Origin of the sequence: Klenkia sp. PcliD-1-E (assembly GCF_024124375.1) — a bacterium.
GTDB lineage: Bacteria > Actinomycetota > Actinomycetes > Mycobacteriales > Geodermatophilaceae > Klenkia.
Window position 1 is genome coordinate 1 of sequence record NZ_JAMXRZ010000002.1, and the last position, 57,671, is coordinate 57,671.

58 protein-coding genes and 2 pseudogenes (1 of these 60 running past the window's edge) are annotated in these 57,671 nt (G+C 70.6%); 44 read left to right on the top strand and 16 right to left on the bottom strand.

All coding sequences use genetic code 11. The features are described from left to right. From NH342_RS00740 to NH342_RS00755, 4 genes are all read left to right on the top strand, one after another. On the top strand, positions 1-669 hold a 669-nt coding region (locus tag NH342_RS00740), incomplete at its 5' end, for a PAS domain-containing protein (RefSeq protein WP_253010251.1). After that, entirely contained in the window at positions 663-851 is a 189-nt protein-coding gene (locus tag NH342_RS00745) for an ANTAR domain-containing protein (protein WP_253010253.1), read from the top strand. The genes NH342_RS00740 and NH342_RS00745, both read left to right, overlap by 7 nt. A 150-nt stretch (positions 852-1,001) precedes the next feature. Continuing rightward, on the top strand, positions 1,002-1,712 hold the full coding sequence (locus NH342_RS00750; protein WP_253010255.1) for a GAF domain-containing protein: 711 nt from the start codon (positions 1,002-1,004) through the stop codon (positions 1,710-1,712). Positions 1,713-1,820: 108 nt separating this feature from the next. Then, positions 1,821-2,594 carry a TetR/AcrR family transcriptional regulator gene (locus NH342_RS00755; protein ID WP_253010257.1) on the top strand — a complete coding sequence of 258 codons (774 nt, stop codon included), beginning with the start codon at positions 1,821-1,823 and terminating at the stop codon, positions 2,592-2,594. On the opposite strand, the gene NH342_RS00760 is transcribed toward NH342_RS00755, so the two are convergent. From NH342_RS00760 to NH342_RS00770, 3 genes are all read right to left on the bottom strand, one after another. Beyond that, positions 2,529-4,397, bottom strand: coding sequence for an EAL domain-containing protein (locus tag NH342_RS00760; RefSeq protein ID WP_253010259.1), 1,869 nt, complete (start codon positions 4,395-4,397; stop codon positions 2,529-2,531). The two genes, NH342_RS00755 and NH342_RS00760, sit on opposite strands and share 66 nt — an antisense overlap. A 662-nt stretch (positions 4,398-5,059) precedes the next feature. Continuing rightward, on the bottom strand, positions 5,060-6,754 hold the full coding sequence (locus NH342_RS00765) for a SpoIIE family protein phosphatase (protein ID WP_253010261.1): 1,695 nt from the start codon (positions 6,752-6,754) through the stop codon (positions 5,060-5,062). Between the two features lie 111 nt (positions 6,755-6,865). Next, entirely contained in the window at positions 6,866-7,183 is a 318-nt protein-coding gene (locus tag NH342_RS00770; protein WP_253010263.1) for a PAS domain-containing protein, read from the bottom strand. Positions 7,184-7,466: 283 nt separating this feature from the next. Between NH342_RS00770 and NH342_RS00775 the strand changes: the two genes are divergently transcribed. The 18 genes and pseudogenes from NH342_RS00775 to NH342_RS00860 form a co-directional block, all read left to right on the top strand. After that, entirely contained in the window at positions 7,467-7,763 is a 297-nt protein-coding gene (locus NH342_RS00775; RefSeq protein WP_253010265.1) for a helix-turn-helix domain-containing protein, read from the top strand. A gap of 246 nt (positions 7,764-8,009) precedes the next feature. Next, entirely contained in the window at positions 8,010-8,711 is a 702-nt protein-coding gene (locus NH342_RS00780; RefSeq protein WP_253010267.1) for a TetR/AcrR family transcriptional regulator, read from the top strand. 240 nt (positions 8,712-8,951) lie between these two features. Beyond that, the gene (locus tag NH342_RS00785; protein WP_253010269.1) at positions 8,952-9,788 is read left to right on the top strand and encodes a DUF2382 domain-containing protein; all 837 of its coding nucleotides are present in this window, start codon (positions 8,952-8,954) and stop codon (positions 9,786-9,788) included. A gap of 178 nt (positions 9,789-9,966) precedes the next feature. Then, positions 9,967-10,701 (top strand): hypothetical protein, encoded by a 735-nt coding sequence (locus NH342_RS00790; RefSeq protein ID WP_253010271.1) that lies wholly within the window; start codon positions 9,967-9,969, stop codon positions 10,699-10,701. A 75-nt stretch (positions 10,702-10,776) separates the two neighbouring features. Then, on the top strand, positions 10,777-11,208 hold the full coding sequence (locus NH342_RS00795; protein WP_253010273.1) for a DUF2382 domain-containing protein: 432 nt from the start codon (positions 10,777-10,779) through the stop codon (positions 11,206-11,208). A 58-nt stretch (positions 11,209-11,266) separates the two neighbouring features. After that, positions 11,267-11,947: a hypothetical protein gene (locus tag NH342_RS00800; RefSeq protein ID WP_253010275.1), complete on the top strand. Its 681-nt coding sequence runs from the start codon at positions 11,267-11,269 to the stop codon at positions 11,945-11,947. A gap of 286 nt (positions 11,948-12,233) precedes the next feature. Continuing rightward, the gene (locus NH342_RS00805) at positions 12,234-13,160 is read left to right on the top strand and encodes a TetR/AcrR family transcriptional regulator (protein ID WP_253010277.1); all 927 of its coding nucleotides are present in this window, start codon (positions 12,234-12,236) and stop codon (positions 13,158-13,160) included. A 145-nt stretch (positions 13,161-13,305) separates the two neighbouring features. Beyond that, positions 13,306-13,758 (top strand): Asp23/Gls24 family envelope stress response protein, encoded by a 453-nt coding sequence (locus NH342_RS00810; protein ID WP_253010279.1) that lies wholly within the window; start codon positions 13,306-13,308, stop codon positions 13,756-13,758. Next, on the top strand, positions 13,755-14,135 hold the full coding sequence (locus NH342_RS00815; protein WP_253010281.1) for an Asp23/Gls24 family envelope stress response protein: 381 nt from the start codon (positions 13,755-13,757) through the stop codon (positions 14,133-14,135). The genes NH342_RS00810 and NH342_RS00815 overlap by 4 nt, the downstream gene beginning before the upstream one ends. Beyond that, entirely contained in the window at positions 14,132-14,371 is a 240-nt protein-coding gene (locus NH342_RS00820; protein WP_253010283.1) for a hypothetical protein, read from the top strand. Before NH342_RS00815 ends, NH342_RS00820 begins: the two co-directional genes overlap by 4 nt. A gap of 52 nt (positions 14,372-14,423) precedes the next feature. Then, positions 14,424-14,609, top strand: a complete 186-nt coding sequence (locus NH342_RS00825; RefSeq protein WP_253010285.1) for a hypothetical protein — start codon at positions 14,424-14,426, stop codon at positions 14,607-14,609. Further along, positions 14,606-15,010, top strand: a complete 405-nt coding sequence (locus NH342_RS00830; protein ID WP_253010287.1) for an Asp23/Gls24 family envelope stress response protein — start codon at positions 14,606-14,608, stop codon at positions 15,008-15,010. Before NH342_RS00825 ends, NH342_RS00830 begins: the two co-directional genes overlap by 4 nt. After that, complete coding sequence (locus NH342_RS00835) at positions 15,010-15,537, top strand: DUF6286 domain-containing protein (protein ID WP_253010289.1); 528 nt, start codon at positions 15,010-15,012, stop codon at positions 15,535-15,537. Before NH342_RS00830 ends, NH342_RS00835 begins: the two co-directional genes overlap by 1 nt. Continuing rightward, positions 15,537-16,157, top strand: coding sequence for an alkaline shock response membrane anchor protein AmaP (gene amaP, locus NH342_RS00840; RefSeq protein ID WP_253010291.1), 621 nt, complete (start codon positions 15,537-15,539; stop codon positions 16,155-16,157). The genes NH342_RS00835 and amaP (NH342_RS00840) overlap by 1 nt, the downstream gene beginning before the upstream one ends. A 551-nt stretch (positions 16,158-16,708) precedes the next feature. Further along, entirely contained in the window at positions 16,709-17,002 is a 294-nt protein-coding gene (locus NH342_RS00845) for a transposase (protein WP_253010293.1), read from the top strand. Next, entirely contained in the window at positions 16,999-17,730 is a 732-nt protein-coding gene (locus NH342_RS00850; RefSeq protein WP_253010295.1) for a DDE-type integrase/transposase/recombinase, read from the top strand. Before NH342_RS00845 ends, NH342_RS00850 begins: the two co-directional genes overlap by 4 nt. Before the next feature lie 169 nt (positions 17,731-17,899). After that, a complete protein-coding gene (locus tag NH342_RS00855; RefSeq protein ID WP_253010471.1) occupies positions 17,900-19,102 on the top strand; it encodes an IS30 family transposase in 1,203 nt (400 codons plus the stop codon). Between the two features lie 4 nt (positions 19,103-19,106). After that, positions 19,107-19,400 (top strand): annotated as a pseudogene (locus NH342_RS00860) (integrase core domain-containing protein); the annotation flags it as partial. A gap of 13 nt (positions 19,401-19,413) precedes the next feature. Here the strand turns inward: NH342_RS00860 and NH342_RS00865 are convergent. Further along, entirely contained in the window at positions 19,414-19,590 is a 177-nt protein-coding gene (locus tag NH342_RS00865; protein ID WP_253010475.1) for a hypothetical protein, read from the bottom strand. Here NH342_RS00865 and NH342_RS00870 point away from each other — a divergent pair. The 9 genes from NH342_RS00870 (at position 19,567) to NH342_RS00910 (ending at position 23,716) form a co-directional block, all read left to right on the top strand. Next, complete coding sequence (locus NH342_RS00870; protein WP_253010297.1) at positions 19,567-19,941, top strand: hypothetical protein; 375 nt, start codon at positions 19,567-19,569, stop codon at positions 19,939-19,941. The genes NH342_RS00865 and NH342_RS00870 overlap by 24 nt on opposite strands. 203 nt (positions 19,942-20,144) lie before the next feature. After that, on the top strand, positions 20,145-20,612 hold the full coding sequence (locus NH342_RS00875; RefSeq protein ID WP_253010299.1) for an Asp23/Gls24 family envelope stress response protein: 468 nt from the start codon (positions 20,145-20,147) through the stop codon (positions 20,610-20,612). 295 nt (positions 20,613-20,907) lie between these two features. After that, positions 20,908-21,045, top strand: a complete 138-nt coding sequence (locus NH342_RS00880; RefSeq protein WP_253010301.1) for a hypothetical protein — start codon at positions 20,908-20,910, stop codon at positions 21,043-21,045. 280 nt (positions 21,046-21,325) lie between these two features. Continuing rightward, positions 21,326-21,523 carry a hypothetical protein gene (locus NH342_RS00885; RefSeq protein ID WP_253010303.1) on the top strand — a complete coding sequence of 66 codons (198 nt, stop codon included), beginning with the start codon at positions 21,326-21,328 and terminating at the stop codon, positions 21,521-21,523. Then, the gene (locus tag NH342_RS00890) at positions 21,520-21,912 is read left to right on the top strand and encodes an Asp23/Gls24 family envelope stress response protein (RefSeq protein WP_253010305.1); all 393 of its coding nucleotides are present in this window, start codon (positions 21,520-21,522) and stop codon (positions 21,910-21,912) included. Before NH342_RS00885 ends, NH342_RS00890 begins: the two co-directional genes overlap by 4 nt. Then, the gene (locus tag NH342_RS00895; RefSeq protein WP_253010307.1) at positions 21,912-22,442 is read left to right on the top strand and encodes a DUF6286 domain-containing protein; all 531 of its coding nucleotides are present in this window, start codon (positions 21,912-21,914) and stop codon (positions 22,440-22,442) included. The genes NH342_RS00890 and NH342_RS00895 overlap by 1 nt, the downstream gene beginning before the upstream one ends. Further along, positions 22,439-23,059: an alkaline shock response membrane anchor protein AmaP gene (amaP, locus tag NH342_RS00900; protein WP_253010310.1), complete on the top strand. Its 621-nt coding sequence runs from the start codon at positions 22,439-22,441 to the stop codon at positions 23,057-23,059. The genes NH342_RS00895 and amaP (NH342_RS00900) overlap by 4 nt, the downstream gene beginning before the upstream one ends. 8 nt (positions 23,060-23,067) lie before the next feature. Further along, positions 23,068-23,403 (top strand): hypothetical protein, encoded by a 336-nt coding sequence (locus NH342_RS00905; RefSeq protein WP_253010312.1) that lies wholly within the window; start codon positions 23,068-23,070, stop codon positions 23,401-23,403. Next, positions 23,357-23,716, top strand: coding sequence for a DUF3040 domain-containing protein (locus NH342_RS00910; protein ID WP_253010314.1), 360 nt, complete (start codon positions 23,357-23,359; stop codon positions 23,714-23,716). Before NH342_RS00905 ends, NH342_RS00910 begins: the two co-directional genes overlap by 47 nt. Before the next feature lie 78 nt (positions 23,717-23,794). On the opposite strand, the gene NH342_RS00915 is transcribed toward NH342_RS00910, so the two are convergent. The 3 genes from NH342_RS00915 to NH342_RS00925 all read right to left on the bottom strand — a co-directional run bounded on the left by NH342_RS00915 (position 23,795) and on the right by NH342_RS00925 (position 27,381). After that, positions 23,795-25,201 carry a diguanylate cyclase domain-containing protein gene (locus NH342_RS00915; RefSeq protein WP_253010316.1) on the bottom strand — a complete coding sequence of 469 codons (1,407 nt, stop codon included), beginning with the start codon at positions 25,199-25,201 and terminating at the stop codon, positions 23,795-23,797. A gap of 326 nt (positions 25,202-25,527) precedes the next feature. After that, on the bottom strand, positions 25,528-26,580 hold the full coding sequence (locus tag NH342_RS00920) for an IS110 family transposase (protein WP_253010318.1): 1,053 nt from the start codon (positions 26,578-26,580) through the stop codon (positions 25,528-25,530). Between the two features lie 234 nt (positions 26,581-26,814). Next, positions 26,815-27,381: a TetR/AcrR family transcriptional regulator gene (locus NH342_RS00925; RefSeq protein ID WP_253010320.1), complete on the bottom strand. Its 567-nt coding sequence runs from the start codon at positions 27,379-27,381 to the stop codon at positions 26,815-26,817. A gap of 307 nt (positions 27,382-27,688) precedes the next feature. On the opposite strand from NH342_RS00925, the gene NH342_RS00930 reads away from it, so the two are divergent. Continuing rightward, entirely contained in the window at positions 27,689-28,213 is a 525-nt protein-coding gene (locus NH342_RS00930; protein ID WP_253010322.1) for a MarR family winged helix-turn-helix transcriptional regulator, read from the top strand. Between the two features lie 226 nt (positions 28,214-28,439). Beyond that, a complete protein-coding gene (locus tag NH342_RS00935) occupies positions 28,440-30,623 on the top strand; it encodes a SpoIIE family protein phosphatase (RefSeq protein WP_253010324.1) in 2,184 nt (727 codons plus the stop codon). Here the strand turns inward: NH342_RS00935 and NH342_RS00940 are convergent. Next, complete coding sequence (locus NH342_RS00940; RefSeq protein ID WP_253010326.1) at positions 30,604-32,835, bottom strand: diguanylate cyclase domain-containing protein; 2,232 nt, start codon at positions 32,833-32,835, stop codon at positions 30,604-30,606. The genes NH342_RS00935 and NH342_RS00940 overlap by 20 nt on opposite strands. A gap of 271 nt (positions 32,836-33,106) precedes the next feature. On the opposite strand from NH342_RS00940, the gene NH342_RS00945 reads away from it, so the two are divergent. After that, complete coding sequence (locus NH342_RS00945; protein ID WP_253010328.1) at positions 33,107-33,385, top strand: hypothetical protein; 279 nt, start codon at positions 33,107-33,109, stop codon at positions 33,383-33,385. Positions 33,386-33,842: 457 nt separating this feature from the next. On the opposite strand, the gene NH342_RS00950 is transcribed toward NH342_RS00945, so the two are convergent. Then, positions 33,843-36,404, bottom strand: coding sequence for an EAL domain-containing protein (locus NH342_RS00950; RefSeq protein WP_253010330.1), 2,562 nt, complete (start codon positions 36,402-36,404; stop codon positions 33,843-33,845). 155 nt (positions 36,405-36,559) lie between these two features. Beyond that, entirely contained in the window at positions 36,560-38,056 is a 1,497-nt protein-coding gene (locus NH342_RS00955) for a S8 family serine peptidase (RefSeq protein ID WP_253010332.1), read from the bottom strand. A 919-nt stretch (positions 38,057-38,975) separates the two neighbouring features. Between NH342_RS00955 and NH342_RS00960 the strand changes: the two genes are divergently transcribed. After that, positions 38,976-39,359 carry a hypothetical protein gene (locus NH342_RS00960; RefSeq protein ID WP_253010334.1) on the top strand — a complete coding sequence of 128 codons (384 nt, stop codon included), beginning with the start codon at positions 38,976-38,978 and terminating at the stop codon, positions 39,357-39,359. An 80-nt stretch (positions 39,360-39,439) separates the two neighbouring features. Continuing rightward, positions 39,440-39,913, top strand: coding sequence for a hypothetical protein (locus NH342_RS00965; RefSeq protein WP_253010336.1), 474 nt, complete (start codon positions 39,440-39,442; stop codon positions 39,911-39,913). A 935-nt stretch (positions 39,914-40,848) separates the two neighbouring features. On the opposite strand, the gene NH342_RS00970 is transcribed toward NH342_RS00965, so the two are convergent. Beyond that, the gene (locus tag NH342_RS00970; protein WP_253010338.1) at positions 40,849-41,346 is read right to left on the bottom strand and encodes a hypothetical protein; all 498 of its coding nucleotides are present in this window, start codon (positions 41,344-41,346) and stop codon (positions 40,849-40,851) included. Between the two features lie 1,081 nt (positions 41,347-42,427). Between NH342_RS00970 and NH342_RS00975 the strand changes: the two genes are divergently transcribed. Further along, positions 42,428-42,754 (top strand): ANTAR domain-containing protein, encoded by a 327-nt coding sequence (locus NH342_RS00975; protein ID WP_253010340.1) that lies wholly within the window; start codon positions 42,428-42,430, stop codon positions 42,752-42,754. 25 nt (positions 42,755-42,779) lie between these two features. Here NH342_RS00975 and NH342_RS00980 read toward each other — a convergent pair whose 3' ends face one another. Continuing rightward, positions 42,780-43,262, bottom strand: coding sequence for an ATP-binding protein (locus NH342_RS00980; RefSeq protein ID WP_253010342.1), 483 nt, complete (start codon positions 43,260-43,262; stop codon positions 42,780-42,782). 385 nt (positions 43,263-43,647) lie between these two features. Here NH342_RS00980 and NH342_RS00985 point away from each other — a divergent pair, with 385 nt between their 5' ends. From NH342_RS00985 to NH342_RS01000, 4 genes are all read left to right on the top strand, one after another. Continuing rightward, positions 43,648-46,344 (top strand): SpoIIE family protein phosphatase, encoded by a 2,697-nt coding sequence (locus NH342_RS00985; protein ID WP_253010344.1) that lies wholly within the window; start codon positions 43,648-43,650, stop codon positions 46,342-46,344. A gap of 408 nt (positions 46,345-46,752) precedes the next feature. Then, positions 46,753-47,505 (top strand): GAF domain-containing protein, encoded by a 753-nt coding sequence (locus tag NH342_RS00990; protein WP_253010346.1) that lies wholly within the window; start codon positions 46,753-46,755, stop codon positions 47,503-47,505. Positions 47,506-48,128: 623 nt separating this feature from the next. Next, on the top strand, positions 48,129-48,944 hold the full coding sequence (locus NH342_RS00995) for a class I SAM-dependent methyltransferase (protein WP_253010348.1): 816 nt from the start codon (positions 48,129-48,131) through the stop codon (positions 48,942-48,944). A 750-nt stretch (positions 48,945-49,694) separates the two neighbouring features. Continuing rightward, the gene (locus tag NH342_RS01000; protein ID WP_253010350.1) at positions 49,695-50,258 is read left to right on the top strand and encodes a biotin transporter BioY; all 564 of its coding nucleotides are present in this window, start codon (positions 49,695-49,697) and stop codon (positions 50,256-50,258) included. 179 nt (positions 50,259-50,437) lie between these two features. Here NH342_RS01000 and NH342_RS01005 read toward each other — a convergent pair. Continuing rightward, positions 50,438-51,083, bottom strand: a pseudogene (locus NH342_RS01005) (IS3 family transposase); the annotation flags it as partial. Between the two features lie 106 nt (positions 51,084-51,189). Between NH342_RS01005 and NH342_RS01010 the strand changes: the two are divergent. After that, on the top strand, positions 51,190-52,155 hold the full coding sequence (locus NH342_RS01010) for an IS481 family transposase (protein ID WP_253010473.1): 966 nt from the start codon (positions 51,190-51,192) through the stop codon (positions 52,153-52,155). Between the two features lie 13 nt (positions 52,156-52,168). Here NH342_RS01010 and efeU read toward each other — a convergent pair whose 3' ends face one another. Then, positions 52,169-53,047, bottom strand: coding sequence for an iron uptake transporter permease EfeU (gene efeU, locus NH342_RS01015; protein ID WP_253010352.1), 879 nt, complete (start codon positions 53,045-53,047; stop codon positions 52,169-52,171). A 193-nt stretch (positions 53,048-53,240) separates the two neighbouring features. Between efeU and NH342_RS01020 the strand changes: the two genes are divergently transcribed. Beyond that, on the top strand, positions 53,241-55,022 hold the full coding sequence (locus NH342_RS01020; protein ID WP_253010354.1) for a glycosyltransferase family 39 protein: 1,782 nt from the start codon (positions 53,241-53,243) through the stop codon (positions 55,020-55,022). A 61-nt stretch (positions 55,023-55,083) separates the two neighbouring features. On the opposite strand, the gene NH342_RS01025 is transcribed toward NH342_RS01020, so the two are convergent. Continuing rightward, complete coding sequence (locus NH342_RS01025; RefSeq protein ID WP_253010356.1) at positions 55,084-55,638, bottom strand: PepSY domain-containing protein; 555 nt, start codon at positions 55,636-55,638, stop codon at positions 55,084-55,086. Positions 55,639-55,789: 151 nt separating this feature from the next. Here NH342_RS01025 and NH342_RS01030 point away from each other — a divergent pair, with 151 nt between their 5' ends. After that, positions 55,790-57,220 carry a cell wall metabolism sensor histidine kinase WalK gene (locus tag NH342_RS01030; protein ID WP_253010358.1) on the top strand — a complete coding sequence of 477 codons (1,431 nt, stop codon included), beginning with the start codon at positions 55,790-55,792 and terminating at the stop codon, positions 57,218-57,220. On the opposite strand, the gene NH342_RS01035 is transcribed toward NH342_RS01030, so the two are convergent. After that, on the bottom strand, positions 57,193-57,671 hold the 3' portion of the coding sequence (locus NH342_RS01035) for a response regulator transcription factor (RefSeq protein WP_253010360.1). It continues 199 nt past the right edge of the window; 479 of the gene's 678 nt are visible here — the last part of the coding sequence; its start codon lies beyond the right edge, outside the window; the stop codon is at positions 57,193-57,195. The two genes, NH342_RS01030 and NH342_RS01035, sit on opposite strands and share 28 nt — an antisense overlap.

Here is a 57,671-nt window from a genome sequence, read left to right on the forward strand (position 1 = left end):
GAGCGGGCCGCGCCCGCCGCCGCCACCGCACCCCGGTTGCCCGAGCTGCCCGCGCTGGCCCCGGCCGCCGGCGAGGGCCTGCTGCACCGGGCCCTGGCCGCGACCACCAGCGGGGTGGTCATCGTGGACATGCAGCTGCCCGACCAGCCGATGGTGTACGTCAACCGGGCCTTCGAGGAGCTGTCGGGCTACCCGCGGGAGGAGGTGCTGGGCCGCAACTGCCGGTTCCTGCAGACCGCCGACACCGACCTGGCCGCCGTCGCCCGCATCCGGGAGGGGCTGGACGCCGGGCGGGAGTGCCGGGAGACCCTGCTCAACCACCGGGGACCTGACCGCACGCCGTGGTGGAACGAGCTGCACCTGGCGCCGGTCACCGACGCCGCGGGCCGGGTGGTGCAGTACATCGGCGTGCAGAACGACGTCACCGCGCGGGTCGAGGCCCAGCAGCGGCTGGCCCGGGAGCAGGAGCGCACCATAAGATTTGGGCTACTTCCGCCGGCGACCCCCGTGGCCGGCGGAAGCCAAACTCCAGGTTGCGGGCTGGCAGCGACTCTGCCTGTGCTGTTGGCCGATACAGTCGAGCGGTGGTTGCCGAACGCGATGTGGCCCATCACCTGCTTCCCGGTGGCCGGGAGCGGGTTAACGATCTGGCGTCGGCCCTCGTGTTGATCGAGCAGCTGGAGCAGGCCCTGTTGACCAACCGGATCATCGCCCTGGCCATGGGGATGCTGATGGAGCGCCACACCATCGACTCCAGTGCTGCGTGGGACCGGCTCCGCGAGCACAGCAACCGTTCCAACATCCCGGTCACCCAGCTCGCCCAGACCATGATCCAGGATGTGGAACGGTAGGGGTCTGCGGCTCCGGGTTGGCATTGCAACCACGCCGGGCAGCATGATCACTGATGGCTGGCTGCCGATCCGTCGAGTCCTCAGGCGGGCGCCGTCGAGATGTAGGAGTGACTGCACCGTGATGGACGTCCTGCTGCCCGACGGTGGCTGGTGACCGCAGTGGATCTGGTGGCTGCCTTCCACAACGAGCTCGCCACCGCAGGCGGCACGGACCTGTTGGTCCCGGACCAGCTGGCGAGGGCGTGCACGGCGGTGCTGCCCTTCGATGGGGCGGGGATCAGCATGACCTTGCTCCCGGATCGTCGCTTGCCACTCGGCGCCAGCGACGAGACGGCGGCTTCTGCCGAACGGTTGCAGTTTGCCGTGGGCGAAGGACCCTGCCTGACAGCGCAGCGGACCCGCACCGTCATCGCAGCGACCACCGCCGAACAGCTGCACCGCCGGTGGCCGATGTTCGCCCATCAACTGGAACAGCGCACCCCCTATCAAGGGGTGGTGTGCCTACCGGTTAGTGGGCCGCTGGCCGGGGCCGTCGTTCTGGATCTGTATCGCCGCCGACCCGGTGAGCTGGCGCCGGGCCTGCTGGACGTCGTGCGGGACATCGCCGATGTGGTCGGCGATGTTCTCGCTGGTCAGTTCCGTGAGGACGCGCCGGCGGGGCTGGGCTTGCCGTCGGCCTTGCGCAGCGCGCCGATCGACGCCCGACACCAGGTCTGGACGGCCGTCGGATACCTCGCAGGGGTCCAGAACTCGACCGGGAGCACAGCGCTGGCCACCATGCGTGCGCTCGCCTTCACCCACGACCTGGATCTGGAGACAACGGCCGACCGCATCCTCAGCGGCGAAATCACCCCCAGCTGACCGCGCGGCGCTGTCTGGATTGCGGACGTCGCGACACCGACAACACCTCGTACCACTGCGGCTGCGAACCCCTATCGAGCACGGGCGCACCTCAATACGATGCCGGTTGTGTCCGATTCGGTCCACCACATTCGATTCGGTCAGCGCGGGGCCGGCGGCCGGCCAGCGCTGGGCCGGCCCAGGGATGAGCAGCTGACCACGCGCCTGCTCGAAAGCGCGCTGGACCTGCTGGTCGAGGAGGGGTTCGAGCACGTCCACCCCGAAGCGCTCGCGGCACGCACAGGTGCGGGCAAAGGCTCCATCTATCGTCGCTGGCCCACCATGGCCGACCTGGTCGCCGAGGGACTGGCGGGACGAGACCTGGTCCCGGCTGCACCCGACACGGGTGCGCCGCGCAGTGACCTGGTGGCCGCACTCGAGCCGTGGTGCTCCCCGGTGACCCGGGACGAGCGTGCCGCGGGGGTCCTGCTCGGCGCGGCTCACCATCACCCGGCCATCCATCACGCCCTCACCGCTGCTGTCATCGACCCCCTGCAAGCCATCGCCGGCACCCTGACTGCCCGCCAGGCCCGCCGCCGAGGACACGACATTGCACCGGACCGGGGACGTCTGCTGGGCGTTCTGCTGCAGGCCTTGTGGTGGGACCGCTGCGCCCGCACCCTGCTCCCCTTGACCGGGCCCGAGCTCGACCACCTGGTCGACACGGCCCTCCTCCCCGTGCTTGGAGCACCCCTGACCTCCGCACACCGCACAGGCGGGCGCGGGACAATCAGATCGCGGACAGAGCACCGGCCCGGACGGGACCCAGATCGTGGCTCAGCTCGTCGAGCTCACCGACAGGCCCGGGGCGGCGATCCTGTCCACCGCACTCGCCATTTGTGACGGTGCACCAGGTGCGGCTGGGCGCCCGAACAGCCAGCCCTGGCCGTGGCTGCAGTGCAACGCGGACAGCTGGTCGCGCTGGTCGACGGTCTCCACGCCTTCGGCGACGACGTCCAGACCGAGACTGCGGGCCAGTTCGATGATGGTCGACACCAGGGTGGCCGCCGCCCCACCGCTGCTCAGGTCGGCGACGAAGGATCTGTCGATCTTGATGCGGTCGGCGGGGAGCTGGCGCAGGTAGGACAAGCTGGAGTAGCCGGTGCCGAAGTCGTCGATGGCGATCTTGACCCCGACCGAGCGCAGCCGGGCCAGGCGGTCGACCACGGCGGTCACGTCGTCGACCAGCACGCTTTCGGTGACCTCCAGCAGCAGCTGGCCGGCCGGCAGCCCGGCCGCCTGCAGGGCGTCGACCACCTGGTCGACGAAATCATTCTCGTGCAGCTGGCGGCTCGAGACGTTCACCGACATCGTTAGTGGTCGACCGGCGGCGCGGCTCAGTGCGGCGGCGTGGTGCACGGCTTGGCGCAGGACCCAGGTGCCGATGGGCACGATGCTGCCATTCTCCTCGGCCAGGGGGATGAATTCGACGGGGGAGATCGGCCCGCGGGTGGGGTGCTGCCAGCGCAGCAGCGCCTCCTGACCGACCACTTGCCCCTCGGGCAGGCAGACGATGTCCTGGTAGTGCACCGCCAACTGGTCACCGGCGGCGAGGGCGGTGGTCAGGTCCTCGGCCAGTTCGGCGCGGCAGCGGGCGGCCATGGCCATGCCATCGGCGTAGACGGCCATCCGTCCCTTGCCGGTGGCCTTGGCCTGGTACATGGCCAGGTCCGCGTTGCGCAGCAGCGTTTCCACCTTGCGGTCACCGGCCGCGGCGACGTCGGCGACACCGATGCTGGCGTGCACCACCAGCGGCCGGCCCTCCACCGACACCGGCACCGCCAGTGCGGCGAGGATTCGCTCCCCGACCGCCCGCGCGGTGTCGGCACCACCGGCGTGGGCGATGGCGAACTCATCGCCACCCAGGCGCGCCACGACGTCCCCGGCGCGGACGTTGGCGGTCAGCCGGTCGGCGACGGTGCGCAGCAGCTGATCACCGGCGGCGTGCCCGCGGCTGTCGTTGACGTCCTTGAAGTCATCCAGGTCGATGAACAGCACCGACACCTCCCCACCCCGCACCAGCAGCCGGTGCACCGACTCCGTCAGCAGCAGCCGGTTGGCCACCCCGGTCAGCGGGTCGTGCAAGGACTGCTGCTCGTTCAGCCGCCAGCTGGCCAGGTGAGCGCAGCTGGCGGCCAACACGAACGCCCCGTGCACCAGCGCCCAGAACAGTGGGCTGCTCGTGTCGTGGTCCATGCCGGCGTGGCCGGCGCCGAAGACGGTGCCGGCGTCGACCGTACCCAGGACCGCGTGGTGCACCACCGTGATCACCAGGGCGACCAGGAAGGCCGTCCAGTCCTGGTAGAGCGCGGCGACCGCGACCATGACGAAGAAGTGGAAATGGGTCTCGATGACCCCGGGGAAAGTGTGCACCAGCACTACCGCCGACAACGTCAGGCTCGCCGCCGACGCCGCCGTGCGCAGCCCCCGCCCCAACCGTGGCGATCGGGCCACCAGTGCCGGGAAGACGACGATCGCCGTCCCCAGCGCCGCGTTGCCCCACCCCTGGCCCAGGGTGGCGATGATCAACCCCAGCGTCACCCCCTGCAGCAGGCACAGCTGCACGATCCAGGCATGCCGACGGGCGAACACCTCATCGGTGAGCAGACGCCCCTCGGGCAGCCACGACCGGAGCAGGGTTATCACGGTCTCTCAACGACATATGCGCGGCTTCGCTTGAACTGAGACTGATGCACTCACCCCACCGAGGCCGGAGCTGCCTGCGCCCACCCCCCGTCCTGGCGGCGAATACAAAACCTCCGGCGATTCAGGCTGCTGACCTGGTCGGCCCTCTAAGTCGAGCGTCACACCGCATCCAGTCTGGCCTACCGCAGATGACCCACCGCTCTACTCACCAAGATGCAAGCTGGCGGCGGATCGTCGTACTGCGCCGCTGTGACGAGTCCCGCCCGAGCCGCCCACCCTGGACCGCTTCCACCAGTTGGTGCACAGCCGAGCTAGCATTGGCGGTCGGTCGAGGCTCGTGGTCAACCCACGCTGGCGCCGTTGTTGGTCGCGGCGGATGACGACGTGTTCGCACAACTGCCGGGCCAGCTAAAGCCCTATCCCACCGGGGGTCGAGGCTCGTCGCGGGGCGTGGGTTCTGGAACCGGCTAGACGGGTCGTTCAGCCGGCTGTGGGTCGGCGACGACCGGGTGGTGCGCTCCGTCCGCGACTCCGTATCTGGATCATTACGCGGGGGAGGGGGGTGGGCGGTCTTCCTGTGCAGTTTGACGGGTCACCTAGAACGCACCTAGTTCGGGTTGCCTTCTGGACTGATCAGCTAACACTTGGGGGGTCGGGAGGGATTAACGGCTGATCGGGGATGGGCCCGGGGAGCCGTGTCGGCCCGGATGCTGCTGGTCTTGGCGGTGCAGCCGGACGGTGACTAGTGCGACGTCGTCGTCGGGGCGGCCATCGACGAGCCGGTGGAGCAGCTGGTCGCATAAATCCTGCAGCGGGAGGTCGGCCAGTTCGGCAAGGGCGTCCTTCAGCCGGGTGATACCTGCGTCTAAGTCGCTGTCGCGGCGTTCGATGAGGCCGTCGGTGTAGAGCAGCACGGTGGTGCCGCGGTCGAGGACGGCGACGGAGTCCGTGCGGGGGGTGGCGGGGTTGACGCCAAGCGGCAATTCGGCGCGCCGATTGGCCAGCTCAGTCACGGTGCCGTCGGGGGCGAGCACCAGCGGAGGCAGGTGCCCGGCATTGGCCCACCGCAGGCGGGTGACGCCCCGCAGGCGCTCGTCCATGGTCTGCTCGAGGCGGGCAATGGTCGCGGTGGCCAGGACGCCCACGTCCAGCAGGGCCATGGAGTTGTCCAGCCGGGTGAGCACATCAGCCGGCCCCGTGCCGTGGCTGGTGGCGATGCCGCGCAGCAGCGCGCGCAGCTGCCCCATGGCGGCGGCCGCGGCGATGTGGTGCCCAGCAACATCGCCGATGACCAGGACGGTGGCCCCATCAGCCTGAAAGAAGGCGTCGTACCAGTCACCGCCGACCGCGGCGGCCTCCACGGCGGGCAGATAGCGGACGACGACCTCGGCGTGGTCGGGCTCGGGCGGGGCGGTGAGCAGGCTGCGCTGCAGCTCCTCGGCGAGCAGCCGCTGCTGCCGGTAGAGCCGGGCGTTGTCCAGCGCCATGCCTGCTCGCGCGGCGACCTCACCTGCGGTGACCAGGTCCGCAGCCGACATCGGGCCACGGGCCGCGTCGTTGAACAGCGTCAGCAGCCCGACCGTGCGGTCCCGCGCGCGCAGGGGAAGGACGACGAAGGACTCAGGTGCCAGCTGCTCCAGCAGCTCGGTCGCGGGCCCGGGCGTGAGGACGTCGCGGATGCGGCTGGTCGCATCGCGGTCCAGGGTGATGCGCTCCCCCGAGGCCAGTGCGCGCAGCAGGAACGCCTGGTCGCGCAGTGCAGGGATGCGAGCGGAACCGTAGGCCTCCACCACGGGGCGTAGGTCCTCGCGCGCGTGCCACCAGCCGACGTCGCGGAGGGTGCGCCGACCGCCGGCCAGATCGTCGTCGACAAGTGTGACCACGCACCAGTCCGCCAGGGCCGGCACCACCAGGCGGGCCAGCCGGGCAACGGCCTGCTCGGCCAGCATCGTGCCGCCCAGCTGATCGGTGACCGCGGCCAGCAGTTCCAGTCGGGCGGCGGCCTGCGCGGCCCGCTGGGCCGCCTCGGTGGCGCGCTGGGTCTCCTGCCGGCGAGCGGTGATGTCCAGGAAGTACACGGCCAGACCGTCGGGGCTGGGCCAGGCCAGCACCTCGTAGTGCGCGTCCAGCGGCGGTGGGTAGTAGGCCTCGAACGTGCGGGTCTGCCGCGAGATCATGGCCTGGCGGTAGTGCTCCTCGAACGGGGTGCCGACGGCGTCGGGGAACGCCTCCCAGATGACCTGGCCGATCAGGTCCCCGCTGACCGGCTGCAGCATCCGCTGGGCGTGGGCGTTGACGTAGGTGAACTGCCATGCCCGGTTGAGGGAGAAGAACGCCGCCGGCATGGCCTCCAGCACCCGCGCGACGCTCAGGTCGGCCTCGTGCTCCCGGGTGATGTCAGACGCCGCCCCCAGCAGGCGGGTCGCGGTGCCACCGGGATCGCACAGGGTGCGGCCCCGCGCCGAGACCTAGCGGGTCGCCCCGTCCGGCAGGCATACACGGTAGACCGCCTGGAAGTCACCGCAGGTGTCGATCGCCGACTGCAGTGCCTGGGTCACCCGCGGCAGGTCATCAGGGTGCAGGCGAGCGTTGAAGCCCTCAATGGTCCGCGAGAACGTCGCGGGGTTGTACCCGAACAGTTCGATGAGCCGGTCGTCCCAGTCCAGCCGGCCGGTGACGAGGTCCCAGTTGAAGGTGCCGATGCCCGCTGCGTCCATGGCCAGCTCCGCGCGCAGGCGGTCAGCTTCCTCGGCCCCGAGGGCAAGCCGGTCGGCAGGCTCGTCCACAACCACAGTCCTGTCTCGCACGAGGCGTCGATGCCCGTGCCTTTTACAGGCGCCGATATACTTGCCAGGCCGCTGCATCGCGCACAATGCTTTGTCACACAAATCATGTCAGGATTCCTGACGCGGTGGAAGCGCGTGGCTAGCCTGGGGCGATGCCGGTGGAGTCTTCGCACCCTGACCCACCGCTGGCCCGCCTGCTCCTGCTTGCCAGTCGATAGTTCGACGCCAGGTCGCGCGAAGACCTCGAGCGCGCGGGCTGGCCACGCCTGGCCCGGCGCAGACGTTGCTGTTCGCTTTCCTCGACGACGCCGGGACTCCCCCTGCCGAACTTGCGAGACGGCTGGGTCACAGTCGGCAGGCAACCGGCCAGCTGGTCGAGGGGCTGTGCCGGCTGGGGCTACTGGACCTGGTCGACAACCCGAATCGCCGGGGCGGCCGCCTCGTCTGCTACAGCCAGCAAGGCCTGCAGCTGCGCTCTGCCGCCTACGACATCCTCATCGATCTGGAGTCCGGCCTCGGTGCACGCCGGGTTCGCACTCTCCGGCGACTGCTGGCCGAGTTCAACACTCCCGTCCGATAGCGGCCACGGGCCTGGACGAGGCCGACGGGCGCACGGTCGGCCCGCGGGCGACGTCATCAGGTGCCCCGTCGCCGGCGGACTTCGACCGTTACCGAAAGGATGTTTGCGCCTGTTGTGCGCGATTTGGCAGGGTGCTTCCCGGTGTGGCACGGCTCACTTGGCGGGGTTCGCTGGCGCTCGGGTGAGCGCCGCACCCCCCGGGTGGCCGTCACGGAGTGAGCACAGCGCAGAGAGGCATTGGAGTTCGTGAGCGACGAGGTGACGGGCCGGCGCATATCGACGGGGACGACAGCGGGCAGCTCGCGTAGCTCCACCGAGAGCGCAACCTCCAGGCCACCCACCGTCAGCCCCCGCACTGGCCGACCCCAGGACCAAGCACTCACCCAACGCCTCCGAGACGACGCGGTCGCCCTCGTCGTCGACTCAGGCTTCAAACCGTTCTCCTACGAACGGTTGGCCAAGCGCACCGGAGCGGGCAAGGCCGGCATCTACCGGCGGTGGCCCGACACCGTCGAGCTGATGATCGACGCCCTCGCCACCTGCCAACTCGTTCCCCGCACCCCCAGCACCGGCTCCCTGACCGGTGACGTGCGCACCCTGCTGCAATCCTTCACCCGCGAACTGACCGTCCAGGACAAATTCGCCGGAAGCTTGATCGGCCCCTCACGCCACCTGCCAGCACTCGCCGACGCCCTGCACTCAGCCGTCGCGGCCCCGTTGGCGGCGGCTACCCAGGCCATCACCACCGCCCATGACGCCCGCCACCCCGGCACGCACACCGACCCGCGGCTGACCACCCACCTGATTCAGGCGCTGTGGTGGGCACGCCTCATCAGCACCGGACCGCCGTGGACACCGGCGCGGCTGAGCCAGTGCGTGGAGGCCGTTGCGCGATGCGTGGCCGAGTCAACGATGCCGCGGATGGCCAGCCCAGCAGGCGAGGGATGAGACGCATGCGCGGGCTTGGCTGTCCAGGCCGGTAGGCGTCTAACCAGCAGGCTGCGTGTACCTCGTAAACATTTGGCCTCTGGTGTGTTTACCCCGTACAGCGTCGGGCAACGAATGGCCCAGCCGGCGTGGTTGAGCAAACAGCTTCCGGCCTTCCCTGGCGCTAGCCGCCCTGCCAGCAGCCGTTGCCGCGACCCCGTGGGTCGCTTCTCAGTGCTGCCCAACCCCGGGAGTACCCACATGATCACCGAGCAGGACATCACCACCGTCATCGGCGCCACCGCCATCGACAACGACGGAGACCAGATCGGCACCGTCTCCGAGGTCTACCTCGACGACCAGTCCGGCCGCCCCGAGTGGGCCACCGTGAAGACCGGACTGTTCGGCACCAAGGAGACCTTCATCCCGCTGGCCCAGGCCCAGCTGTCCGGGGAGGAGCTCCGCTTCCCCTACGACAAGGCCACGGTCAAGGACGCCCCAACGATCGAGGCCGAGGGCCACCTGTCTCCCGCCGAAGAGACCGAGCTCTACCGCTACTACGGCATCGCCGAGGGCACCGCGGACAACCGCGGCACCGAGCAGACCACCACCACCGGGACCGCCGGCCTCACCGAGGGCCACGCCGATCAGCGCGAGGACCGGCGCGATGCACCCGGCACGGTCGGGCACGACACCTCCGGCCCCACCACCGACGACGCCATGACCCGCTCCGAGGAGCGGCTGCAGGTCGGCACCGAGGCCGTGGAGACCGGTCGGGCCCGGCTGCGCAAGCACGTGGTCACGGAGAACGTCACCCGCACGGTCCCGGTCTCCCACGAGGAGGTCCGCATCGAGCGCGAGCCCATCACCGACGCCAACCGCGGCGAGGCCCTCGACGGCCCCGCGCTGTCGGAGGAGGAGCACCAGGTCACCCTGCACGCCGAGCGCCCCGTGGTGACCAAGGAGACCGTCCCCGTCGAGCGCGTGCGACTGTCCACCGAGACCGTCACCGACCAGGCGCAGGTCAGCGAGCAGGTCGCGCACGAGGAGATCGAGCAGGTCGAGGGCGACGTCCACCCCACCGACGGCAACCGCTGAGGTACGCGGTCGCGGCTGCACCACCTGAGCCCACCGCCCCACACCCCACCCCGTCGACGCGGCCGCACCACGGCGCGCACTGACCTGTCTAGCTGGCCCACCCCACCCGCGGCACAGCACGTCCTCGGGTGGGGTGCCTTCAGCTGCCCACGCTCGCCCCCCACACCAGGAGAGATCTGTGTCATCCCTGAAGGACTCATTCACCACCCTGCTGGACACGGTCGTCCAGTTCCTGCCCAAGCTGGTCGGTTTCCTGCTGATCCTGGTCATCGGCTACTTCATCGCCAAGGCCCTGCAGAAGGTCATCAGCAAGGTCCTCGAGAAGGTCGGGTTCGACCACGCCGTCGAGCGCGGCGGCATCAAGAAGGCCCTGGCCCGCTCCCAGTACGACGCCTCGGACATCCTGGCCCGGATCGTCTTCTACGCCGTGATGCTCTTCGTGCTGTCCACCGCGTTCGGCGTCTTCGGGCAGAACCCGATCAGTGACTACCTCGCCGCGATCATCGGCTACCTGCCCAAGGTCTTCGTGGCGATCCTCATCCTCGTCATCGCCTCCGCCATCGCCGCCGGCGTCAAGCTGCTGGTCCAGAACACCCTGGGCGGGCTGTCCTACGGCCGCATCCTGGCCAACGTCGCCTCGACCGTGATCCTGGCCCTGGGCGTGATCGCCGCGCTGAACCAGCTGGAGATCGCCCAGAACGTCGTCAACGCCGTCCTCTACGCCACCCTGGCCGCCGTCGTCGGCATCGCCGTGGTCGCGATCGGCGGCGGTGGCATCGCCCCCATGCGTCAGCGGTGGGAGTCCACCCTCGCCAAGGTCGAGGCCGAGGCCCCCAACGCCCGCCGCGAGGCGCGGCACTCCGCCTCCCCGGCCGACGCCATCCGCGACGAGGCCCAGCAGTACCGCCAATGAGCACCACCGGACGGGGCGCATCGGACACCTCCGGTCGCCCCGTCCGGCGCCACCGCATCGCAGACCGGAGTAGACATGCCCCAGCTCCCCAACCCCCCGCACCCGCCGGAACCGCAGCCGGCGGAGGCGACCCGCACCCAGCAGCAGTTGACCGTCACCACCGAAGTGGTGCCGGTCCGCCGAGCCGTACTGCACGTCGAGACCGTCAGCGAACAGGTCATGGTGCCGGTCACCCTGACCCGCCAGCAGGTGCGCGTCGAATACGACGACATCGACCCGGCGACCGCCGCTCGCGTCCTGGCCGGGCAGCAGCTCGACGGTGCGGTCAGCGACTGGCTCGTGCTCACCGCCGACGAACCGGTCATCACCGCCCGCCCTGTCCCGGTCGAACGGGTCCGACTGGCCACCTCCTGGGTGAACGCCACCGCCGCCGTGCAGACCCAGCTCACCCACGACGACGTCCGCGTCGAGACCACCGACATCCCGGGCGCACCACACCACGCCTAACCCCCAGCCGCCCGGCCTCACGGCCCGCGGCAGCGACCCGTTGAACAAGGAAGCCGATATGCCCGACCCCACCCCTGACCGCACCCCCGCCCACCGCCGGGGATCCACCCCGGTGGGTGGCGCAGCCCCCCGACGCAGCCGCGGCAAGCTCGTCGGGCTCATCATCGCCGCCCTCGTAGTCGCCGTCCTGCTTGCGCTGCTGCTCAGCCGCTGCGGAGGCGACCAGAACTCCGGCTCAGCCGCCACCCAGGGCACCTCCTCCGCGGCGGGCACGAGCAGCCAGAACACACCCAGCGCCACCGGCTCCGCCGGCGCCGGCGGCGGCGCGACCTCCGCCGTCACCCCCGCCCCGGCCACCGGTACCCCAGGAACTGTCACTGCGGGTGCCCAGTCGCTGCTAGACGCGGCCGCCGCTGCCAATCCCGCAGCCTCCCTGGCGGCGCTCAGCGGGCAGCCGGTCACCGGCAGCGCGGTGCAGGTGCTCTCGGTTCCTGCCGACGAAGGGTTCTGGGTCGGCACCTCAGACACCGCCCGTGTGTGGGTGCAGCTGACCGGCGACAGCGAGTCGACCTATCAGGTCGCCCAGGGTGACACGGTGGACTTCGCCGGCACCCTGGTCGGCCACGACAGCACATTCGCCACCACTGTCGGGGTCGATGAGGCCGAGGGCGCCGCCCAGCTCACCACCCAGGCTCAGCACGTCGAGGTCGCCAAGAACGCCGTGTCCCTGACTGCCTGACCTCCCCTCTGAGCCGCCCTCCGCTCTTCTCACGAGCTGCAGACCGGGAATAAAAGCCAAAGGAGACAACGGGCCCGCGGAACCAGCACGGCCCAGGGAGGGCCTGTCGCAGGCCGTGTATCGGATCACAGGACGGAGCGGTGCCCCTTTAGGGCACAACTCCGTCCTATTTTGGTGGTGCCGCCCCGTCGTTCCGCCATCCTGCACTCGTGCCACAACGGTACTGGTGCGTGTCGGCACGACCCCGCACGCCACGGCGAGCAACAGGACGAAGGGAAGCCCGGGAATGCCCGATGCACACTCCACCGAGCCGCACGCTGCCGGGCACGACCAAGAAGTCGACGATGTGGCGAGCCCCAGCCCACGACGTGAGGATGTCGACCTGATTTCGGCCATCGGCGCGCGGGATGTCGGGGCGACCGTCAGCGGGGGAATCACCCCGCCTGATCACCCTGATGACCCCGACCTGCCCGAGAACCGCGGCCGCCGACCGGCCGAGCAGCCACCGGGGGTGCAATCCCTGCGCACTCGCGAGCCCCTGACCCGGGACCGGATCATCACCGCCGCGATCGACTACGTCGACACCCACGGGCTGCCCGCCTTGACCATGCGCCGACTGGGTCAACGCCTCGGCGTGGAGGCCATGGCCTTATACCGCTACGTCCCCAGCCGCGACGACCTGCTCGACGCGGTCGTAGCTGCCGTGGTCGATGAGCTGTACAGCGACGACGACGTGCACTTCACCCCCCAGCACGGCTGGCAGGACTACCTGCAACGCCTGGCCCACGGCGTCCGCCGCATTGCCCTGGCCCACCCTGCGCTGTTCCCCCTGGTGGCCACCCGCCCCTCGAAAGCCCCGTGGGTGCGCCCCCCGCTGCGCAGCCTGAAGTGGGTGGAATCCTTCCTCACAGCGCTGCTCACCCATGGCTTCACCCGAGAGCAGGCCGTCATCGCCTACCGGGCCTACACCAGCTTCCTGCTCGGTCACCTGCTGCTGGAGGTCGCCCAGCGCGGCGTGGCCATCAACGCAATCGACGACCCTGATGGGGCCCCGGGCACCGACGTCGCCGAGCTGGGCGGCGACTATCCCGTCCTGGTCGACCTGCAGGATCTGCTCTCCCTGGACGAGACCATCAGCGAGTTCGAGGAATCGCTGGAGAACCTCATCGCCAGGTTGGGAGACATGCTGACCACCCACTCGTCCCATCTGTGACGGGCCGCGGGGTCTGCGCCCGCAGAGCGGACGACGCCGACAATGAAGTCGTGTTTACAGACCAAACGTAGGCGGTAAACGGCTGGGGTCCCTAGACGAGTCGGCACGCCCGTGGCGTGTCGACCAACGCATCAGGAGCCCCACCGTGAGCAGCCCCACCACCGACACCACCCCGGCCAAGCCGTCCACCGAGCTGGTCAGCTCGCAGGGCAAAACCACCATCGCCGACACCGTGGTCTCCAAGATCGCCGGGATGGCTGCTCGTGAGGTCAACGGGGTCTACCGCCTCGGCGGCGGGACGGCGCGAGCCTTCGGGGCAATTCGGGAGCGCATCCCCGGCTCCGGCGGCCCCAACGTCAGCCAGGGCGTGTCGGTCGAGGTTGGGGAGACCCAGGCAGCCGTCGACATCGACGTCGTCGTCGAGTACGGGGTCGCCATCGCCGACCTGGCCGCCGGCATCCGACGCAACGTCATCACCAGCCTGCAGCGGATGACCGGCCTGGAGGTCGTCGAGGTCAACATCAGCGTGGATGACATCCACCTGCCCACCGACGACGCGTCCGCCGAGGACGAGCAGCAGCCCTCCCGCGTCCAGTGACCACCCCGGACCGCACGCCCACCGCACCCGGGCCCACCGCGCGAGCCCTGCCGGCGGTGCCCGCCGCACCCGCCGCGGTGGTCGAGGGCGTGGATGTCGATGCCCTCTCCGAGGCGGTGCGTGCGTGTCCGGCGGTCACCGACCTCTCGCCGGGCCCGTTCGGCGCAGTCGCGACCTACCTGCCCGGACGCCGGGTCACCGGGATCGCCGTGCGCACCCCGGATGCCGGGGGCGCAGTGCAGGTCGAGGTGCACGTCGTCGCGGCCTACGGGCCGACCATGGCCACCGTCGCCGAGCAGGTGCACGCCGTCATCGCCGCTCAGGTACCCGCTGCCACCGCCACGGTGGCGATCGACGACATCGCCACCCCGTCATGAGCACGCAGGCCGGTCCCAGTGCCGCCGAGTTCCGGTCCTTCGTCCGCGCCGCCCACCCCGATGTCGGTGGCGACCCGGACACCTTCGCCGCGGGTCTGGCTGCCCGCGGCCGCGGCCCACGCCCGACCACTGGCCAGCGCATCACCGTCGTGCCTGGCCGGTCCCTGACCAGCAGGCTGCGCCGTCTGCGCCGGGCGCTACGACCGCGCCCTCCGCGCTCCACCCCGCTGCGCTGAGCAGCCCGCCCACACCCCCGGACCTGCGGTCCACCTCACATCGGAGACCACCATGCGAACCAGCACCCTCGGCCTGATCGTGGGCCTCGTCCTGGGCCTGGCCGGCGCCTTCGGCGGCTTCGGGGCCTTCGTCCTCGTGGCTGTCCTGGGCGCCATCGGCTTCGCGGTCGGCAGCGTCCTCGACGGCCAGCTCGACGTCACCTCCTACCTGCCCGGCGCCGACCGCACGCGACGATGACCACCGCCCACCCCACCGACCAGCCGGCCGACCAGCGGGCGCAGTCCGCCGCCGAGGGCCGGGGCGCGCTCGAGATCGCCGACCGGGTGATCGAAAAGATCGCCGCCCACGCCGCCGCCGGCGTCCCGCACGCCACCGGATCCCCCCGCCGGGTCCTGGGCCTGACCGTCAGCGAGGACCCGGGAACGCCCCAGGTCACGGCCAAGGTGCACGGCGACGTGGCGACGGTGTTCATCGACCTCGCCGTGACCTGGCCGGCGCCGGTCACCGAGGTCACCCGCGCTGTCCGCGCCGCCGTCATCGACCGGCTTACCACCCTGGTCGGCATCGGCACCGCCCAGGTCGACATCGAGGTGTCGGCGCTGCCGGCCGCCCGACGCGAGCAGCGCAGGGTCGCCTGATGCGCACCCTGGACCGCGTCCTGGCCGTCGTCCTGGCCATCGTCGGGTTCGCCGCCGGGATCGCTTTGACTGTGGAGATCGCCCACCGCGCCCTCGGCGGCAGCGGCCACCTACTGATTCCATACGAACCGGTGGCCGCTTTCGTCCGCAGCAACGCCTGGTCCTCCCCCGCTGTGCTGATCATCGGCGCCGTGCTGGCCCTGTTGGGGCTGGTGCTGCTGGTCGCCGAGCTCAAACCGCGCCGGCCCGGCCTGCTGGTGCTGGAGTCCGGGCACCCCGACGTGACCGCAGCCCTGCCCCGTGCCTCTATCGCCCGCGTCGTCGAGTACGCCACCAGCGACCTGCCCGGCATCGATCACGTGCGAGCCAAAGCGCGCGGCAACAAGATCACCCTCACCGCCCACACGCCCCTGGCCCGGGCCGGGGATTTGCCCGCCCAGGTGGAGTCCGCCGCCGCCCGCGCCCTGGCCGACCTGCGGCTGCGCCGCACCCCGACCGTGACCGTCCGCATGCAGGAAGGTGCCTGATGACCACCGTCCAGGCCGGCCCGGCCACCTTGGCGCCGGAGACCCGCTCACCCGCTGCGGTGCGCACCAACCGGGCCCTGCTCGGCCTGGGCGGGCTGCTCCTGCTCGCCACCGGGCTGGCCACCCTCGCCCTGGGCACTGGACTGCTCAACCCGCCGGCGCAAGAGGAACCTGTGCTCAACGAGGTCGCCGACGGCTGGCTGGACAGCCACAGCTGGATCTGGTGGCCCATCGCCGGCGCCGGCGTGCTCATCGCCGCGATCTGCCTGTGGTGGCTGCTGGCCCAGGCCCGGTCCAACCGGGTGTCCACCTTGCGCGTCGGAGAGCGCACCGACGCCGGCCGCACCACCATCGCCGCCTCGGCCCTCACCGACGCCGTGGAGACCGACGTCGAGTCCATCCGCGGCGTCGCCCGGGCACACGCCCACCTGGCCGGCACCCCCACCGCCCCCACCATGACCCTCACCGTCGCCCTCGACGGTCGAGTCGACGTGGCGCAGGTGCAAGCGCAGGTCATCGGCGAGGCGATCGAGCACGCCCGCAGCGCACTGGCTGTGGACACCTTGCCCACCCGTCTGGAATTCACCGTGCCGCGCACGGTGGCCCGCGACATCCGCTGACCCGACCGGGACGGACCTCCGTGCACCACACCTCGTTCACCTGGGCCGCAGGCGGCGCCCTGTTCCTCGCCGCTGGCATCGCGGCAGCGATGACCTCCCGACGCCTAGCCCGCACCCAGCCGCCCGGCCGCGCCACCACCGCACTACTGTGGCTCCTGGGCACTAGCACCCTGGCCGTCACCGCAGCAGCCTTGTGGTCGGGACCTGGCACCGCGCTCAGCCGCACCTGGCCATTCGCGATCGCCCTGGTGATGGCCCTGAGCCCACTGCTCCTTGCCGCGGCCCTCCGCCGCGGGCGCCCGCACTCATCCCGGGACACCAGCGATGTTGGGTGATCAATACCGCGATGACGATGAAGTCCTCGCTGATCTCGAACGAGACCTGACCGAAGACCGCCCGCTACGCAACCAGTTCACCGCGCACCCCACCAACACCACGTGGCCTATTCACACGGTGGTCCTGACCTGGCTATTCTGGATCATGGGACTGCTGCACGAGTAGGTGACATCTGATCTGTGGTGCCGAGAGGCGCCGCTGGAAGGATGTTGATCGTGCCCAAGCCCTACCCCGAGGAGTTCCGGGACGACGTGGTGAACGTTGCTCGCAGCCGTGAGCCCGGGACTCATCTGAAGCAGATCGCGGCGGACTTCGGGATCAGCGAGTCGTGTCTGACGAACTGGCTGAAGGTCGCTGACGTTGAAGACGGCGTCAAGCCGGGCGCCACGGCGGCGGAGAACACCGAGTTGCGTGATGCCCGCCGGCGGATCCGGTTGCTGGAGCAGGAGAACGAGGTGTTGCGCCGGGCGGCGGCCTACTTGTCGCAGGCAAATCTGCCGGGAAAATGATCTACCCGCTCGTCCGTGAGCTGGCCGCTGCCGGTGCCCGTGTGCGGGTGCCGGTCGCGGTGACGTGCCGGGTCTTGAAGATCGCCCGCCAGCCCTACTACCGGTGGCTGGCAGACCCGGTCACCGCCGCCGAGCTCGAGGCGGCCTACCGGGCCAACGCCCTGCACGACGCCCACCTCGACGACCCAGAGTTCGGCTACCGCTACCTCGCCGTCGAGGCCGCCGGCGCCGGGGAGCCGATGGCTGAGCGCACCGCGTGGGCGCTGTGCTCGGCGATGAGCTGGTGGTCTGCCTTCGGCAAGCCCCGCCGCGGCAAGGCCGGCCGGCCCGGGCCGCCGGTGCATGACGACCGGGTCCAGCGCGTGTTCACCGCGCCGGCACCGAACCGGTTGTGGCTGACCGACATCACCGAGCACCCCACCGCCGAGGGCAAGCTCTACCTCTGCGCGATCAAGGACGTGCACTCCAACCGGATCGTCGGCTACGCGATGGACGCCCGGATGCAGTCCCGGCTGGCCCTCGCAGCGCTGGAGTCCGCCGTCGCGCGACGGGCCACCGGCGGGAACGACGTCGCCGGCTGCATCGTCCACTCCGACAGGGGGTCGCAAGGCGGATTCCACCGGTCGTCGCAACACCTCGATCGTGGAGGTGTGTGTCGTGGCGACAGCCGACTGGAGCAGGAAGACCAGCGAGGTGCCCGAGGGTGTGCGTCGGCAGTGGCGGGCTGATCGGGCGCTCCGCCCGGCGATGCGCTCGCCGGGTCGGCCGGAGCCCTCGCGGGCGGTGCAGCGTCAGTTCTGGCGGGTCATCGCCACCGGGGTCACCTCGGTGGATGCGTCGCTGGAGGTGGGCGTGTCCTGGCCGGTCGGTTGCAGGTGGTTTCGCCACGCTGGCGGCATGGCCCCGATCTCGCTGGCCGAGCCCACGGGCCGGTACCTGTCGTTCGCTGAACGGGAGGAGATCGCGATCCTGCGGGCTACCGGCGCCGGGGTGCGCACGATCGCTCGCGCCGTCCAGCGGGACCCCTCGACGATCTCCCGCGAGCTGCGCCGTAACGCCGCCACCCGGGGCGGCCGACCGGAGTACCGGGCCACGGTGGCGCAGTGGAAGGCGCAGCAGGCTGCCAAGCGCCCCAAGGTCGCCAAGCTCGTGACCAACGTGCGGCTGCGCCATTTCGTGCAGGAGCGGCTGGATGGCACGGTGCGGCGCGCCGATGGCACCGCCGTCACCGGGCCGGTGACGGCTGAGTTCAAGGGGCGCACGATGAAGCCCCACCGCGCCGACCGGCGCTGGGCGACGGCTTGGAGTCCGCAGCAGATCAGCAACCGGCTGCGGCTGGACTTCCCCGACGATGAGTCCATGCGGATCAGCCACGAGGCGATCTACCAGGCGCTGTTCATCGAAGGCCGCGGCGCCCTCAAGCGCGAACTCGTCGCGTGCTTGCGCACCGGTCGAGCTCTTCGCGAGCCACGGGCCCGCACGCGCAACAAGCCCCACGGGCACGTCACCGATGAGGTGGTGTTGAGCCAGCGACCTGCCGAGGCCGCCGATCGGGCCGTCCCGGGCCACTGGGAGGGCGACTTGATCATCGGCACCGGACGCTCGGCGATTGGCACGCTCGTGGAGCGCTCCAGCCGCACCACGCTGCTGGTGCATCTCCCGCGCCTGAAGGGCTGGGGTGAGCAGCCGGTAGTGAAGAACGGGCCCTCCCTGGCCGGCTACGGGGCGTTGGCGATGAACGCGGCCCTGGCCTCCTCGATGGCGCGGTTGCCCGTGCAGCTGCGCCAGACCCTGACCTGGGATCGGGGCAAGGAGCTCTCCGGGCACGCCCAGTTGACCCTTGACACCGGCACCAAGGTGTTCTTCGCCGACCCCCACTCACCCTGGCAGCGACCCAGCAACGAGAACACCAACGGGCTGCTGCGTCAGTACTTCCCCAAGGGCACCGACCTGTCCCGGTGGACCGCTGAGGACCTCGAGGCCGTCGCGCTTGCGATCAACGACAGGCCCCGCAAGACACTGGGCTGGAAGACCCCCGCCGAGGTCTTCTCCGAGCAGCTACGGTCCCTCCAACAGCCCGGTGTTGCATCGACCGGTTGAACCCGCCCAATTCCGATCTCGGCGCTACGTTCACGCCCTCGGCGCTCATGGCCTGGTCGGCTCCATGGGCCGCGTCGGTGCTGCTGGGGACAACGCAGCGATGGAGTCCTTCTTCGCGCTGCTGCAGAAGAACGTCCTGGACCGGCAGCGCTGGGCCACCCGCCAGCAGCTGCGGATCGCGATCGTCACCTGGATTGAACGGACCTACCACCGCCGACTGCGGCAAGCCGCCCTCGGCCGCCTCACACCCATCGAGTGCGAGATGATCGAACCCGCACCAGCCGCCCAGGCCGCCTGACCCGAACTGTCACCTATCCGTGCAGCAGTCCCGACCCTCGGTAAGGGTCGGTGGCGGGGCGCTCTTCGTTGCAGAAGCCGTCGTCGACGAGCTGTAAACCGACGACGACGTCGACCTCGAGCCACAGCGCGGCTGGCAGGACTACCTGCAGCGACTGGCCCATGGGGTGCGACGCATCGCGCTGGCCCACCCCGCCTTGTTCCCGTTGGTGGCCACCCGCCCCCCGGCCGCACCATGGGTCAGACCCCCGCTACGCAGCCTCGGGTGGGTGGAGTCGCTGCTGTCGGCGTTGCTGGCCCATGGATTCAGCCCTGAGCAGGCCGTCGTGGTCTACCGGGCCTACCGGGCCTACACCAGCTTCCTGCTGGGCCACCTGCTGCCGGAAGTCACCCAGCGCGGGGTGGCAAGCAACACCATCGACGACCCCGACGGCAGCACCGATGACGGCCGGGCCGACATCGGGACGGGCTTTCCGATGCTGGTCGACCTGCAGGACCTGCTGTCCCTGGACGAGACAGGGACCGAGTTCGGGAATCATTGAAGAACCTCATCACCCGGCTCTCCACCGTGGTCTCCGCCCGGACCACCCACCTGTAGCCCGATTGCCGGCATCCGGTCCGAGTCGACAGTCATCGTTCGACAACGAGGTTTGCATCTTATTTACGCGGTAAAGCAGGGGGTGCGGCCGTCCGCGTCGCAGCCGTGAGCTCAGCGCTCGCCGGCGCCCCCGACCCAGGAGCTGTGATGAGCACCCCCACCGACCCCACCACCACGACCGGCAAGGGTGCGAGCAAGCCCTCCACCGAGTTGGTCTCCACCCAGGGGAAGACCACCATCGCCGACACCGTCGTCTCCAAGATCGCCGGAATGGCCGCTCGCGAAGTCAATGGCGTTCACCGTCTCGGTGGCGGCACCGCCCGCGCATTCGGTGCTATCCGCGAACGCATCCCGGGCTCCGGTGGCGCCAACGTCAGCCAGGGTGTCTCGGTGGAGGTCGGGGAGACCCAGGCCGCCATCGACATCGATGTCGTCGTGGAGTACGGCGTGGCCATCGCCGACCTCGCCGCCGGGATCCGGCGCAACGTCATCTCCAACCTGCAGCAGATGACCGGCTTGGAGGTCGTGGAGGTCAACATCGCCGTCGACGACATCCACCTGCCCACCGACGACGCCGCAACGGAGGACGAGCAGCAGCCCTCCCGAGTCCAGTGACCGGCCCGGGCCGCACGCACCCCCCAGCCCCGACTGCCCGGGCGCTGCCCTCCCAACCTGCAGGACCGGGTCCAGTCGTGGAGGGCGTCGACATCGAAGCCTTGCCGCAGCGGTGCGTGCGTGTCCGGCCGTGGCTGACCTATCCCCTGGCTCGTTGGGCACGGTCGCGACCTACCTGCCCGGCCGGCGGGTGCCCGGAATCGCGGTACGGCACGCGTCAGGGAATGGCTCCACAACACAGAGCTTGCAGGTCGACGTTCATGTCGTGGCCGTATACGGCCCGACGATGGCGACCGTGGCCACCCAGGTGCACACCGTGATCGCAGCCCATGCTCCCGGTGCAGTGGTCGCCGTCGCCATCGACGACATCGTTGTAGGCGAGGATGCCGCCGCGCTGCAGGTCGATACGACTAGCCCCGGGACAACCGCATGAGCGCTACCGGCGGTGGCCAGCGCGCTGAGTTCCGGGCCTTTGTGCGGGCCCACCACCCAGACGTCGGCGGGGATCCGGCCATCTTCCAGGCCGGGCTGGCCGACCGTGGTCGCAGCCACCACGGTCGCCACCGCCCGCCGGTCACTGTGGTGCCCAGCAGGTCACTGCCGGCTCGGCTACGCCGACTGCACCGGCGCCTGCGCCGGGGCAGGCGCCCCACGCGCAGCGTCCCGCTGCGCTGAGCTGCCCTTTCCCTACCTGCCTACCCACGTTCCCCTCCTTGGAGATCATCATGCGTCCCAGCACTCTAGGCCTGGTTGTGGGCCTCATCCTCGGCGTGGCCGGCGCCTTCGGGGGGTTCGGGGCTTTCGTCCTGGTCGCCGTCCTCGGCGCCATCGGATTCATCGTCGGCAAGGCCGTGGAAGGCCAGATCGATGTGTCCAGCTACCTGCCCGGCGCCGACCGCACCCGGCGATGAGCCTCACCGCATCGGCTGACCCCCGGCTGGACACCCCCCCGGAGGACCGCGGCCGACTGGATATCAAGGACCGGGTGATCGTGAAGATCGCCGCCCACGCCGCCACCGGCATTGAACACGCCACCGGTTCCCCCCACCGGGTACTGGGGGTCGCCATCGGTGATGAGCTCGGCGCACCTGCGGTCACCGCCCAGGTGCACGGGGACATCGCCACCATCACCATCGACCTGGGCGTGGCGTGGCCGGCCTCGATCATCGACGTCACCCGCGCGGTCCGCGCAGCCGTCATCGACCGGCTCACCACCCTGGCCGACATCCACACCGCCCAGGTCGACATCGCCGTCACCGCTATGCCCGCCCCCCGCAGCCGCCGCGGGAGGGTTGCCTGATGCGACTATTCGACCGCATTGCGGCCGTCGTGCTCGCCGCCCTCGGGTTCGCCGCCGGCGCCGTGGTGGTCGTGGAGATCGCCCACCGCGCCTTCGGTGGCACCGGGCACCTGGTGGTGCCCTACGAGCCCGCGGCCGGTTTCGTCCGGGGCCACGCGTGGTCCTCGGCCCCGGTCATCGTCATCGGCGTCGGCCTGGCCGTCGTCGGACTAGTCGTGCTAATCGCCGAACTCACGCCGCGGCGTCCCGGGCTGCTGGTCCTGGAATCCGGGCATCCGGACGTCACCGCGGCACTCCCCCGGTCCTCGGTGGCCCGCGTCGTCGAGCACGCAGCCGGCGATGTGCCCGGCGTGGAATCGGTGCGGGCCGCCGCTCGCGGACGCCGGGTCACCCTCACCGCTCGCACCCTGATCACCGACCCCGGTGACCTGTCCACCCAGCTCGACTCGGTGGCCACCCAGGCACTGGCCGGGCTGCACCTACGGCGCACCCCCCCGGTAACCGTCCGCATCCAGGGAGGCCCCTCGTGACTACCGTCCAAGCCGGACCGGCCACCCTGCCCACCGAGACCCGGTCACCGGGCGCAGTACGAACCAACCGCCTCCTGCTCGTGCTGGCAGGTGTGCTCCTGCTGACCGCTGGGCTGCTCACCCTCGCGCTGGGCACCGGACTGCTCAACCCCCCAGCCCAGGACCAGGCGGTGCTCAATCACGTCGCCGACACCTGGCTGACCTCCCACAGCTGGGTGTGGTGGCCCATCGCCGCCGGCGGGGTGCTCCTGATGGTGCTGTGCGCGTGGTGGCTGCTGGCCCAAGCCCGGTCCAACCGGGTGTCCACGCTGCGCATCGGGGAACGCACCGGGCAGGGCCGCACCACCATCGCCGCGTCCGCACTCACCGACGCCATCGAGGCCGACGTCGAGACCTACCGCGGCGTGACCCGGGCCCGAGCCCATCTCAGCGGCACCATCAGCGCACCCACCCTTACCCTCACCGTCGCCCTGGACGGACGGGTCGATGTCGACCAGGTGCAGCAACAGGTCAGCGAGCAGGCGCTCACCCACGCTCGAACCGCCCTCGGGGTTGCCTCGTTGCCCACCCGCTTGGAGCTCACCGTGCCCCGTACCACCGCCCGCGACGTGCGCTGACCACGCCGATGTCCACCGACCTGGGCACCATTCCCTCGGGGGCCTTGGTGCTTACCACAGCCGCCGTCCTCGCTGCCGCCACCGGAACGTTCTTGGTGCGCGCCGCCGCTGCCGGACGCCCCCGCAGCGACGTCCACGTCTTGGTGTTGTTGCTGCTGCTCACCGCGGTGGCCGAGACCGGTGCGGCGTTGCTGTCCACCGGCCGCTGGGAGCTCGCCGGGGTGTGGCCCTCCACCGTCGCGGCGGTCATCTCGGTCGCACCCCTGCTGGCCGGCGCGTGGCACTACCGCAGCAGCCATGACGGTCAGGGTCATCGCCGACGCGGGCCCGGTCATGGACGCTGAGAGCGAGCGGGAGTTGGCCGCGCTGGCCGACCGGCTGCGCGCCGACGACCCGCGCTTCGCCGACCGCCTGGCCACCTCGGTCCCCGCCGCCGCACCATGGCCGGTGCAGACCATGACCTGGTGCTGGATCCTGCTGACCAGCGCCCTGGTCACGGCATACCTGTGGTTCGGAAACTCCGCAGCCCTGGTTCTCGCCACGACGCTGGCGGTGCTGTACCCGGCCGGTCTGCTCACCGCACTTCGCCTGCGCGCGTCGATCCAGGTGCTGGCCGGCGTCGCCTCGGTGGACCGCCGAAGTCGCCACCGCCGATAGCCGTCGGCGCGGTGCACGTGGTGGCAGGTCAGGCCTGCAGCCGCTGGAACACCGGACGCCCCCAACCGGCAGGCGGGGTCAGCCCCGTCGAGGGGTGGGGAGGTCTCGGCGGCTCCGTTTGGCTGTGTACATGGCCCGGTCGGCGCTGCTGAGCAACGTGTCCGGTGAGGAGTCGGTGCCGGAGATCGCTACCCCCACGCTGATGCCGATGGTGTGCGTGCCGTGGGTGGACAGCACCGGGGCGGTGAATGCACCGCGAACGCGGTCGGCGATGGTGTCGGCCTGTTGCCAGCTGCGCATCCCCGGGCACAGCAGGACGAACTCATCGCCACCGAGTCGGGCCACGGTGTCACCCGGGCGTACGGCCTGGCGCAGGTAGCCGGCGGCGGTGATGAGCACCTCATCGCCCACGGCGTGGCCGTGGTGGTCGTTGACGGCTTTGAAGCGGTCCAGGTCGCAGTAGAGAACGGCGACCTGGGTGCCCTGCCGGGTTGCGCTGTGCAGCGCGTGGGTGAGCCGGTCCATCAGCAGGGTCCGGTTGGGCAGTCCGGTCAAGCCGTCGTGCAGAGCGGCGGTGCGCAGCTGCTGCTCCATCTTTCGCTGGCTGGTGACATCAGCCATCGCCACCACCGCGCCCAGCACCTCTCCGTCATCGCCCATGACGCGCGACGCCGAGCAGGTGACCAGCCGTGCCTGTGCCCCGTGGGCACGGATGACGATCTCGGCGTCGAGCACCCGGCCTTCCTCGAACGCGCGCAGCAGAGGAACCTGGCCAGCCGACAGCGGGGTGACCCCATCGGAGGCGAACAGATCATAGGCAGTGGGGATGTCCGCGGGGGCGACCCGGGCGGCTTCACCCGCGGGCTCGTCGTGCCCGTGCCATTGGCGGCTGACCCTGTTGAAGTAGGTGACCTGCCCATCGGCGTCGGCGGCGACCACCCCTACCGGGAGCGCCTCCAGCAGAGCTCGGGAGAACGCCTGGGTGCGAGACAGCCGCGCATAGGCCTCGCCGAAGAAGGACTGGGCCTGGTCGGCGCTGCGATCGGTGCGCCGTCGCTGCAACAGCACCACGACCAGCGCGGCGAGGTCCTCCAGAGCAGCGATGTGGGCACCGGTCAGGTCACCGGGGGTGTCATCGTGTACGCACAGGGTCCCCACGATGACGCCGGCAACCTGCAGCGGTGTGCTGGCATACAGCCGCACGTGGCCACGGCGACCATCGACCCACGGGTTACCGGCGAACGCCGGGACCGCCGAGGCGTCCCCCACTGCCACGGTGACCCGTGAGCGCGCCGCGGTCTGACACAGGGACTCATGTCGAGGGGACCGCGACCACCCGGAGCCGGTGCGGGCGAGCTGGTACTGCCAGGAACCGTCCAGCAGGTTGATCACTGCCTGCCCGGCGCCGGTGAGCATGACAGCCAGCCGCAGCACTCCGTCCAGCTCGGGGTCGATGGGCAGGTCGGCCAGATCGAGGTCCGTCATCGTTCGACCTTGCGTTGCAGGAGCGGGCTGCGCCAGGGGCATGTCGTGGGTAACGGGCACCCAATGGCCCTGCTTGAACGCTGAAACAAGAGCTCACCCCACGGGGTGATGCGGGGTCCGCTGCTGTCGACGCAGCCAGCAGCAAAGGTCATCTTCAGTGTGGCTGACTAGCGCGGTGCAGGGAAGCCCGCCGGTCACGGGGGTCACCGGCGGGAGTGGCTGGACGCTAATCGTCGTCGGCGTCCGTGTCAGCCCCCGGGACGTCTCACGCACCTCAGCGCACACCGCTGGGGAGGTGCTGACCGGTGAGATGCTCCTATGCCTCGTCAAGTGGTCAGGACGTGGTGGATCTCGCGGGCGATGTAGCGCTTGAGGCAGCGAATGATCTTGAGGTTGCTCAGGCCTTGGGCGCGTCTGCGGGCAGCGTAGTCGCGGGTGGGTTGGTGGGCGGAGAGCCTGACCAGGGCGATGACGTGCAAGGCGTAGTTGGCATGTCGGTCGCCGCCGCGGTTGAGCCGGTGGCGGGTGGTGCGGCCGTTGCTGGCCGGCAGCGGTGCGGTGCCGCAGAGCTGGGCGAAGGCGGCTTCGGAGCGGAGACGGTCAGGGTCGTCCCCGGCGGTGATCAGTAGCTGGGCGCCGACTTCGGTGCCAACGCCGTAGACATCCATCAACTGCGGGGCTGTCGCCTGGACCAGGGGCTGCAGTTCGGTGTCGATGTCGGCGATCTCCTCGGTCAGCGCGGTGATCCGTCGGGCCAGCCGGCGCAGGGTTGATCTGGTCGCCGCAGCGACCGGGTCGCTGGCCTGGGACGGCGGCTGGGTGGTGCGCATCCGCCGGCAGGTGCCCAGCAGCTCTCGGGTGGACTGCCCGGCCAGCGCCAAGCGCAGCTGCGCTGGTCCGGTGAGCACGACGGCCTTGAGCTGGTTGATCGCCTGGGTGCGGCCCTTGATGGCGCTGCGCCTGGCCACCCGCAGCGTGCGGATGGCCTCCACCTGCCCGTCGCGAGTCTTCGGAATGCCGACTGCGGCGCCGGAGAGCACGGCTGCTGCGGCGGCGTAGGCATCGATCGGGTCGCTCTTGCCGTGCTGACGTCGGGTCTTGCGGTCGGGCCGGTCCACTTCGATCACCACCTGCCCAGCCGCCCGCAGGTCTCTGGCCAGCCCGGCGCCGTAGGCGCCGGTGCCCTCCACCCCAAACGCAGCGACTTCGCCGTGCTCGGCGGCCCACTCACGCAGGTGCCGGTAGCCCTCCGGCGTGGTGGGGAAGCCGGCGTCGGCGATCGGGCGGCCCACCTCATCGAAGACTGCCGCGTGGTGGGTGTCGCTGTGGGGGTCCACCCCGACGGTGACAACCCGCCGGGTGCTGGTCATGCTCGTCATGTCGTCTCCCGCTCGCACCGGTGATGGCGACGCGCGTCCGGGCGGGCCGGTCGGACAAGACAGTGATGGGTGCCTCTCGCACAGGCTCCTATGAGGTCATGACCACCCGCTCGGACGTGCGCACAGACGCCACCGGACGCGGCCGACAGATCTCAGCCAAGACAGCCAGGCGTCGGTCAGAACACTGGGTCAGACCGCGCCCGATGACGCTGCAACCATCCTCACTGTCAGTACTCACGCAGCGTTAACCACGCCGCGGAGGAGGGCGATGAGATGGGGTCGTTCCCAGGACAACGGGTGGGGGCTGAGCCGTTGCCACCACAGGGCTTGCAGCAACGCCTGCCATGACGCCACCTGCACGGTGGTGATGGTCTGCCCCTGCGCCCGGCTTGCTGCGGCTACGGCCTGGACTCCGTCCTGAAGGGGCGCGAGAAGGGACTGCTCCACCGCAGCTGCAATGACAGGATCGGCGCCGGCCATGGACACCACGGCGGCCGCAGCCCGCTCGGACTGATTCGGTGGTGCAGCCCAGCTGGGGATCAAGCTGGCCAGGTCATCGGCAATGGCACCAGTCAGATCTGGGTAGGGCACGTGGACAGCGTCGGTGATCACATCGGCCACCAGGTAGGAGATGGACGGCCAGCGCCGGTAGATCCCGGCCTTGCCGCACCCCAGCATGCTGGACAGCATGTCCGCGTTCAGGGCGCGTTCACCGTGTTCGGCCAGCACCTCAGCCGCGGCGGTCTTCACCCGCTCAGTCAACTCCGCAGACAGCGGCCGACCCGGGTGTCGGTCGGTCACGACGAGGCCACCTCGCCCCCCGAGTGGGAGTTCACCGACCGGGCACACCAGCCCGCCGTGAACTGCCCGCCAGCCGAGAACGAAGCTGGCGTACCCGTTCGGCATATCGCCGACCCTGAACTTCTACGTCTCGATGGCACGCAACGCATATTGGCATGAAACCTGACGATTGTATGCCCGGCCAAGCCGCCCGAGCCGTCTCCCGGCCGCCGTGGGGTGGCGCCGGTACCAACGGACCGCTCGCTGGGTGAGAGGGACGTCGTGGACGCAGCCCCCGCGGTGTGCGGCGGGCGATAGCTTGAAGCTTGTGCAGCCCCTCCAGGATCGCCCCGCCCCGCCTCTGGCTCGGCTGCTGCTGATGGGCAGCCGTTGGTTCGACGCAGCGTGTGCAGCTGAACTGCTGCGGATGGGGTGGCCGCGGCTGAGCCCGGCCCAGACCCTGGTGTTCGCCTACGCCGGGTTCGATCGCCTCACCGTGCCCACCTTGGCGCGCCGCTTGGGCAACACTCGGCAATCGACCCATCAGTTGGCCCAGGGCTTGGTCGACCTGGGCTTGTTCGCCTTTACCGTCGATCCCGGACGGCGCGGTGGACGACTGCTGGGCATCACCGAACGGGGCACGGCCCTGGCCACCGACGCCTACCAGGTCCTCGGCCGGCTGGAGGCGACATTGGGCGGGCACTCCGCCGAGGTGCTCCGCGAGCACCTGCAGCTCATCGACTTCGAGCGGCGACCGCTACCAGCAGACCCCCTTGTGGCCGCCCCGACCACGTCTCCGGACAGCGGTGAGGACCCCGGCCCCACGCGGCCCACACCGCTGGCGCCGCGATGAGGCCGCTGCCTTGACAGGGACTACCCCCTCACACCCGCCACGGCCCGCACCATCCCCACACCCCGGACTCCCCGGGCAATCGGACACCCACCTCCAGTTCGTCAGGGGACCTGACGATGAGCTGCCGTCAGCTGTAGGTTGCCGACAACTGATCCGCAGCTGTTGTCGCCGTCATTGACCGAGCAGTCCGGGCCGGCCGTGTAACGCCCCCTGTGAGGAGGATGCTGTGGCCCACCCCGACGAGCCACCCCACGACCATGGGTACGACCCCGAGTTCGTGCACGGCGCCCTGGCCATCGACGTCGCCGGGGTCGGCACGCTGGAGTGGGACCTGACCACCGGTGAGCTGACCTGCAGCGGCCAGCTGCTGGAGCTTGTCGGCTCGCCAGCTGGCCCGCCCATCTCCGGCATCGCTGACCTCACCGACCGGGTTCATGCCGGTGACCGGGAGCGGGTGATCGGCACCCTGCAGTCTGCGACCGATGCTCGCTCAGAAATACGGTCATCGTTTCGGGTGCGTCTGTCGGGCGGTGAGAGATGGCTCTGCCTTCTGGGTCGGACCCTGCGCGGCGCCGGCGGTCGCGCCGAACGCTTCCTCGGCGTCGTCGCCGATGTGACCGACCACCACAGCGTCACCACCCACGATCACACCAGCCACCGCTGGGCCGACTTGGGTGTCACCCACGTGTTGGAGGCAATGCCGGCTGCCTTCTTCTTCCTGGACCGACGGTTCCGGTTCACCTATCTCAACGCCCGCGCCGAGGAACTGCTGCGCAGCACCCGGGAGGAGTTGTTCGGCCGGGTCATCTGGGAGGCATTCCCCGCCGCCGTCGACAGCCTCTTCGAAGTCCACTACCGCCACGCCATGGTCACCGGGCGCGACGTCACGTTCCAGGCGCACTACCCCCCACCCCTGGACGCCTGGTACGAGGTCCTCGTTTGGCCCAACGAGGCAGGTCTGTCGGTGTACTTCCTGGACATCACCACCCAACGCCGGGAGCAGGCGCAGGCAGCCAGCGGCGCGGCCAGCCTGGCCCTGCTCGCCGCTGTCACCGAGCAGCTCTCAGGCACCTTGCAAGCCGACACGTTGGTGGCGCGCTTGGCCCAGCTGGTGGTCCCCGCCCTGGCTGACTGGTGCGTGGTGACCCTCGTCGAGGACGAGGCGCCGGCCGGTTCCCGGGCATCCATCCACGATGTGGGGGCATGGCACCGCGACCCTGACCTGCGCCCGGTCCTGGATGACTTTATCGCCGTGCGCATCCCCGCGTTGCGGGACGACGCCCATCTCCTGCAGGTGCTGGCCTCAGGTGAGCGGGCGGTGTGCATCAGCGGTGCCACCGCGGCGATCGAGCAGGTGCTGCAGGCAGGGCAGGCACAGGAGTTGATCGGCCGGCTGGCCCCTGACTCCTTCGCGGTCCTCCCCCTGCGCGGGCGTGACCGCACCGTCGGTTTGCTGACGTTGTTCAACTCCGCCGCCCGGGGCCACCTGTCCGACGCCGACCTGTCCACCGCCGCCGAGGTCGCCGGTAGAGCCGGGATGGCTCTGGACAACGCCCGACTGTTCAGCCAACAACGGCAACGGGCCGAACAGCTGCAGCGCAGCCTGCTGACCCCTCCCCCGCACCTTCACCAAGCCGACGTGGCCGTACGTTACCTGCCCGCCGCCGAGGCCGCCGCCGTGGGGGGCGACTGGTACGACGTGTTCCTCCAGCAGAACGGGGACACCGTGCTGGTCATCGGCGACGTCGCCGGGCACGACATCGCCGCGGCCGCCACCATGGGCCAGGTGCGGGCGCTGCTGCGCGGCATCGCCACCAGCACCGACATCGGGCCGGCCGAGATCCTCACTCGCCTGGACAACTCCATGCGCCTGCTCGATGTCCGCACCCTGGTCACCGTCGCCGTTGTCAGACTTGAACGCGACACCGGCGACTCCAGCGACACGGGGCCCGGCGTGACCCGGCTGCGGTGGTCCAACGCCGGCCACCCCCCTCCGCTCCTGCTGGGCCACGGTGGACGGGTGCAGCGGTTATCGACCCCGCGCGCGGACGTCCTGCTGGGCACCGACCTGGGTGGCCACCGGACCGAGTCGGTGACCACCGTCGAGGCGGGTATGACCGTGCTGTTGTACACCGACGGCCTCATCGAGCGCCGAGACGCCGACATCGACACCGGGCTGGACCGCCTCCGCACCGTCTTGTCCAGGCTCGACGACCGACCTCTGGAGGACCTGTGCGACCAGCTGCTCACGCAGCTCGTGGACAGCTCCCCGGCAGACGACGTCGCCGTCGTCGCCGTTCGCCTGCACGCCCAGGGCGTGCCCGCTCACGGCGACAGTCCCCCATCCCCAGCGCACGGCGAGCATCGGTCTGCCAACCGGGCCGGCAGCCTCAACCGACGAGCTGTTTGACCTGGTACATCCGCTGGTCCGCGCAATGCAGCAAGCCAGCGAAATCGGCCCCGTCGTCCTGGCTGGTAGCCCAGCCGATGCTGGCACCGACCTGCACGTCCACCCCCCGCAGTGGAACCGGTGCACCGACCAGCTCGGCCAGGTGACTGGCCACCCGGTCAGCCTCGGCGGCCGCCGCGTGGGGGTCCAGGCCGGGGAGAGCAACCAGGAACTCGTCCCCGCCGAGGCGGGCCAGCAGGTCGGTGCGCCGCAGGCCGGCGCGCAACCGTTGACTGATCGTCACCAGCAACTCGTCGCCGGCGGCGTGCCCGAGCCGGTCGTTGACCGCCTTGAACCCGTCCAGGTCGACGAACAGCAGCCCCACCGCGGTCCCCCCGGCAGCGGCCTCCCACAGCGCCAGCTCGACCTGTTCCTGCAGCCGGCGCCGATTGGGCAGGTTGGTCAGCGGGTCGGTGTAGGCCAGCTGCTCAATCCGGGCCAGGTACTGCCGGGTGCGGTCCTGCTCGCGGGCCAGGCTGCGTTCAGCCTCCACCCGAGCAGTCACGTCGTTCTGCACGCCGATGTACTGCACCACTCGCCCGGAGGCATCAGTCACCGGGGCTAGGTGCAGCTCGTTCCACCACGGAGTTCGCTGCGGCCCGCGGTGGTTGAGCAGCGTCTCGCGGCACTCCCGGCCATCCTTGATCGCCTCGCGGATACGGGCCACCGCGGCCAGGTCGGTGTCCCCGGTCTGCAGGAAGCGGCAGTTGCGCCCGAGAACCTCCTCCCGAGGCGCACCCGACAGCTCCTCGAACGCCCGGTTGACGTACACCAGGGGCTGGTCGGGGGCCAGCAGGTCGACGATGACCACCCCGCTGGTGGTGGCGGCCAGCGCTCGGTGCAGCAGCCCTTCCACCGCGGGACCGGTCACCGTGGGATCAGGCAGCCGCGGTGCGGTGGACGCTGCTGTCCGCTGCTGCATCTGCCCGACCGTACGCTCGGCCCGAGGCGCGACCCGGGCCACCAAGGCATGTGCTGCGCGGGCGACGGTCGTCCGGTCATAGGTCACGGCGTACTCGAACATGCGCTCCATGTCCGGGCCCTCGTCCCCCAGGTCCCGTGCCAGCAGCGCAGCGCTGAAGTGCGGGCTGAGGACGGCCAGGTCCCATTCACCGCGCACCTGGTCGGTGTCGGCCAGGGTCGCCCCGCGGACCCCGGGCAGGGGCTCGGCAGGAAGACCCTCACCCAGAGCGCAGACGAAGCCGGTGCGGGCGGCCAGCTCGCGGTAGCGCCCGACGGTGGAGGGCGTGAAGTGCCGCGCGTCCTGGAAGGTCGCGGCCACCACCGCAGTCTCCCCCACCCGCATAGCGTGCCGCTCCAGCTGCTTGGACAGCTCGATGAGCAGCAGCTTGGGCGAGCGGCGCAGCGGGGTTCCGGCTGGCAGGCAGGCGAAGGGGGAGACATCGGTCCCTGGCGTCCCGGCGGGCACGGCCGGCAACACCAGCTCCGCGGTGGGCAGATGCCCGGCGGGGCCGGGCTGCGGGCGCCCGAACAACCAACCCTGACCCAACGTCGCACCCAGGGCGAGAGCCTGCACGACGTGCGCCTGGGTCTCGATCCCCTCGGCGAGCACCAGGGCGCCGGTGCGCTCGGCATAGGCATTCACCGCGTTCATGATCTCAGCGACCTCAGGCCCAGGCCGGTCCTGCACCAAGCGAAGGTCCAGCTTGACCACATCGGGCTGCAGCAGTGGCATGAATGCCAAGGACATCGAGTCCGCGCCCACATCGTCCAGGGCCAGTCCCCAGCCGATCTCCCGGATCCGTTGCACGGTGGCCAGCAACTCCGCCGGGCGTGCCGCGATCGCCCGCTCCGTGATCTCCACGACCACCCGCAACTCCGCCGGCGCGCCGTCAGCAATCGTCAGCAGCTCCTCCAGCGGCGCGGTGTCCAGCACCTCGGGCTCCACGTTCACGAACACCGTCAGCGGGGCCAGCAGCCCCTCTGCCACGGCCCCCCGGAACGCCGCCGAACGACACAAGGCATCCAGTTCGCCCAGCCTGCCGGCCGAACGGGCCACCGTGAACAGCGTGTCTGGTGCCTGCAACGGGCCTACCGGCCCGCGGGCCAGCGCCTCGTAGGCCACCACGGCGCCGCTGTCCAGGTCCACGATGGGCTGGAACACACTGCGCACCCCACCCCCTGTCAGGATCTCATCCAGGGTGCTGCTCATCGTGTTGGACATTCCGGCCCCGTTCCTCCTGCCATGTCGCCCCCAGGATGGGAGTGTGGCGCTACTGGTCACCACTTCGGCACGTCAGCCCTCAGCATTGATTCCACAAGAATTGGCGGTACCCCGGAGGAGGGACCGCCCACAGTGTTTGCCGCCCGGTCGACGACGTTCCGGAGATCGCCCGGCAGGGCGTCGAGGCCCACGTGCCGAGGCGCGGACGGTGCGACCATTCCGGGCGCAGGCAAGAATCAGTCTCTGCGGAGGGTCGGGCATGACGAGTGATGAGCAACGTCAGCGCCTGCTGGAACAACGCGTCCGATACTTCACGGCAGTGTGTGCAGCCATCGAGCATCGGTCCACAGTCTTGGACCTGGTGTCTGCCGCGTGCGACCGGCCCGCAGCCGCAGCATTGCTGCACCTGCGGCTCGGGTGGGACAGTTGGCAGTGCGGGACGGTCCTGGACATGCAGATCGTCGAATTCACCGAGCAGCGCAGGCGCCGCGCAGCCGCAGACCTGCTCGCAGCCCAGCACGAACTGCGGGAGTGGTAGAAGAATGCAGCAGCAGAACGCAATTGCCCTTGACTATGGCCGGACCGGGCCTCGCTTCGGGCAATGCGCATCCACGTGCGCCCCTCGTCACGGCCGCCCCGCGCGCAATCCGGTCCGCCGTGGGCTCCGCGGCGGACCGGATCACACCCTTGGGTCCCTGATAGGCCGCCCCACCCCAGGGCCAGCCGCACGGCGGTAGACCCCGTGCTGCAGTGCTCACCGCCCAGAATCTCACCGACCACGAAGCCTGGTGGCACGTTCCACGACACCAGTCCTGCCGCCAAGTGATGGGTTGTAGCGTCCCGACGCCGATAGGACACCGGCACGCAGCTCACAGGCCGCATTGCCCCGACATCTGGCGCCTCGACCCATCAAACTGGCCCGACTGCCAGCTCAGGGCGGGCGAGGGCAGCTGGCCCAGGCTGGGAGTGCAGGAGCTACCAGAACGCGAGTTCGCTCAGGTCGCAAGGACGGCCTTGGCCGCAGTTGCAGCACGGTCGTCCAGCCACGACAGGAGGGCGTCGACCGGCATGGGGCGGGCGAGGTGCCAGCCCTGGATGAGGTGGACGCCGAGTTCGGTGAGGGCGTCCCAGGTGTCCTGGTCCTCCACGCCCTCGGCGACAACGTCCAGGCCCAGGTTGCGGCCGAGGTCGGCGACCGCCCGGACGATGGAGGTGTCTCCGGGGCGGTGGAGCATGTCGGCGACGAAGCTCTTGTCGATCTTGACCTCGTCGATGGGCAGCCGCTGCAGGTAGGACAGCGAGGAGTAGCCCGTGCCGAAGTCGTCGACGGACAGCCGCACACCAAGCTGCCTGAGCTCGCGCAGCAAGCTGATCGCCCGCGTCGGGTCGGCCATGACCGATCCCTCGGTGACTTCGAGGGTGAGTGCGACCGGCGGGACGCCGTGGTGGCTCAGCAGCTGGGCGACCTCGTCGACCAGGCCCGGGTCCAGCAGGCTGCGGCTGGAGAGGTTGACGGCGATGGACAGGTCGTGCCCGCTGCGGCGCCAGTGGGCGACAGCGGCCAGGGACGCGTCGAGAACCCGGGTCGTGAGGGCGCCGATGAGCCCGCTGCGCTCGGCGATCGGGATGAATTCCTCGGGCGAGATGCGGCCGCGGGTGGGGTGGTTCCACCGGACCAGTGCCTCTACGCTGCACACACGGCCGTTCTCGGTGCGTCCCTGGGGTTGGACGTGCACCTGGATGTCGTCGGTGGTGAGCGCGGCCCGCAGTTCGGCGACCAACGCGAGCCGGTTCACGTCGTTGGGGTCCAGGTGTGCTTCATACAGTCGGAGGCCTTCCCCGGTGCGCTTGGCCTCGTACATGGCCACGTCGGCGCGCTTGAGCAGCGCCGCCGGGTCGGTGGCGTGCTGGGGAGACAAGGCGATCCCCAGCGAGCCGCTGACCTCGACCTCGACACCGTCCAGGAGCACTGGGGTCCGCAGCTCCCCCAGGATTCGGCGGCCTGCCTCTAGGGCGGCGCCCTCGTCGGCGCCCTCCAGCAGCACGGCGAACTCGTCGCCGCCCAGCCGGACCACGAGGCCGTCGGCACCGACGCAGGTGCGCAGTCGGGCCCCCACCTCCACCAGGAGCAGGTCGCCCTGGTGATGGCCGAGGGTGTCGTTGACGTCCTTGAATCCGTTGAGGTCCAGGATGACCACGGCCCCGGCTGGTGTACGGCCCGGACCCCCGTCGCCCAGCAGCGCGGCCAGCCGGCGCTGCAGCAGGGCACGGTTGGGCAGACCGGTGAGGGCGTCGTGCAGCGCGTCGTGGCGCAGCTGGGAGATGAGCTCGCCGTTCTGCAGCGCTACGTTGGCGTGGGTCGCGACGGTCTCCAGCATGAGGACGTCGCCGTCCTCGAACGTCCGGACCTCGCCGAGCCTGTCGGTGACGATGATGGCCCCGAGCACGCCGGCCCCGCTGCGCAGCGGGACCGCGACGGCGTCGCGGGCCCCGTGGACCTCCAGCCAGGCGCGCTCGTCGGTGTCCCGGGTGCCGCGCGGCACCGTGAGGGACGTGCCCTCCTGCATGACCTGGTCCAGCAGCCACTGTTCGGCCGCGCCGGGCAGGTCCTCTGACCGGGTCAGCCGGCCGGTGGGGCCGAGCCGGACGCGGGCCAGGGCCCCGCCCTCGGCGCCGACGAAGACGGCCTCTGCGTGCTCGGCGTGCAGCAGGTCTTTCGCCTCGGCCAGGACGCTGCGCAATACTTCGTCGACCTCGGGGGAGCTCGAGATGGCCTGGGTGAAGCGGTAGAGACGTTCCAGGCTCAGGTGCCGGTCGGACAGCGCCGCGTAGGCCCGGTATCCGATCAGCAGGCCGGCACCCATCACCAGCAGCAGCACGACGGCGGCCGGGGTGGCGGCCAGGCTGGTCGCGGCGATGAGACCCAGGGTGACAACCACGGGCGAGGCCGGGTCGCCGGTGACGACCTCGCGCAGCAGCGGCGCCAGCGGCGGCGCCCCGTCGTAGATCGCCATGACCCCGGCTACGGCCAGGACACTGACCCGGTTGGCGACCAGGCAACCGGCGCAGGCCGCCACCCAGGCCAGCCAGTGGGTGGCGTCGCCGGCGTTGTTGAGGACCCGGAAGACCGTGATGGCCACGACCATCTGCAGGCTGAGCGAGGCCATGTTCCAGAGGGTCTTGAGGACCGAGGACCGGCGGTGCACCAGCAGGATGACCGCCGACCCGAGCAGGTTGCCGGCAACCAGTTCGGCGGGTGCGGCGTAGAACAGCCCGAGGACCACCACGAGTTCGCTGACCGAGACCGTCTGGGCCTCCCGGCCGGTCTGGATGTGCATGACGCAGGCCTCTGTGGCGGCGAACAGCGCGGCCAGCAGCCACCACGGCAACACCACCGCGCCGTCGAGGGCCGGGTTCGAGGCCACAGGCAGACCGAGGGCCAGCGCCAGGCCGGCCATGGCCACGGCCATGCCGGCAACCAGCACCGACCGGGGGTCGACCAGGATCCGCCGGGCCCGGGCCGGAGCCGGGTCCGCCCCGGTCGCTGTCGTGTCCACGAGGACGGGAACGACACAGCGAGGCGCGGCCTTGAGCCGCGCCCCGCTGTACCTCACCCAGGAGGGGCCCCTCGTCGGGTCATTCCCGCGGCGTCCCCGGACGGGGCACCGGCGGTGTCCTCGGCGGACGCGGGGTGGACCACATGCGGCTCACCTCAGAACCACCCGGCGCTGGAGAAACCACCGCTGCGCCACATGCGGCCACTCCACGCGCTGTCCCGCCACATGCGACCGGCCCACTCGCCGTCCCGCCACATGCGGCCGGCCCACTCCCCGTCAGCGAGGACGGCACCGGCGCTGGTCCAGGTGGCCGTCGGCCAGCTCTTCCGCACCTCACCGGTGTTGGTCCAGCCCCGGGCGGTCAGCGTGTTGCCCATCCAAGCGCCGTCCTTCCAGGTCTTGCCCTTCTCGGTGTCCTGGGCCCACTTCGCGGCGTCCCAGGCGCGGCCGAACACGTCGACCTCGCCCAGCAAGGTGGTTTCCTCCGTGGTGCCGTCCCCCACTACGATGTGGAAGCTGCCCCGGGAGGCCTCCAGGGAGCCGGTACCGGTCCCCCACGGCGCGGGGTTGGCGACCGAGCGCGGCACAGAGCGCAGTGCCTTGCGCAGGTCGGTGGTGCCCGACCCCTCCAGGCGGGCGGAGACGTTGTTGAGCCCGGTGGCAGAACCCATGAGGATCTGCTTGACCTGGTCGGGGGTGAGCTGCGGCATGGCCTGCAGCAGGAGGGCGGCCTCGCCGCTGACCACCGCGGCGGCCTGGGAGGTCCCGGATCCACGCAGGAACTGGGTCCCCACCCGGGCACCAGGGTTCTGCGTGTCGGCGGTGCTGCCGGGCGACCGGAGCCCAAGGACCGAGACCCCCGGGGCGGTGACGTCGACGTGCCGGGCGTCGGTGCCATCGGTGGACCAGGAGGGCACGGTGTCATCGGCGGTCGTGACGGTGCCTGCCGAGTCCATCGCGCCCACGGCCAGCACGTGCGGGTCAGAGGCCGGGTTGGCCAGGTTCGTCGTGGTGTCACCCTCGTTCCCGCCGGCGACCACGACGACGATCCCGTTGCGCCAGGCCTGCTCGACCGCATAGGCCAGCGGGTCGACCTGGCTGGGCTGCACCGAGTCGGTCCCGTAGGACAGGTTGATGACCCGGATGTTGAGCCCTTCGTCCTTGCGGTGCTCGACTACCCAGTTGATGCCCGCGATGACCTGGCTGACGTCTACGTCGCCGTTGGCCGAGCCGACCTTGACGTTGACCAGGTTCGCATCGGGCGCGATGCCGGCGAAGCGGGCCGGGTCGGTGTAGCTGGCCGGGATCCCGGCCGCGGTGCGACCGGCGATGATGCTGGCCAGGTGGGTGCCATGACCGTAACCGTCGACGTGGGCCGTCGCCGGGTCCTGGCTGTCGAAGGACAGGTCAGGACCGTTCACGACGTTCCCTGAGTTCAGCCCGGCGACCCGGGTCACCCCGGTGTCGATCAGCGCGACACCGACACCGCGGCCGGTGATGCCCAATCGGTAGGCGTCCAGCGCGCCGACGACGCCGGCGATGTTGTACAGCGAACCCTTGTCCGTCTGGGCGTCGTAGCCCAGCGACGGGTTGACCTCGGCCTGGGCCGTGCCCAGGCCGTAGCCGACAAGCATCGCCGAGACGGCGAGCACCGCCGAGACGCGGGCTCCCGCCCACCGTGCCCTTGTTGCCATCGGATTCCACTTCCTGTCGTACTTGGTCGACCACCGCGTTCTTCAGAGGTCTCACTTCGAGTAAGGATCCATGTACGCGCTGTGTCATCAGCTGGCACCGCGAACTCACCCGATATGGCGGGACCAGACGAACCAGGGGGCCATCCGGGGACCTGATCGGACACACCTCGCGCACCCGGACAGCGATGGCCTGCGCTCCGGCGAAACCGTCACGCGGCGGAGGACAGCCCGCTTCCGCATGTCATCCCCACCGGTGGACGTGCATCGAAACAGTGTCTTTCGTCAGCGCCTTGTGTCGTGCTGGGCGGTGCACGGGTTGCGTGAGAGAGCCCGTCGGCCCGGGATGGTGGGGTTGATGCACGGGCCGTCACGCTCCAAATTGCCCGCCGCCCTTCCGGCAGTCGGGTGCAGACCGGGCCCGGTCCAGGCACGGCCGGCGGCGTCGGCGTCGGCTGTTGAGTCCGGCGGTCGTTGGGATCGCCGCAGCCACGATGATCGCGTTGGTCGCGGCCATCTGGGTGACCAAAACCCCGGTCGACGGTGGGGGCGGTGACGCCGAAGCGAGTGCATGTCAAGTGGCCGACATGGTCCGGGTGACGGTTGCTCCCGAACTGGGTGCGCTGGTGCAGGGGCTGTTGTCGGGACCGATTCCAGTCGCTCCCGGTCGGTGGACCGAGGCCGCAGTGGGCACCGAGCAACCGCTGCAATCCGTGGCTACGTTGACCGGGCAACCGGAGGACGGCTGGCCCCAGCTGTGGATTCCGGACGACCGGTCATGGGCTGCGCGAGCGGGTTCTGCGGTCCTTGGGTCGGCGGTGACGCTGGGGCAGACGGCGATGGTGCTGGCCACCAGCCGGTTGGGTGCGCAGTCTCGGGGGTGGCTGTCCACCGCCCTGGAATCTGGTTGCAGGCGCTGAACACCTCCGGTGTCTTCCTCGCCGGCTCGGTCGCCGAAGGCCCCGGACTGCGCGCGCTGGGCGCGGTCCAGGGCGACCTGGAAACCGGGGACGCCGCGGACAGCGCTCTGACACAACTGGTGCTGACCTCCAGTGGCCCGGCCGCCCCCGCGCAGGCCTTGGCTGCAGCCGTCGACGGCGCTGCCGATGCATCGGTAGTGGTCTCCACCGAACACCAGGTCGGTGCAGTCACCGCCGGCGGTGCAGGGCACCTGGTCGTGGTGGTGCCCGTCGAAGGGCGCACTGGTGCTGCAGGTGCCGGTGCTGCAGGTGCCGGTGCTGCAGACAGTTGCCGGTGGCGATGATGCCGCGGTCGCGGCGATGCTGCACCGCCTGGCGGACACGGCCGACGCCCGCGAAGCCGTGCGGGCCGATGGCTGGCGAGATGCTGCAGGCCGTGGACCTGGTGGCGGGAGCTCACCGCGTGCCCAATGCCGATCCGCTGGACCCGGCCGCGTTGGCCACCCGAGTGGCCTCGTTGGTGACACCCAGCCGGTTGCTGACGGTGGTTCACGTGTCGCAGTCCATGAATGCCGCTGTCGGGGAGGGCACCCGGGCCACGGTGGCCCGTGACGCGCTGATCACGGGTTTGTCGGGCTCCCGGACCGGAGCACAACAGGTCTGTGGGTTCGCCGCCGGGCTGGTCGGTGACCAGGACTGGCAAGAGAAGAGGCCTCCCCGGCCCTTCGGCGCCATCGACGAGGGCAGGACGCAGCGTGAGCTGCTGGCCGGACAGTTCGCCCCACTGCTCCAGCAGATGTCTGGCGGCGGCACCGGGTTGTACGACACCGTCATGGCCGCGGTCCGCGCTGCGCGCGGGGGCTACGACCCGACGCCGTCGACTCCGTGGTGCTGCTGACCGACGGCACCGACGACGACCCCGCCGGGGTGTCTGAGCAGCACTGTTCACCGCCGCTGCCAAAGGTCCAGCGGCGCTATCGCTGGAGTCGGGGCGCAGACCGACGGCGGGCTGCGACCACCTTCAGGCGGCAAAGAGCAGCTCAAGCACCATCCCGGGCCGTCGTCGATGCCATCGGACTGCTCGACGGCTCGTCAAGCACGTCTTGACAACGGGCCAGGGTCAGTGGCCGCTGTACCGGGTGGTCCATGGATTTGCTGCCGAGGTCGGTCTTTGGGTGCGCTGAAAAAATCCGTCTCATTTTCTGCGCGCAGCTTGGCGCCGACCATCGGGGTTCGCTCCTCCGCGTTGGGTCCTGTCCCCTTCGGGATGGCCTGTAGGCGGTAGTCGACCGACGAGGGAGGTGCCCCCGCGGCGCGGGCGATGTCTGCGACGAGATGGACGGCGGCCGGGGCACACTTGATCAGGTGGACCCAGCGGGCAGTGGCCGTGGCAAAGAGTCGCCGGCCGTCACCGAGATCAAGGCCCGGGTCGTGGTCGGTTTCGGGCTCGGCAACGGCGTCAACGTTCCGGATGTGTGCCGCGCGGCCGACGGCGGCCGCAGCCTGCAGCTCCCGAAGCACGCGCGTAGGTTCCCGGGGGTCGGTGGGCGGCTCTGCAGGTAAGGTCATGGCTGGGGGTGCGGATCGCCCACCGTTTGGGCGCCGACGGGCCGGCGGGATACCTGGCGGTCGAGCATCGCCGCATGGCTGTCTGGGTGTGGGCGACGAGCTCGGCAATCGCCCGCAGCGACCGGCTCACCCGGCAGCGCGCTACGACGAAGGCTTCAAGCTAGTTCTGCAGGTCGAAGCTGGCGATGGTGCCGTCGCGGGCGGTGCCGGCGAACAACGGCAACGGGGCTCGCTGGGGACGGGGCGGATAGGGCGCAGGTCGGGTCAATCCCGGGGTGGCCAGGCCAGAAGCGGCGGCAGCGGTCGGTGGCGGAAGCCATGTGGGCTGAGTGGGCGGTGCTCGTGGCTGCCGCCGGCGTGGGAGATCGCGGCCAGCAGCAGCTGCAGGTGACGGCGGTCGAGGCCGGAGGCGACGTCGCCCAGGTCGACGGGCTGGCCGTCGGCGATCGATGCCGCGGCGCGCAGGATCCTCCACTGGCCGCTGCTGCCTTCTATCCGGCCGGCGTGCAGGGCTGCGTCGAGGTCGGTCCAGGCGATGGCCGCCCAGCCGACCCCGAGGACCTCGCCAGCGGGGGGTGCTGTGGGGTCTTCGTTGAACCTCACGGCGATGAGGTCGGCGGTGGCCAGGGCGGGCAGCCAGTAGCCGGCGTTTGCCAGCAGGAGAATGGCAGCTTCGGCGGTGTAGTCACCGACCGCGGTGCGCAGCAGCGCTGATTCCAGGTCGACGGGGTCCATATCGGCGGCGCGGGGTTCGAACAGCACGGTCCTGGTCCTCCTCGGGATGGTGGTGGCGGGTGCTGTGTGCGGGGTGGAGTATGCGTTTTGGGGGCGACCCCCGGGGCTGGCATCCACCCCGTAGGGGTGGCCGGCCACGGTCAGCGGCAGGGTTCCTTGACCCCGCGCATCGGACCGTTAGGTGCGCCGGACGCACAACGGACGGACCGGCGCGCCTGCAACGGGTGCGCACGACCCCACCGCCGGCCAGCAGTTCCGGGCACATGCGAGAGTGCCTCGCGGGACGCACTCCGCTTCCGCGATCCGTGCCACCTTGCGAGCTGCGCGATTGCGGAACAGGGTCTGCTCACGGAACGGTCGTTGGTGTAGCTGATGAACTCCGAAGGTGCTGTGCACCCGGGACCTTACGTGGAACACCCCCCCCGACCGGGGTCCGCGACCAGTTCATTGACGACGTCGTCGCTACCGTGCGGACCGCCCACACTGCCCTGCTCATCGCCGGCCGGCTGTGCCGGGCGCGTGTAGCTGTTCTCCCTTTCGCCGACGTCGGCTTGAGCTTCGGGTTGCGGGTCAACGGGCGGCTGCCGCTGGGCGCCGGCGACGAGATGGCCGGCCTGGCTGACGGCTGCAGTTCGCCACCGGCATCGGGCCCTGCTCGACAGCCCAGCGCACTCGGACGGCGATCCTGGCCTCCCAGCCGGAACTGCAGGAGCACTGGCCGGGATACGCCGCGCAGCTGGGCGAGCGGACCGACTACCGCAGCACCATGTCCTTGCCCGTCGGTGGCCACTGGGCAGCGCGGTGGTCCTCGACCTCTACAGCACGGGCCAGCTCCACCGCTTGAGGCGGATCTCGGCAGGCTTGGGTGCAGGCATACAGGACTTCTCCCGGGCGATTCTCGCCTCAGGTCAGGTGTCCGGAGAACCGGGTCAGGCTCCCCTCACCGACTTATGCTGGTCAAGCCCGAAACACCCCGTGCGTCGAAAGCCCAACTCCTTCTCTACGGCTGACCCGAGGACTTGAAGGGGGCAGCGGTGGTGGTTGGTGGCGTCGGTCGGGGTGTTGGACAGGCAATTTGGGTCCACCTTGCTATGAATGGCCGGCGTGCGTGCAGAGCGGGATCACCCGGGTGATGGGGCAGTTTGGTGCAGGGGCCGTTCCTGCGGTGGGGTCGTCGACGTGCAGCACCGAGCTTGATGACCTCCGAGCCGAAGTCCGGCAATTGCGCGAAGCACTGGCGTACAGGGCCGTCATCGAGCAGGCGAAGGGGGTGCTCATGGCTGTGCACGGCTGCACCGCAGAGGCGGCGTTCCAGATCCTTGCCGATCAGTCTCAGCACACCAACACCAAGGTCCGTGAGGTCGCCCAGCAACTGATGGACTCGGTGCGGGGCACCTCCGCGCCGACAGCCAGCCGGTGGCCCAGGCGGCGATGAGCACCGGACGCCCCCCGTGTTCAGATCAGTTGGGGTTCTTGGTCAGTGCTGCCCAGACGAGCTTGTGGTCTACGGCGTAGTGGACCCCGTGGGCGGTGCTGAGGTCGCTGATGACGTACAGGCCGTAGCCGCCGGCTCCGGCGGGGCGGTCGACCGCTGGGGTGGGTGGGCGGTCGGTGGCGCTGTCGCTGACGATGACCAGCCATCGGTGGGTCTCGTCGCAGATGCTGAGCCGGGACGGCGGTGACCCGTGGCGTAGGGCGTTGGATGTCAGCTCATCGATCACCAGGATGGCGCGTTCCACCACGTCTTCAGCACCAGACGCCGTGGGGTCCAGGCTCGCGGTCAGGAAGGCCCGAACCTGACGCCGGACCAGGCTCAACGCACGCAGGGATTCCAGGACCAGGGTTAGCCGTTCGGTCTCCCGCGGGCGGGGCACCGGGGTGTCTTGGGACCACGACGCGGCCAGCGCCTCCAGCTCTGGTGCGGTGACTTCGTGCGTTCCCACCCTGCCCCTCCCCTCGTACCGCGCGACCTCATCAACCCTGGGCGCCTACTGGTGCTCGTGCTGCCCGGACACGCCGCTGGGCATGTTGTGACGTCCTGCGATGCCCTCGAATGTGATACATCACCTGCGCTGGGTGTGCGCGATCCCATCGTGCATGCTGTGGCAGTTTTCGCCCGGTAGGCGCTCCGTCCATTGCCACCCCGAACGGGTACGGGAGGGTAGTGCTCGAGGCCGAGCTCGGGTCGCAGCGCACCGGATGGGAGCGACCAGGTCACCGACGACGAGGAAGTAGGGAGTGGCCAACGATGACCACATGTCACCTCGAGCAGCCCCTCGTTGCGACTTCGGCCGACCGGCGGTGCTGCCGCTGTGCCGATTTCCCGTGGTGAGCGCTGCCGGCAGTCCGCCGTCCCAGGACATGGGCCAGCAGGAGTTGCTGCAGCACCTGCTGGGGTCCGCCGAACGAACCCCGTGCATGCAGCTGGTGCTGGACACCGACTGGTCGACCACGCCAGCTGGCCCGGTGCCGAGCTGGCCGGCGACCTTGCAGACGGCACTGAGCACGGCGCTGACATCGCGGTTCCCGATGCTGGTGATGGCCGGCCCCGAGCTGACGATGGTCTACAACGATGGCTACGCGCCCATGCTGGGCGATCGGCACCCGGCGGCCATGGGCCAGCCGTTGCATCAGGTGTGGTCCGACGTGTGGCCCACGATCGCCCCGATGATCGCCGACGTCGTGGACGGGCAGCGCGCCAACTACTTCGGTGACCTCGAGCTGTCGATGACCCGCAACGGTTACGACGAGCAGACCTTCTTCACCTTCTCCTACAGCCCGCTGCTGGACGCTACCGGTGCGGTGGTGGGGGTGCTGGACACCGCACTGGAGACCACCAGCCAGGTGCTGGCCGCCCGCCGGCTCGAACTGGTCCAGCACACCTCCGCGGTAGCCGGCCGGCAGCACCCTGATGTCGCCGCTGCGTGCACCGCGGTCCTGCAGGCGCTGGACGGTGCCCCCGACATCGCCCACGCCGGGATCTACCTGCGCGGCGACGCACTTGTGGGAGGTCCCCTGGCCCCGCAGGTCTTCGGTCTCCCGGCCGAGGCCGCAGCCGTGCTGCAGCCGGTCCTCACCAACCTGCCTGCCGGTGACCTGCTCGAGGACCCGACCGATGTCTGGGGCGAGCCGTCTGCACCGGCCGCGTCCCCGGTGGCCCGCACCATCACCCTTCCCCTGCACGCCGCCGGCACCGAGGAGGCGGTGGGGGTGCTGGTGGTGCGCACCCATGCCCAGCTGCCGGTGGATGAGGACTACCGGGTGACGCTGCGGCTGCTGGCCGCCCAGGTGGCCACCGCCGTGGGCAACGCCCGGGTCAACGCCGACGCAGCGCGCAGCACCCGCCTGCTGGAGACCATGTCCGCGGCGTTCTGCAGCGTGGACCGGGAGTGGCGCTGCACCTACCTCAACGGCCCCGCCGAGGAACTGTTGCGCCTCACCCGAGACCAAGCAGTCGGAAAGGTGATGTGGGACCTGTTCCCCGCAGCGGAGCACTCGATCATCGGGCAGACCTACCGGCAGGTCCTCGCTACCGGGCAGCCGGCCACGTTCGACGCCTACTACCCCGCCCCCCTCGACACCTGGTTCGACATCCGGGTCACTCCCGACGCCGACGGGCTGTCGGTGTTCTTCCTGGACATCACCGACCGCGTTCAGCAACAACAGCGCACCGAGCTCCTCGCCCAGGTCACCGCCGAGCTCACCGGCATGCTCGACGCCGAGACCGCGGTGGCCCGGCTGGCCGAGCTCGTGGTCCCACGGCTGGGTGACTGGTCCCTGGTGACCGTGGTCGGGGAGGAGCAGCACGGCAACGCCACGCGCCGAAGCCTGCGCGACGTCGGCGCCTGGCACACCGACCCGCAGCTACGGCCCGTGGTCCGCCGGTACGCCGACACCCGCATCCCGGCCCTGACCGATCAGTCCTTCCTCGCCCGAGCCCTGGCCGAGGACGCCATCGTGCAGGCCGGCTCGGGCGCGGCCGCCCAGATCCGCGCGGTCCTGCACCCCGGTGAGGCCGCTGACCTGATCGCCGAGCTGGCACCGGAGTCCATCACTGTGCTGCCCATGCGCGGCCGTGGACGCATCACCGGCCTGCTCACCCTCTTCGGCGGGCCCGGCCGGGCACCGCTGACCGGCGCTGACCTCGCCGCCGCGGCCGATCTCGCCGCCCGCGCGGGCCTCGCCCTGGACAATGCCCGCCTCTACACCGAGCAAGCCGGTCTGGCCGCCACCCTGCAACGGTCCCTGCTCACCAGCCCACCCGAACCCGACCACGCCCAGGTCGTCGTCCGCTACGAACCCGCCGCCCAGGCCGCCCAGGTCGGCGGGGACTGGTACGACGCCTTCCTCCAGCACGACGGCGCCACCATGATCGTCATCGGTGACGTCGCCGGCCACGACACCGCCGCAGCCGCCGCCATGGGCCAGCTCCGCGGCCTGCTGCGCGGCATCGCCACCTACTCCGGGGCCGGCCCCGCCGACGTCCTGCGCGGTCTGGACACCTCCATGCAGGTCCTGCAGATCACCACCCTGGCCACCGCGGCCATCGCCCGCTTCGAGCAGACCCCCGACGAAGTCGAACGGGGCGTCACCCGCATGATCTGGGCCAACGCCGGCCACCCACCACCGATCGTGATCAACCCCGACGGCACCCACCGCATCCTGGCCCCCTGGAAGGGCGAACTCCTGCTGGGCGTCAACGCCGACACCACCCGCACCGAACAGGTCACCACCCTCGACCGCGGCGCCACCGTCCTGCTCTACACCGACGGGCTCATCGAACGCCGCACCTCCGACCTCGACGACGGCCTCGCACGACTCACCAATGCCATCACCGAGCTCGGCGACGCGACCCTCGACGACCTGTGCGACGGCATCATCACCCGCATGGTCGACGGCCGACCCGACGACGACATCGCCCTCGTCGCCGTCCGCCTCCACCGCCAAGACCGACCACGACCCACCGAGGCCGGCCCCCGGAACGTCCCGGACGGGGTGCCAAAACCAGCCCACCCGGCGCGATAGATGTCCGTTCATCTACAAGACTGCATCCCGGCAGTCCCACAGGGATTTGAACGCCCTGTTCGAGCGCTGACCCAGGGCGCCCCTGCATGAGATGGGCGCAGAAGGAAGCTGAGCGGAGGAGAAGCAGCTCAACGGCGGGCCCTCGGGCCATTCTGCGCCACGCATGGGGGTACCCCAAGCATCCAGTCTCTGTGGTGACGGACAGCTCGGCCCGCCCACTAGCCTTGCTCGGCCGGCTGTTCGAGACCCACCACGCAGGACAAGGCCGCGGGGGGCCGCAGTAGCGCTCAACGTGGGGTCCTCTACCCCGGTTGGGTCACGCTTCTCCTAGGCTCAGTTGTCTGACCCATCGCCGGTGCATCGCCGGCTCCGGCGGCCGGCACCGCCATGTAAAGGAGCCCCGCACCCGTGAACCACCACGCGGCCCAGTCACCCGGCATGAGCGCGGCTGAGGCCTTCCACGCCGAGCTGGCTCACAGCTCAGCCGCCGGCGACGACCCGGAACTGCTTCCCGACCGCCTGGCGCGCGCCTGCGTCACGGTGCTACCCGTCGACGGCGCCGGCCTGTCCATGATGCTGGTCCCCGACCGGCGGCTACCGTTGGGCGCGAGCGATCCGACGGCCGCCGCAGCCGAGCGGCTGCAGTTCGCGCTGGGGGACGGGCCGTGCACGGCTGCCCACCGTGAGCGCCGACTGGTCGTCGCGGTGGATGAAGACCTGGCCGCCCGCTGGCCGGTCTACGCCAGCCAGTTCGCCACCCAGACGCCATACCGGATGACCCTGGCCCTGCCCGTCGGCGGCCCGTTGACCGGCTCGGTCGTGATCGACCTGTACCGTTACCGTCCTGGCCGGCCCGCCCCCGGGGTGCTGGCGGCCGTCGGCGAAGTTGCCAACGCATGCGGCACGGTGCTGTCAACCGCGCTGGCCGAGGAGTCCGACGTGGTCCTCGGCCTGCCGGCTGCTCTACGCTCCCTGCCGGTGACCGCGCGGCGTCAGGTGTGGCAGGCCATCGGGATCGTTAGCGCGCAGCGGGGAGTGGACGCATCGACGGCCTTGGCGGTGCTCCGCGGGTTCGCCTTCGGCCAGGACGCCGACCTGGAGACCATCGCCGCCGGCGTCATGGGCGGCGAAGTGGAGGTGCCCCGCACGCTGCCCGATTGACTTCAGTCCGGTCGTCCTGTCCTGCTGCTAACTGGGTGGCCGGACCCACTCCGGGGTGGGTAGGCCCGGCTGAGGCGGGGTGACCAGGCTGTCCACCGGGACGTCAGAGTGGCCCACCCGCGCGGGCATCCAGGTAAACACTGCCCGCCACCCACCCTCGTCCTGGCGTTCGAGGCGGTAGCCGGTGGAACGCGCGGTCGCCACCGACACCGAAAGCTCGCGGGCAGCACCTTCCGCCGCCTGGTCGTCGTCCGCGTCGATCTCACCGACTGAGGCGCCGTGGTCACCGATCAACCGGTATAGGGGCATCCTGAAGTTGTAGACCATCCCCGGTGGCACCGCTCGACGGGCGAGCCCTGCCGGACCCCTCGCCGCAACCGCCGTCTGCAGCAATGAGCCGTTCGTCCAAACGGTGCGACCCCCACCCGACGCGCCCCGCGGCCCAGAGTTGCCTGCGCCTGGACCAATCAGGGCACCCACTGTTGCCGCCGCGGCTGAGGGTTGCGCGCGCTTGCCGTGCCCGGGTGGGCGGAGTAGGTCTATCCGGCCGGGTCAGGGTCCGCGGGGATTGAAACGGCGCGCGTGACCGCAGCGGTGACTACCAGGTTTCAAGAGGAGCAGCGATGAGCGGACTGCACAGTGCCGCGATGCAGGATGAATTCGACATCACCGCGACCTGGACCGAGGAAGCCGTCCGGGCGCTCGGGCCAGGTCACGCGGTACCTGCGGGCTGCCGGGGTTCGGGCAGCGTTGGGTCGCTGCGGTGGCTGGCTGACCGGTTGGCTCTAAACCCGGGTGACCTGCTACTAGACGTCGGTTCCGGTGTCGGCGGCCCAGCCGCGTGGGTGGCCCGGGATCGCCAGGTGCGGCCGGTGTGCCTGGAACCGATGGCCGGTGCGGTGCGTGCCTCGCGCCACCTGTTCGGTTTGCCGTCTGCCGCTGCGATGGGACGGTCGCTCCCGGTGTCCTCCGGGGTCGCCGCGGCGGCTTGGAGCTTGGGCGTGCTGTGCACGACCGTCGACAAGGCCGCGGTGCTGGCTGAGTTGTACCGCGTACTGCGTTCTGGTGGCAGGCTGGGACTGCTCGTGTTTGTGCAGGTCGCCCACGTGTTGCCGACTCCCCCGCCGGAGGGCAATTCATTTCCTACCGAGAACGCCCTAAACGCACTACTCAGGGCGGCCAGCTTCGACGTGTTGGACCAGGCAGTCGCCCATATGGACGACAACCCACCGGGTTGGGACGACGCAGCCTCCGCCGTCGCCGCCGAGGTGCAGCGCCGTCACGGCACAGACCCCCGCTTTGAGCGCTCGGCCCGGCAGTCGGCACGGATGGGGGCCCTGCTGTCTGCCGGGGCGGTCCGCCCGACGCTCCTCGTGGCCGCACGAGGATCGTCACGCGGTGTTGCAGCAAACGCCGAACCAGACATTCCTATTCTGTAACTGCACCGGGCGTGGGCGCGAATGGCACGACAAGCACGGCCTGTCGAGCGAGCTCATCGTTTTCTATGCCTTTGGCCTCGTTGCGGGCTCTCCAATTTCGGACACACCTGCGGGATTATCGACGGTTGCGGACGGTCAATCTGCCCCGCCGACACGCCCACCGTGACGGTGCATGACACCGCGCGGCGGCAGCACGTACCCGGTGGCAGATGCCGTTGTCTGTGGATGCCGACGCCGGAGCCACACTTCTACACCCTGGGCCAGTACGGCATGTGTGCCGCCTCTGCGAGCCCATTGCGAACCGACGGGAGTTGTTACCGTGTTCTGGGCCGCCCCGCCTTAGCCGCAGCCCGGGCCATTACGGCCGGAACGACTACGATCACAACTCGCAACTGTGCTTCAAGATACCTGCCCCGAGGTGGCGAAGATCGATTCTGTGTCAACCCTTCGAGCGAGCACAGCTGCACAACCCAGGCGCGCCGCCGAGTGACGACCTGAGTTGTCCTCTTGACCCCTACAAAAACCGCAAGAGCGGAACGCTTGAAGGTCGACTCGGCCGTCCCAGAACGTGGGATGGGGTTCTATGCGTACCCGTGAACGTTCCGCGTGCGCGGTGATGATCACCCGTAATTGGGGCCAACCCAGCTGCGCAACCCCCAGGTCAGGTCGCCGGCGGGGACCTGGTGGCGGACGGCGGCGCCGCACCGGTTACCTTCCGCGGTCGACGCTCACATCACGCCGGAGGACCCCATGAAGACCCGCGACCTCGCCTACGTCGCGCTGTTCGCCGCGCTCACGGCGGTGCTCGGGCTCGTCCCGGCGATCAACGTGGGGCCGGTGCCGATCACCGCCCAGACGTTGGGGGTGATGCTGGCCGGCTCAGTGCTGGGCGCCCGCCGGGGCTTCCTGGCCCTGGCGCTGTTCCTGGTGCTGGTCGCCGTGGGCCTGCCGGTGCTGCCCGGTGGCGGGGGTGGCCTGGCCGTCTTCGCCGGGCCGACCGGCGGGTACCTCGTCGCCTGGCCCTTCGCCGCCGGGGTGGTCGGCGCGATCACCGAGTGGAGCTGGAACCGGTACCACCTGGGCTGGGCCCTGCTGGCCAACGCCGTCGGCGGCATCGTGGTCGTCTACGCGGTCGGCGTGCCGGTCCTGGCCGCGGTGCTGGACCTCTCCCCCGGTGTCGCGCTGAGCACCGGCGCCGCCCCCTTCCTGGTCGGTGACGCGGTCAAGGTCGGGATCGCCTCGGTGGTGGCCGTCCAGGTCCGCCGGGCCTACCCGGTCATCGAGCGGCCGCGCCGGGCGGCAGCCGCGTCGTGAGGGGACGGCGGTCGGCCGCCGCCACGGCGGTCGCCGACCCCTCCCGGGGCATCGAGCTGCGCGGCGTCGGGCACGCCTACGCCCAGCGCGCGGTGCTGGACGATCTGAACCTGGTGCTCACGAAGGGGACTGCTGCACGGAAAGGTGACAGTTCGGGTCAGGCGGCCCGGGCCTTCGCAGGTTTCGATCATCTCGCACTCGATGGGTGTGAGGTGGCCGAGGGCGGCTTGCCGCAGTCGGCGGTGGTAGGTCCGTTCAATCCAGGTGACGATCGCGATCCGCAGCTGCTGCCGGGTGACCCAACGTTGCCGGTCGAGCACGTTCTTCTGCAGCAGCGCGAAGAAGGACTCCATCGCCGCGTTGTCCCCAGCGGCGCCGACGCGGCCCATCGATCCGACCAGGCCGTGGGCGCCCAGGGCGTGCACGAACCGGCGGGACTGGAATTGCGATCCCCTGCCGGAGTGGACGGTGCAGCCGGCGACGTCGTTCCCGCCGGTGGCCCGTCGGGCGATGGCGGACTCCAGCGCTGCCACGGCCAGCCGGGACTGCATCCGGGCATCCATGGCGTAGCCGACGATTCGGTTGGAGTGCACGTCCTTGACCGCGCAGAGGTAGAGCTTGCCCTCGGCCGTGGGTGCTCGGTGATGTCGGTCAACCACAACCTGTCGGGCCGATCGGCGGCGAACATGCGCTGGACCTGGTCATCGTGCACCGGCGGCCCGGGCCGGCCAGCCTTGTCGGGCGGGGCTTGCCGAGCGCAGACCACCAGCTCATCGCCGAGCACAGCGCCCACGCGGTGCGCTCAGCCATCGGCTCCCCGGCGCTAGCTGTACCCGGCCAGGACGTTGGTGACGTTCAGGCCACTTGATCGTGGGAGGACCTCCGGGTGGGGTGTGGCTTGTCGAAGGCCCACATCCGCCCGGAGGTCCTCGTGTCTCACGCTAATGCCCGCACCACGCCGTTAGGCCGGTTGTTGATCGTCGAGCGGGCTGCCGCTGGGTGGCCGCTGGCGCACATCGCGGCGGCGATGGGGATCTCCCGAAAGTGTGTGCGCACGTGGGTAGCCCGCTTCCAGTCCGAGGGCGTGGCTGGTCTGGTCGACCGGTCCTCCCGCCCGCACGTCAGTCCCACCCGCACGTCGGCAGAGGCGGTGGCCGACGTGGTTGCCGCCCGCCGGCGGCTGCGCTGTGGTCCCGACGGGATCGCTTCGGCCACCGGGGTGCCGGCCCGCACGGTTTCTCGGGTGCTGGCCCGCGAAGGCATGCCGCGCCTGGCCCTGCTGGACCGCATCAGCGGAGAGGTCATCCGCTCGTCCAAGCAGACCGCGGTCCGCTACGGACGCGACCGTCCCGGCGAGCTGGTGCACATGGACGTCAAGAAGCTCGGGCGCATCCCCGCCGGTGGCGGCTGGCGAGTCCATGGCCGCGCCGCGGGCTCCACCAGCCGCGACCGAGCCACCAAGGTCGGCTTCGACTACGTGCACTCCCTGGTCGATGACCACTCCCGGCTGGCCTACTCCGAGGTGCTCGACGATGAGCGAGGCACCACCTGCGCAGGCTTTTTCATCCGCGCAGCTGCCTACTTCGCCGACCATGGCATCCCCACCATCGAGCGCCTGATGACCGACAACGCCTGGGCCTACAAACAATCCCTCAAGGGCGTGTGCGCCCAGCTGGGCATCCGGCAGAAGTTCATCCGCCCGCACTGCCCGTGGCAGAACGGCAAGGTCGAACGACTCAACCGCACCCTGGCCACCGAGTGGGCCTACCGGCAGCCCTGGACCGACAACGACCAGCGCACCGCAGCCCTTGCCGGCTGGCTCGAGCACTACAACACTCAACGCCGCCACTCAGCACTCGGCGGCAGGCCCCCGACCAGCCGACTGACACCAACCTGATGGCCGGGTACAGCTAGGGGCGCGCATCGACACGGGTGGGGTTCTCCGTCCGGGTGGGGGTGTGGGCAGTGCTGCGCCGGGCGCGGAACCCGGGCACGAGGAACAGGGTCAGGACCGGGACGAGGTAGACCAGGTAGGCCACGGTCTCCAGGACCGTCGGCCGCGCCGAGATGTGGAACACGCCGTCGAGGACGACGCCGTACCAGCTCCCCGGGACCAGCCAGCCGGAGGCGTCGTAGGCGTAGGTGCTCAGCCCGGGCAGGACGCCGGCTTCCTGGAAGTCGTGCACGCCGTACTTGAAGATGCCGGCGGCGATGAAGATCAGCAGGACACCGCTGATGGTGAAGAAGCGGGTCAGGTTGACCCGGAGGGCGCCGGCGTACAGGGCCGCCCCGATCGCGATGGCAGTCACCAGCCCGGCGCTCAGCCCAAGGACCGGGGTGGCGCTGACCGCCCCCTGCGCCGAGGCGAAGAACAGCAGCGTGGTCTCCAGCCCCTCGCGGATGACGGCGGCCAAGGCGATGCCGACCACGGCGCCCAGCCCCAGCCCCACCGCGTCGTCGAGGCGACCGCGCAGCTCCCCGGACAGCTTCCTGGCGGTGCGCCGCATCCAGAAGACCATCCAGGTGACCAGGCCGACGGCCACCACCGAGGTGACGGCGTCGAACAGCTCCTGGCCGGGGCCCCCGAGCACGGTCGAGGACACGTAGGACAAGACGGCGCCGAACCCGACCGACAGGACGACCGCGGCGCCGACCCCGGCCCAGACGGGCACCAGGTGCTGTCGGCGGCCGGTCTTGACGAGGTAGGCGACCAGCACGCTGACGACGAGGACCATTTCCAGGCCCTCGCGCAGGCCGATCAGGTAGCTCGGGAAGAAGACTTGACCCACGGGACACCTCCATCTCCGCCCCCACCGCTCGGCAAGGCCAGCCTGACCTTAGGTGGACGCCGCGCGTCACCGAACCGGCGTTCTCAGTGAATCCTCAGCGGCCGACTCCACCTGGGAGAACGCTGAGGACCACCCAGGTGCCGTCCAGGAAGTCGCTGGCCGGCGCACAGGCAGGTCTCGCTGGATGACCGGCATGACCACAGCTCGGGTACGGCTGATCCTCGGCGTCCAGCTCGTGCTGGCCGGTGTCCTGTACACCGTCGGCGTCGGCCGGTCCGGGTGGGCGAACGCCTACTACGCCGCCGCCGCCCAGGCCGGTGCGACCAGCTGGCACGCGTTCCTCTTCGGTGCCTTGGACCCGGCCGGGGGGATCACCGTCGACAAGCCTCCCGCGGCGTTGTGGCTGATGGCCGGTTCGGTCCGGCTGTTCGGGTTGACCCCGCAGGCCCTGCTCTGGCCCCAGGCAGCGTGCGGGGTCGCGGCGGTGGGCCTGCTGTACCTGACGGTGCGGCGGCACAGCAGCCCCGCGGTGGGTTTGATGGCCTCCGGGATCCTGGCCGTGACGCCGGTGGTCACCCTGATGGCCCGGTACGACAACCCCGACACCCTCATGACGCTGCTGCTGGTCGGCGCTGCCTACGCCGTCACCCGAGCGGTGGACCGACACAGTGGCGGCACGGGGTGGGTGGTGCTGGCCGGGGCGCTGGTGGGGCTGGCGTTCCTGACCAAGCAGGTACAGGGCCTCCTCGTGCTCCCGGCGTTGGCGGCCGTTCTCCTCGTGGCCGGACCGGGCGGGTTCGGTCGTCGGCTGCTCCGTGCGTTGGCCGGCGCGGCGGCCACGGTCCTCGCTGCGGGCTGGTGGGTGTTGGTCGTCCTGCTGACGCCGGCGCAGCAGCGTCCCTACATCGGGGGGACCGCGACCAACAGCATCTGGGAGCTGACGCTGGGCTACAACGGGCTCGGCCGGCTGAACGGGGCGGGTGCGAACGGCACGCACGCGGCCAACTACGGCAGGCTGTTCGGGTCTGCGGCCGACGAGGCGGGGTGGCTGCTCCCGGCCGCGCTCGCCCTGCTGGTGGCCGGGTGGGTGGTGACCCGCGGTCGGCCACGCCGCGACCCGCTGCGGGCCGGCCTGGTCCTGTGGGGCGGCTGGCTGCTCGTGGTCGGCGTGGTGCTCAGCAGCCTGCGCGGCATCTCCCACAGCTACTACACGATCGAGCTTGCACCCGCGGTCGCCGCGGCCGTGGCGCTGGGGGGTTCGGCGGTGTGGACGGTCCGGTCGCGGGTCGACTGGGCCCGTCCCTTCCTGGCCGTCGTCCTCGGGGTGTCGGCCCTCTACGCCTGCCTGGTGCTGGCCCTGCAGCCGGCCTGGCCGGTGGTCGCGATCCCGGTGGTGGCCGTCGCCGGTGTCGTGGCGATCGTGGCCCTGGTCCTCGAGCCCTCGGCCCGCGCCGACCGACCGATGCGGGTGCTCGCGGTCACCGCGGCTCTGGTGGCGCTGCTGGTCGGCCCGGCCACGTGGTCGATGGCCACGGCGCGGTCGGTGCACCAGGGCGCCAACGTGCAGGCCGGGCCGGGGGTGACCGACCTGGTCACCCCGCCGGGCCTGGTGCCGGGCAGCCGGGTCCCTGCAGCGGTGGCCGACCTCGTCGGTCGGGGCGCTGCCGGGTACGACTGGGCTGCGGTGATGACCGGCCGCTACGCCGCGCAGGTCCAGCTCACCTCCGGCGCACCGGTGCGCATGCTGGGTGGCTTCACCGGCGGCGATCCCGACCCCTCGTTGGTGGCCTTCCAGGAGCTGGTGGCCGCCGACCGCATCCACTACCTGGTGGTCGAGGCCGGCAACCTGCACGCCGCCCCGGACTCCACCGCCGGCCAGATCACCTCCTGGGTGCTCGGCGCGTTCCCGGAGCAGCAGTTCCAGGGCTGGCTGGTATTCGACCTGACCCGACCCGGTGGACAGGCCCCGGTCTGAGCCCACCCACGAGCGCAGACGGGCCCCGGAGCGGCTGCTCCGAGGCCCGTCTGGTGGGGTGTCAGTCCTGCGGGTCGTTCGGCCCCTCCGGCTGGTCGGCGCCGTCGGCGGGGTCACCGGCGTCCCCTGCCTGCTGGGCCAGCACGGTCCCGTTGCCGGCGTCCACCGTCACCTCCGTGACCGTGCCGTCGGCGCCGGTGACCTCCACGCTGTAGACGACGAACCCGCTCTCGCTATCCAGGTCGGTCTCGGACACCGTCCCGGGTACCGCCGCCACCGCAGCCTGCTCGGCCTGCGTCTGCGTGACGGTGGCCAGCGCCTCGAGGGCGGCCTTCTCGGCCGCGTCGCTGCCGGAGGTCTCCTGGCCGTCGGGTACCTCGGTGGTGGCCGGGGCGGGCACCGACCCGGTGAACGTCGGGTCGGCCGCGTCCTGCTCGCTGCCCGGGCCGCCGTCGGCGCCGTCGGCGGTCTCGCCGTCGGTCTGGGCGGTGTCCGAGGCCGTGGCGGTGTCACCGTCGGGGCCACTCGCCGCGGCGATCGAGGCACCTCCGCCGACGATGACGGCGGTGGCCAGCCCGGCAGCGGCCAGGCTCTTCTTGGTCAGGCGCAGCTTCATGTTTCCTCCTGGTTCCGGCGGGGCGATCTCGCCCTGCGTCAGCCACCTTGCGCCGAGGGCACTGAGACGACGCTGAGACAGCTGTGCGGGCACACAGCCGCGCCTCGCGGCGTCCGGTCCTGCACCGCCTCCGGGCACCTACGCTCCCGACGTGGACCCGACCGGCACGGCCTCCCGGCAGGCCCGGCTCCCGGGAGGTCGAGTGGGGGTGCGAGCGCGGGCCACGGCCGCCGCGGTGGCCGTCGTCGCACTCGCCCTGGCCGGGTCGGCGTTCGTCCTCGTTGGCCTTGTCAATCGCACCATCCAGGAGACGGTGACCACGGCCGCGAGCACACGGGTGCAGGAGATCGCCGCCGGCCTGGACGGGCGAGGCGCGTCCGACCAGCCCGTCCTGGGCTCCGAGGACGGCGCGCTGGTCCAGGTGCTGCGGGGGGACCGGGTGGTGGCGGCCAGCCCCGACCTGGTGGGGGTTGCGCCGCTCACGGCGATGACCCCTGGACCAGGGCAGGAGCAGGCCAGCCGCGTCGACGGCTCGCTCGTCGGTGAACCCGGTGACAGCTACCGCCTCGTCGTGCTGGGGGTGAACCCCTCGACCGGTGCCGACCGCGTCGTCGCCGTCCAGTCCCTCGCCGTGGCCGAGGACACCGCTGCCCTGGTCTCCCGGCTGGCACTGGTCGGCGTGCCGGTGCTGCTCGCGGTGGTGGCGGCGGCGACCTGGTGGTCGGTCGGGCGGGCACTGCGGCCCGTCGAGGCCATCCGGGCCCGGACCGCGCGCATCGGCGCCGACGACCTCTCCGCGCGGGTCCCCCAGCCCGGCACCCGGGACGAGATCGCAGCCCTGGCGTCGACCATGAACGCGATGCTGAGCCGGCTGGAGGCCTCGGCGGCACGTCAACGGTCCTTCGTCTCCGATGCCGGGCACGAGCTGCGCAGCCCGATCGCCACCATCCGGACCGAGACCGAGGTGGCACAACGGGTGGGTGCCTCCGACCGCACCCACCAGGTGGTCCTCGACGAGGCCGTGCGCCTGGAGCGCCTGGTGACCGACATGCTGACCCTCGCCAGCACCGACGAGGGGCATGGCCGCGTCGGCCACCGCCAGGACGTCGACCTCGACGACCTGCTCTCGGCCGAACGCTCGCGACTGCGTGCCCGGGCCGGGTTGCAGGTGTCCGGCGAGGTGGCACCCGCACGCGTGTGGGGCGATCCCGGGGCGCTGGCCCGGGTGGTCCGCAACGCCGTCGACAACGCCGTGCGGCACAGTCGTGGCCGGGTGCACCTCAGCTGCGGTCCGGCGGCCCGTGGCGGGGCCGACGGTCGAGACGGCGGCGCCTGGTTCGCCGTGGAGGACGACGGGCCCGGCATCCCGGTCGCAGACCGCGAACGGGTCTTCGGCCGGTTCGTGCGGCTGGACGAGGCGCGGGCCCGGGAGGACGGTGGCTCCGGGCTTGGCCTGGCCATCGTGCGCGACATCGTGACCGCTCACGGTGGCGAGGTCCGGTTCACCGACCCCCAGCTCCTGCCCGGAGCGCGGCTGCTGGTGGAACTGCCGGCTCAGCCTCCCCCGGGTTCGAGCAGGTAACCCGCACCGCGCACCGTCCGGATGCTCGCCCGGCCGAACGGCACGTCGATCTTGCGGCGCAGGTACCCCACGTAGATCTCCACGTTGTTGACGTCGCCGTCGAAGGCGTCGTCCCAGACCTCCTGCAGGATCGTGGTCTTGTTCAGCACCCGGTCGGGGTTGCTCATCAGGAAGGCCAACAGGGAGAACTCCCGGGGGGTCAGCGCGATGGGCGTCTCCCCCCGGCTGACCCGGTGGCGGGCCGGGTCCAGGACCAGGTCGCCCGCCCTGAGCACCGGGACCGACGTCGCCCCGGCCCGACGGGTCAGCGCACGGAGGCGGGCGGTCAGCAGGACGAAGGAGAACGGCTTGGTGAGGTAGTCATCGGCGCCCAGGTCGAAGGCGTCGGCCTGGTCGTACTCGCCGTCCTTGGCGCTGAGCATCATCACCGGGGTGGTGACGCCGCCACCGC

Bases quoted from the DNA above. Each gene is read 5' to 3' on its own strand.
- NH342_RS00875 (WP_253010299.1), top strand. From the start codon at position 20,145: ATGAGCACCCCCACCGACCCCACCACCACGACCGGCAAGGGTGCGAGC.
- amaP (WP_253010291.1), top strand. From the start codon at position 15,537: ATGACCACCGTCCAGGCCGGCCCGGCCACCTTGGCGCCGGAGACCCGC.
- NH342_RS00785 (WP_253010269.1), top strand. From the start codon at position 8,952: ATGATCACCGAGCAGGACATCACCACCGTCATCGGCGCCACCGCCATC.
- NH342_RS01000 (WP_253010350.1), top strand. From the start codon at position 49,695: ATGAAGACCCGCGACCTCGCCTACGTCGCGCTGTTCGCCGCGCTCACG.
- NH342_RS00835 (WP_253010289.1), top strand. From the start codon at position 15,010: ATGCGCACCCTGGACCGCGTCCTGGCCGTCGTCCTGGCCATCGTCGGG.
- NH342_RS00805 (WP_253010277.1), top strand. From the start codon at position 12,234: ATGCCCGATGCACACTCCACCGAGCCGCACGCTGCCGGGCACGACCAA.
- NH342_RS00945 (WP_253010328.1), top strand. From the start codon at position 33,107: ATGACGAGTGATGAGCAACGTCAGCGCCTGCTGGAACAACGCGTCCGA.
- NH342_RS00795 (WP_253010273.1), top strand. From the start codon at position 10,777: ATGCCCCAGCTCCCCAACCCCCCGCACCCGCCGGAACCGCAGCCGGCG.
- NH342_RS00850 (WP_253010295.1), top strand. From the start codon at position 16,999: ATGATCTACCCGCTCGTCCGTGAGCTGGCCGCTGCCGGTGCCCGTGTG.
- NH342_RS00995 (WP_253010348.1), top strand. From the start codon at position 48,129: ATGAGCGGACTGCACAGTGCCGCGATGCAGGATGAATTCGACATCACC.
- NH342_RS00820 (WP_253010283.1), top strand. From the start codon at position 14,132: ATGAGCACGCAGGCCGGTCCCAGTGCCGCCGAGTTCCGGTCCTTCGTC.
- NH342_RS00895 (WP_253010307.1), top strand. From the start codon at position 21,912: ATGCGACTATTCGACCGCATTGCGGCCGTCGTGCTCGCCGCCCTCGGG.
- NH342_RS00910 (WP_253010314.1), top strand. From the start codon at position 23,357: ATGACGGTCAGGGTCATCGCCGACGCGGGCCCGGTCATGGACGCTGAG.
- NH342_RS00825 (WP_253010285.1), top strand. From the start codon at position 14,424: ATGCGAACCAGCACCCTCGGCCTGATCGTGGGCCTCGTCCTGGGCCTG.
- NH342_RS00905 (WP_253010312.1), top strand. From the start codon at position 23,068: ATGTCCACCGACCTGGGCACCATTCCCTCGGGGGCCTTGGTGCTTACC.
- NH342_RS00800 (WP_253010275.1), top strand. From the start codon at position 11,267: ATGCCCGACCCCACCCCTGACCGCACCCCCGCCCACCGCCGGGGATCC.
- NH342_RS01025 (WP_253010356.1), bottom strand. From the start codon at position 55,638: ATGAAGCTGCGCCTGACCAAGAAGAGCCTGGCCGCTGCCGGGCTGGCC.
- NH342_RS01020 (WP_253010354.1), top strand. From the start codon at position 53,241: ATGACCACAGCTCGGGTACGGCTGATCCTCGGCGTCCAGCTCGTGCTG.
- NH342_RS00830 (WP_253010287.1), top strand. From the start codon at position 14,606: ATGACCACCGCCCACCCCACCGACCAGCCGGCCGACCAGCGGGCGCAG.
- NH342_RS00855 (WP_253010471.1), top strand. From the start codon at position 17,900: ATGGCCCCGATCTCGCTGGCCGAGCCCACGGGCCGGTACCTGTCGTTC.
- NH342_RS00965 (WP_253010336.1), top strand. From the start codon at position 39,440: ATGCTGCAGGCCGTGGACCTGGTGGCGGGAGCTCACCGCGTGCCCAAT.
- NH342_RS00915 (WP_253010316.1), bottom strand. From the start codon at position 25,201: ATGACGGACCTCGATCTGGCCGACCTGCCCATCGACCCCGAGCTGGAC.
- NH342_RS00940 (WP_253010326.1), bottom strand. From the start codon at position 32,835: ATGAGCAGCACCCTGGATGAGATCCTGACAGGGGGTGGGGTGCGCAGT.
- NH342_RS00920 (WP_253010318.1), bottom strand. From the start codon at position 26,580: ATGACGAGCATGACCAGCACCCGGCGGGTTGTCACCGTCGGGGTGGAC.
- NH342_RS00890 (WP_253010305.1), top strand. From the start codon at position 21,520: ATGAGCCTCACCGCATCGGCTGACCCCCGGCTGGACACCCCCCCGGAG.